46 protein-coding genes (1 of these 46 only partly in view) are annotated in these 53,757 nt (G+C 31.5%); 18 read left to right on the top strand and 28 right to left on the bottom strand.

Annotated features, from left to right (window positions below):
- The first annotated feature begins 357 nt into the window (after positions 1-357).
- Positions 358-2,580: a right-handed parallel beta-helix repeat-containing protein gene (locus tag A6I66_RS11555; RefSeq protein WP_067149414.1), complete on the top strand. Its 2,223-nt coding sequence runs from the start codon at positions 358-360 to the stop codon at positions 2,578-2,580.
- 146 nt (positions 2,581-2,726) lie between these two features.
- Here the strand turns inward: A6I66_RS11555 and A6I66_RS11550 are convergent, their stop codons facing one another.
- From A6I66_RS11550 to A6I66_RS11455, 20 genes are all read right to left on the bottom strand, one after another.
- Positions 2,727-3,728, bottom strand: coding sequence for a hypothetical protein (locus tag A6I66_RS11550; RefSeq protein ID WP_067149412.1), 1,002 nt, complete (start codon positions 3,726-3,728; stop codon positions 2,727-2,729).
- Positions 3,729-3,733: 5 nt separating this feature from the next.
- Positions 3,734-5,170, bottom strand: a complete 1,437-nt coding sequence (locus tag A6I66_RS11545; protein ID WP_067149410.1) for an MBOAT family O-acyltransferase — start codon at positions 5,168-5,170, stop codon at positions 3,734-3,736.
- Between the two features lie 183 nt (positions 5,171-5,353).
- Entirely contained in the window at positions 5,354-6,421 is a 1,068-nt protein-coding gene (locus tag A6I66_RS11540) for a glycosyltransferase family 4 protein (protein WP_067149408.1), read from the bottom strand.
- Between the two features lie 73 nt (positions 6,422-6,494).
- On the bottom strand, positions 6,495-7,385 hold the full coding sequence (locus A6I66_RS11535) for a glycosyltransferase family 2 protein (RefSeq protein WP_067149451.1): 891 nt from the start codon (positions 7,383-7,385) through the stop codon (positions 6,495-6,497).
- Positions 7,386-7,409: 24 nt separating this feature from the next.
- Positions 7,410-8,504 (bottom strand): EpsG family protein, encoded by a 1,095-nt coding sequence (locus A6I66_RS11530; RefSeq protein ID WP_067149406.1) that lies wholly within the window; start codon positions 8,502-8,504, stop codon positions 7,410-7,412.
- A 1-nt stretch (position 8,505) separates the two neighbouring features.
- Complete coding sequence (locus tag A6I66_RS17020) at positions 8,506-9,069, bottom strand: serine acetyltransferase (RefSeq protein ID WP_067149403.1); 564 nt, start codon at positions 9,067-9,069, stop codon at positions 8,506-8,508.
- Positions 9,069-10,175 (bottom strand): glycosyltransferase, encoded by a 1,107-nt coding sequence (locus A6I66_RS11520; RefSeq protein WP_067149401.1) that lies wholly within the window; start codon positions 10,173-10,175, stop codon positions 9,069-9,071. The genes A6I66_RS17020 and A6I66_RS11520 overlap by 1 nt, the downstream gene beginning before the upstream one ends.
- Positions 10,176-10,191: 16 nt before the next feature.
- Positions 10,192-11,184, bottom strand: a complete 993-nt coding sequence (locus tag A6I66_RS11515) for a glycosyltransferase family 2 protein (RefSeq protein WP_067149399.1) — start codon at positions 11,182-11,184, stop codon at positions 10,192-10,194.
- A 3-nt stretch (positions 11,185-11,187) separates the two neighbouring features.
- Positions 11,188-12,297, bottom strand: a complete 1,110-nt coding sequence (locus A6I66_RS11510) for a glycosyltransferase family 4 protein (RefSeq protein WP_067149397.1) — start codon at positions 12,295-12,297, stop codon at positions 11,188-11,190.
- 11 nt (positions 12,298-12,308) lie between these two features.
- Positions 12,309-13,904: a lipopolysaccharide biosynthesis protein gene (locus A6I66_RS11505; protein ID WP_084399642.1), complete on the bottom strand. Its 1,596-nt coding sequence runs from the start codon at positions 13,902-13,904 to the stop codon at positions 12,309-12,311.
- 16 nt (positions 13,905-13,920) lie between these two features.
- A complete protein-coding gene (locus tag A6I66_RS11500; RefSeq protein ID WP_067149396.1) occupies positions 13,921-15,084 on the bottom strand; it encodes a glycoside hydrolase family 88 protein in 1,164 nt (387 codons plus the stop codon).
- 21 nt (positions 15,085-15,105) lie between these two features.
- The gene (locus A6I66_RS11495; RefSeq protein ID WP_067149394.1) at positions 15,106-15,657 is read right to left on the bottom strand and encodes an acyltransferase; all 552 of its coding nucleotides are present in this window, start codon (positions 15,655-15,657) and stop codon (positions 15,106-15,108) included.
- A 1-nt stretch (position 15,658) separates the two neighbouring features.
- Positions 15,659-16,846, bottom strand: a complete 1,188-nt coding sequence (locus A6I66_RS11490; protein WP_067149391.1) for a glycosyltransferase — start codon at positions 16,844-16,846, stop codon at positions 15,659-15,661.
- Positions 16,847-16,876: 30 nt separating this feature from the next.
- Positions 16,877-18,031, bottom strand: a complete 1,155-nt coding sequence (locus A6I66_RS11485; RefSeq protein WP_067149389.1) for a polysaccharide pyruvyl transferase family protein — start codon at positions 18,029-18,031, stop codon at positions 16,877-16,879.
- 2 nt (positions 18,032-18,033) lie between these two features.
- Entirely contained in the window at positions 18,034-19,059 is a 1,026-nt protein-coding gene (locus tag A6I66_RS11480) for a glycosyltransferase family 2 protein (RefSeq protein ID WP_067149387.1), read from the bottom strand.
- Positions 19,056-20,189 carry a glycosyltransferase gene (locus A6I66_RS11475; protein ID WP_067149385.1) on the bottom strand — a complete coding sequence of 378 codons (1,134 nt, stop codon included), beginning with the start codon at positions 20,187-20,189 and terminating at the stop codon, positions 19,056-19,058. Before A6I66_RS11475 ends, A6I66_RS11480 begins: the two co-directional genes overlap by 4 nt.
- 29 nt (positions 20,190-20,218) lie before the next feature.
- Complete coding sequence (locus A6I66_RS11470) at positions 20,219-21,235, bottom strand: NAD-dependent epimerase (protein WP_067149383.1); 1,017 nt, start codon at positions 21,233-21,235, stop codon at positions 20,219-20,221.
- 15 nt (positions 21,236-21,250) lie between these two features.
- A complete protein-coding gene (locus A6I66_RS11465; RefSeq protein WP_067149381.1) occupies positions 21,251-22,531 on the bottom strand; it encodes a nucleotide sugar dehydrogenase in 1,281 nt (426 codons plus the stop codon).
- A 3-nt stretch (positions 22,532-22,534) separates the two neighbouring features.
- Complete coding sequence (locus A6I66_RS11460) at positions 22,535-23,914, bottom strand: nucleotide sugar dehydrogenase (RefSeq protein WP_067149379.1); 1,380 nt, start codon at positions 23,912-23,914, stop codon at positions 22,535-22,537.
- 5 nt (positions 23,915-23,919) lie between these two features.
- Complete coding sequence (locus A6I66_RS11455) at positions 23,920-24,903, bottom strand: SDR family oxidoreductase (RefSeq protein WP_067149447.1); 984 nt, start codon at positions 24,901-24,903, stop codon at positions 23,920-23,922.
- Positions 24,904-25,912: 1,009 nt separating this feature from the next.
- Between A6I66_RS11455 and A6I66_RS11450 the strand changes: the two genes are divergently transcribed.
- From A6I66_RS11450 to A6I66_RS11435, 4 genes are read left to right on the top strand one after another with little or no spacing between them, the layout of a single operon-like run.
- Positions 25,913-27,043: an aminotransferase class I/II-fold pyridoxal phosphate-dependent enzyme gene (locus tag A6I66_RS11450; protein WP_084399641.1), complete on the top strand. Its 1,131-nt coding sequence runs from the start codon at positions 25,913-25,915 to the stop codon at positions 27,041-27,043.
- Positions 27,040-28,992, top strand: a complete 1,953-nt coding sequence (locus tag A6I66_RS11445; protein ID WP_067149375.1) for a polysaccharide biosynthesis protein — start codon at positions 27,040-27,042, stop codon at positions 28,990-28,992. The genes A6I66_RS11450 and A6I66_RS11445 overlap by 4 nt, the downstream gene beginning before the upstream one ends.
- A gap of 26 nt (positions 28,993-29,018) precedes the next feature.
- Positions 29,019-29,786 carry a polysaccharide biosynthesis/export family protein gene (locus tag A6I66_RS11440; RefSeq protein ID WP_067149373.1) on the top strand — a complete coding sequence of 256 codons (768 nt, stop codon included), beginning with the start codon at positions 29,019-29,021 and terminating at the stop codon, positions 29,784-29,786.
- Between the two features lie 2 nt (positions 29,787-29,788).
- Entirely contained in the window at positions 29,789-32,155 is a 2,367-nt protein-coding gene (locus A6I66_RS11435) for a GumC family protein (RefSeq protein ID WP_067149371.1), read from the top strand.
- A 94-nt stretch (positions 32,156-32,249) separates the two neighbouring features.
- Here A6I66_RS11435 and aroB read toward each other — a convergent pair whose 3' ends face one another.
- From aroB to porX, 8 genes are all read right to left on the bottom strand, one after another.
- Complete coding sequence (gene aroB / locus A6I66_RS11430) at positions 32,250-33,317, bottom strand: 3-dehydroquinate synthase (protein WP_067149369.1); 1,068 nt, start codon at positions 33,315-33,317, stop codon at positions 32,250-32,252.
- Between the two features lie 148 nt (positions 33,318-33,465).
- Complete coding sequence (locus A6I66_RS11425) at positions 33,466-34,539, bottom strand: SDR family NAD(P)-dependent oxidoreductase (RefSeq protein WP_084399639.1); 1,074 nt, start codon at positions 34,537-34,539, stop codon at positions 33,466-33,468.
- Between the two features lie 79 nt (positions 34,540-34,618).
- Complete coding sequence (locus A6I66_RS11420) at positions 34,619-35,212, bottom strand: sugar transferase (protein WP_157614188.1); 594 nt, start codon at positions 35,210-35,212, stop codon at positions 34,619-34,621.
- Position 35,213: 1 nt separating this feature from the next.
- Positions 35,214-35,588 (bottom strand): DUF4258 domain-containing protein, encoded by a 375-nt coding sequence (locus tag A6I66_RS11415; RefSeq protein WP_067149365.1) that lies wholly within the window; start codon positions 35,586-35,588, stop codon positions 35,214-35,216.
- A gap of 34 nt (positions 35,589-35,622) precedes the next feature.
- Positions 35,623-36,822 carry an alanine dehydrogenase gene (locus A6I66_RS11410; protein WP_067149363.1) on the bottom strand — a complete coding sequence of 400 codons (1,200 nt, stop codon included), beginning with the start codon at positions 36,820-36,822 and terminating at the stop codon, positions 35,623-35,625.
- A 114-nt stretch (positions 36,823-36,936) separates the two neighbouring features.
- Complete coding sequence (locus A6I66_RS11405; RefSeq protein WP_067149361.1) at positions 36,937-37,476, bottom strand: hypothetical protein; 540 nt, start codon at positions 37,474-37,476, stop codon at positions 36,937-36,939.
- A gap of 48 nt (positions 37,477-37,524) precedes the next feature.
- Positions 37,525-37,929, bottom strand: coding sequence for a tRNA (adenosine(37)-N6)-threonylcarbamoyltransferase complex ATPase subunit type 1 TsaE (gene tsaE / locus A6I66_RS11400; protein ID WP_067149359.1), 405 nt, complete (start codon positions 37,927-37,929; stop codon positions 37,525-37,527).
- A 68-nt stretch (positions 37,930-37,997) separates the two neighbouring features.
- Positions 37,998-39,551: a T9SS response regulator signal transducer PorX gene (gene porX, locus A6I66_RS11395; RefSeq protein ID WP_067149357.1), complete on the bottom strand. Its 1,554-nt coding sequence runs from the start codon at positions 39,549-39,551 to the stop codon at positions 37,998-38,000.
- Positions 39,552-39,591: 40 nt separating this feature from the next.
- Between porX and A6I66_RS11390 the strand changes: the two genes are divergently transcribed.
- The 13 genes from A6I66_RS11390 to hisC form a co-directional block, all read left to right on the top strand.
- Positions 39,592-40,812 carry an HD domain-containing protein gene (locus A6I66_RS11390; protein ID WP_067149354.1) on the top strand — a complete coding sequence of 407 codons (1,221 nt, stop codon included), beginning with the start codon at positions 39,592-39,594 and terminating at the stop codon, positions 40,810-40,812.
- A gap of 53 nt (positions 40,813-40,865) precedes the next feature.
- Entirely contained in the window at positions 40,866-41,891 is a 1,026-nt protein-coding gene (gene lpxD / locus A6I66_RS11385; protein ID WP_067149443.1) for a UDP-3-O-(3-hydroxymyristoyl)glucosamine N-acyltransferase, read from the top strand.
- Complete coding sequence (locus A6I66_RS11380) at positions 41,878-43,284, top strand: bifunctional UDP-3-O-[3-hydroxymyristoyl] N-acetylglucosamine deacetylase/3-hydroxyacyl-ACP dehydratase (protein ID WP_067149353.1); 1,407 nt, start codon at positions 41,878-41,880, stop codon at positions 43,282-43,284. The genes lpxD and A6I66_RS11380 overlap by 14 nt, the downstream gene beginning before the upstream one ends.
- A 2-nt stretch (positions 43,285-43,286) precedes the next feature.
- The gene (gene lpxA, locus A6I66_RS11375) at positions 43,287-44,072 is read left to right on the top strand and encodes an acyl-ACP--UDP-N-acetylglucosamine O-acyltransferase (protein WP_067149351.1); all 786 of its coding nucleotides are present in this window, start codon (positions 43,287-43,289) and stop codon (positions 44,070-44,072) included.
- 4 nt (positions 44,073-44,076) lie between these two features.
- Positions 44,077-44,643 carry an elongation factor P gene (gene efp, locus A6I66_RS11370; RefSeq protein ID WP_067149349.1) on the top strand — a complete coding sequence of 189 codons (567 nt, stop codon included), beginning with the start codon at positions 44,077-44,079 and terminating at the stop codon, positions 44,641-44,643.
- A gap of 6 nt (positions 44,644-44,649) precedes the next feature.
- Positions 44,650-45,591 (top strand): UDP-3-O-(3-hydroxymyristoyl)glucosamine N-acyltransferase, encoded by a 942-nt coding sequence (locus A6I66_RS11365; RefSeq protein WP_067149347.1) that lies wholly within the window; start codon positions 44,650-44,652, stop codon positions 45,589-45,591.
- 69 nt (positions 45,592-45,660) lie between these two features.
- On the top strand, positions 45,661-46,533 hold the full coding sequence (gene sucD, locus A6I66_RS11360; protein ID WP_067149345.1) for a succinate--CoA ligase subunit alpha: 873 nt from the start codon (positions 45,661-45,663) through the stop codon (positions 46,531-46,533).
- 170 nt (positions 46,534-46,703) lie between these two features.
- Positions 46,704-47,450 (top strand): 3-oxoacyl-[acyl-carrier-protein] reductase, encoded by a 747-nt coding sequence (fabG, locus tag A6I66_RS11355; protein WP_067149343.1) that lies wholly within the window; start codon positions 46,704-46,706, stop codon positions 47,448-47,450.
- A gap of 61 nt (positions 47,451-47,511) precedes the next feature.
- Complete coding sequence (locus A6I66_RS11350; protein WP_067149342.1) at positions 47,512-49,545, top strand: vWA domain-containing protein; 2,034 nt, start codon at positions 47,512-47,514, stop codon at positions 49,543-49,545.
- Positions 49,546-49,557: 12 nt separating this feature from the next.
- Positions 49,558-50,373, top strand: a complete 816-nt coding sequence (locus tag A6I66_RS11345; protein WP_067149341.1) for a prohibitin family protein — start codon at positions 49,558-49,560, stop codon at positions 50,371-50,373.
- A 321-nt stretch (positions 50,374-50,694) separates the two neighbouring features.
- Entirely contained in the window at positions 50,695-51,552 is an 858-nt protein-coding gene (gene hisG / locus A6I66_RS11340; protein ID WP_067149441.1) for an ATP phosphoribosyltransferase, read from the top strand.
- A gap of 99 nt (positions 51,553-51,651) precedes the next feature.
- Entirely contained in the window at positions 51,652-52,938 is a 1,287-nt protein-coding gene (gene hisD / locus A6I66_RS11335) for a histidinol dehydrogenase (protein WP_067149338.1), read from the top strand.
- 51 nt (positions 52,939-52,989) lie between these two features.
- Positions 52,990-53,757, top strand: partial view of a histidinol-phosphate transaminase gene (gene hisC / locus A6I66_RS11330; RefSeq protein ID WP_211267548.1) — the 5' portion only. It continues 267 nt past the right edge of the window; only the first 768 of its 1,035 coding nucleotides appear in the window; it begins with the start codon at positions 52,990-52,992; its stop codon lies off the right edge, out of view.

Here is a 53,757-nt window from a genome sequence, read left to right as displayed (position 1 = left end):
TTTTTAGGGAAGGCTACATTCTAAATTCGTTAAGTCCATACATAATTAGTACACATACTAGATGAAGAGGGTACCTTAAACCTCATTTTACTAATACTTTTCATTCTAATATTATTTAGAAATTAAATAATTGTTTACACAATTTTATTGTACGAAAAATATTAGCGCCATGTGTTAGGTGTTAACAATTTGATAAACAAATAGTTGATGTTTGTTGTAATATTAGCTCGATTCTATAAAGTAAGTATCATACTTTGAATTATTTATCGTAATTGTAAATAATGTTAAAGTTTTATATCAGGAGTCCAAATGTAATTATTGCACGTAACTATAGTGTTTGTTCTTTAAAAAATCAGGTTGTTTATCGGATATATCATACCTTTTATAGTTGTTTTAGATGACACCATGCTTTTTATCGATAAAAATATTCGTTTTAACGAATTTATTAAAGAAAAAATTTTAATTTTAAAAAAAAGTATTTTACCCACGTTTCTATTTAATATTATGAGAGAAAATTCGAACCTAATGATGCTAGTGTTGCTTTTACTGTTTATCACTACATCATGTCAGAAAGAAGAGCTTGTTGTTGGAAATATTTCACAAGAGAATGAAGATGAGTCTTCAGAAAATTCAATTAAAGAATCTATAACTCCTTGTGATTTTCTTTTAAGTGAAATTGAAGCGAATAGTGAAGTCGTAATTGATTGTATTTTAGATTTAGAAAATCAAGTAATTTCTTTACCCGCCAATGTAAATTTGAAATATAATGGTGGAGCAATTATAAATGGAGAATTAAAGTTCACTAATGGAGGTATAATTTCAGGAGAATTATTAAATGAGGAACTTGTAATTTCGGGACAATCGATCAAGCTTAAAGGCGATGAGTTTGTTTTTAACCCAGAACGATGGGGAATCATTGAAGGAGACGTGACTCAAGAAGAAGCGGCTAGTAATGCTCAAATTATGAATGACGTTTTAGCTCAGGCTAAAGAGTTGAATATCACAACCTTTCGAATAGATAAGTTAGATGCCTATTTTTATGATGATAGACCTTGGAGAGGAGGGATTGAAATTCCTGAGAATTTTAATTTTGAAATGTCTGATGCTACTTATTTAAGGTCCTTTTTAACTGCAAAATTTAAAAGTTTGATTCTAATAAAAGATGTAAGTAACGTTAATGTATCAGGAGGGACATTAATTGGTCAAAGAAATATTTCTGGCTTTGATCCCTATAATGGAGGTGGAAATTTAATTTCCATAAGCTCTGGAAAAAACGTTCTTATAGAGAATGTAAAAGTTATTGAATCACCTCAGGATGGTATGAACTTTTTCAGTTCTAACCATGTGTCAGACCCAGAATATATTCCATCTCAAAATATTACTGTAAGAAATTGTACTTTTGATAGTAGCAGACGTAATAATTTGTCAATCACCGATGGACTTGATTATTTAATCGAGGGCTGTACATTTTTAAAAGCTGGTATCGACATGACACACTCTAAAGGTACTGCACCTAGGTACGGTATTGATTTAGAACCCTTACAACCTAATCAAAATTTAGAACGCGTTACTATTAGAAATTGTACCGAATCGGGAAGTGCAGCTGGGGGGATCGTTTTTGCTCATGGAAAAGACTATTTGTTTGAGTATAATACTTTTGAAACTCGTGTATATAATACAGTTTCTAAAAACGTGAGAATTGAAAATAATACCTTGGGAAGTGTTATTGTAGGTGCCGATAACTTTATTGGTGCATCGGAAAATACAGTTATTTCCGGTAATACTTTAGTAGGGCCAGGTAATGGAACTAAAACTGGGATTCAATTATATAATCAAGACGTAGAAGTTTTTAATAATACTATTACAAATTTTGGAGTAGGAATTCAACTTATTTCATTAAAGGATGCTCATATTTATAATAATATTATTGAAAGTGATGGCCAGCAGGATGATGGCATTAATGCATTGTTTTATTTAGATAATGTTTTGGTAGAAAACAATCAGGTTAAGGTAAATGATAAACCTTATTTTTGCTCACATTTAAACAAAGAAGGCGATCATAGCGCATATTCTTTTACTTTCAAAAATAATTCATTTGAATCTACTTCTTATGGTATTTTTAGTTACTCTAAAGGATTAAATTTTATTGGTAATACTCAAAATTCAGGGATGGCAATAGACGGATGTGATAACGTTTTAATTGAAGGAAATACGATTAGAGCTTCAAAAACCTATTGTATTGGTATTGGACAGAACAATACAGATAATCTCAAAATAATTAATAACGTCATAGAAAATGAAGACACCAATGGCTTAGGGAGTGGTATTATAGGTGAAATTTCGTCTACAGTAAATAAAAATATTGAAATTAGTAGTAATAAATTTTCGGTTAAGGGTTATAACAGGGGGGTTAAATTGAAAGGATTTAATGGCATAACTATTAAAAACAATTCTGGCTTTACAGAAAAACGTGCTTTGATAGATTATACTGGAGATAATGCCATTATAACCAACAATATTAATTTAGGAGAAAATCCAATAGAAAATGTTATTTCAGGTATTAATAATGTTGTTAATTAATTAGTAAGAAGTTATATGAGTAAGTTTAGGCTTACCTAATCACCTAAATAGCAAAAGAGACAAGCCTCAAAGTATCCGAATGGATAATTGTCTTGAATTTATCACTAATGTAGCTATCCTTTTTTTTAGGGTAGGCTACATTGAATTTATTGCGGTTTCGCATATTTGTAATGTGAATTTTTGTACAGTTGTGCTTCTATTACATTTATAGTATCATTCAGTAACATTGAAAACTTTTTGGCACCATTTGGATTTAAATGGTCTTCATCCTTAAAATCTGTAACTATAAAACGACTATCTTGCTCATAATCTATATACACCATAGCAGGATACTTTAGAAGTATTTGATTAATATAATCTTTCCTTCGTTTCTCTTTAGAAATTATATATGAATTGAAATAATTTTTATAAACAGGAGGCGAAATAACTATTGGAATAATATCATTATTAACACATTTATCAATTAGATGACAAATAGTTGAAGTATTTTTTTTGTATGCATCAATGTCTTCATATTTATGTCTATTAATGAACATATTCGAAGTATCATTCAAGATTAAATTTTCATTGTATTTAAGGTTTTCGAATCTATTTAACTCTGGAGTATTAGAAGTTAACTCAGTTGCAAAACCATATTTATTCACGGAGGTCTTCTTCGCAAATGGGTTTAAAAAACGATTATACAAATTCGGTTTAGATAGGTATATTGAATAATCTTTTATGTTTATGTTTCTATTAAATAGGTTTAGATTATAAAACCGTAAATACAAACTATTTCGATGATAATTTATATTATTTCTATGTTCAAGTGTATGGTAGGATAATTCAAGAACAATATACTTTAATTTTGGTAATTGTTTAATAACTAGATTAAATAAGGCAGAATCAATTCTAATATCTTGACCTCCAAAAGCTAAATTTGAGCAACTAAAATCATTGATAATTTCAGGATTTATAGCATTTTGATTATGTGAACTTCCAAGAATTAAAATATCAATATTTTTTTTGTTTTGCTTAAAATGTTTAGCTTTTAATTGGAATGCAGAAGGGTAGCAGTACAAAGTATATTCTGCATAGGTAAAAAATATTGCTACTACAACAATTACTGGTAAAGAAAATTTTATTAATTTAAAAATAAACTTTTTCATACTGTTTAAAATTGGAAATAAATAAATTGTTGTTCTTTACCACCAAACCAATATATAGCAATGATTATGGCATAATACATTGCGTATCTCATTGGTCGCCTCCATGTAATACCTAGAGTTGAAATGGCATATTGACCTTCCCGCCCTAACCACTCAACAAGAACAAAAGCAATTATTATTAGAATTAAAGTTTTCGGGAATACTTCAGGAATTGTTAAAAGTGAACCAGAAAATATTGCTGAAATGTAACTCATTGCGTGGCCTATATTATTTGCCCTGAAAAATATCCAAGCAAAAACTGTCAACCCAAAAGTTAGTAACATTAAGGAAAGCTCCTTAATACTTGGGAGTAATTTACCCTGAGCAACGGTTTCTAAATTATTCCTGTTGTTATTAGTCAATAATAGGGGCAAGAAATAAATTGCATTCAGAGCTCCCCAAGCAATAAATGTCCAGTTGGCACCATGCCAAAAGCCACTAACTATAAATATAATAAAAGTGTTTCTAACTTGCATCCATATTCCACCACGACTTCCACCTAATGGGATATAGAGGTAATCCTTAAACCAAGTAGAAAGTGATATATGCCATCTTCTCCAAAATTCGGCAATATCTCTTGAAAAATAGGGGAAATTGAAATTTTGCTTCAAATCAAATCCAAAAAGTCTGGATGTTCCAATTGCAATATCTGAATACCCTGAAAAGTCTCCATAAATTTGAAACGTAAAGAATAAAGCACCTAATACTAAAGTGCTTCCGTTCATATCTGCTGAATTATTGAAAATTTGGTTTGCGTATTCGGCACAATTATCGGCAATGACTATTTTTTTAAATAACCCCCAAAGAATTTGACGCATACCGTCAACAGCTTTTGAATAATCAAAAGTTCGCTTTTTATAGAATTGCGGAAGCAAATGTGTCGCCCTTTCAATTGGTCCTGCTACTAATTGAGGAAAGAAGCTTACAAAAGCTGAAAATGCAATATAGTCTTTTGTTGGTCTAAGTTTCTGCTTGTATACATCAATCGTATAACTCAAAGTTTGAAATGTATAAAAACTAATTCCAACTGGTAGAATGATATTTAGAGAATTGCCTTGAATCTCTTGACCAAAAAACGAAAAGGCAGTAATGAAATTATCAAGAAAGAAATTATAGTATTTGAAAAATCCTAAAAATCCAAGATTAACTAAAATACTTGTAAATAGCAGAATTTTTCGTTTCATTTGGTTTCGTTCAGTTCCTAATTGTCGTCCAATTGTATAGTCGACAACCGTACTAAAAATAATTAACGATAAAAACCTCCAATCCCACCATCCGTAAAAAACATAACTAGCTACTACAATAAGTAGGTTTTGAAGTTTTAAACTATTATTCGTTACAAACCAATAGAGTAAAAAAACTATTGGCAAGAAAATTGTAAATTCAATTGAGTTAAAAAGCATTTCTCTTGTCTAATCTTTAATGTTTATATCAGTACTATCGTTTCTTTTTATATAAGGCATAATAAACCAATATAAAAGAAATACTATAGGTAAAAAAACAGCAAATTCTATAGAATTAAATAACATATAATGTGTTTTATTTTACTTAAATGCTTTAATAAAGCATTCCTATAATCAATCTAATTAATATTTAAAGCGTTTCATTGCATTCTTATAAAGCTCCATATGCTCAGTTGCTATTTTTTTAATATCGTATTCACTTTTTACTAGTTTATAAAGCAATTCTCCTTTTTCTAGGGCTTTGCCATAATTTTCCATTACCGAAATCATACCTTCATGGAATTTGGTTAATTCCAAAAGATAAGCATTGTCGTTATTTAGAAAATCTGGAATACTGCCTACAGGAGTAGATATAACAGGGAGTTTAGATGCTCCTGCTTCAATAATTGAAACAGGCATTCCTTCCCATAGAGAAGGGATAATTAGGCAGTTGGCATGGGTTAAGAAACTAGAAACATCTTTTTTAAACCCATTTAATTTAATATACTGAGATACCGAGTTATCATCTATTGCCTTTTCTAATTTTTCGCGTAAATCACCATCACCTACAATATTTATCAAAAAATTAGTATGGTTTCTTTTTACTAGTTCCTGTATGAGTTGAATTAAAAATAATGGGTTTTTAGGAGTATTTAACCTCCCAAGAAAGAGAAAAATAAATGGGGTGTTTTCTAGTTGATTTGATTTTTCAATAGGTGTGAATTTGCTTAAATCGACACCGTTAGGAATAATACAATCATTTCTTAAATACCATTTTTTTGAATTTTGACTAAAAATTATATCAGCACATCTCATTGGTTTTGAAATGAAAAGTATAATTTTTCGATAAAGCTGTTTTACACTATTCGTATGCATGGTAAAAGTAATAGGAATATTTTTTACCAATATTTTGTACATCAACCCCATAAATAGGCCATGAAACATATGACAATGAAAAATGATTTCTTTACCATTTGTAAGGTGTATTTGCTTTAATTTTTTTAGCCCGTCAAATAAAGACTTCAAAGATGTAATATTAATAAAATAACAATCAATCTTTTTTTCTTTGAATTTATGCAGTATTAAGTCTCTATGAGAAAGCGCTACCACTATGGCTTTGTGTCCTGCTTTTTGCGATTGATTGGCCAACTCAAGAACCATATGTTCTGCACCACCGCCATCTAAGCCAATTAAAAGGTGTAAAATTGTCATTTTATTATTTTAAAATACTAATTAACAAAAGGTTAGTGTGTTTTAATTCATTTTTATAGTAAAATCAAATTAATTAAAAATCATTTTTTGTTTTAATTCTTATAAATATATTTAATAATACTCCAAAAGGAATAGCTAAAAAAGTAATCCCTTTTTTAGGGGATTCCGCTAGAAAACGACTGTTTTTGGTAAATGCTGCACAGGAAACAAAATGAATAGCATTTTTAAAAGTTTCCTTAAAATTGTTTGATAATTGCATTCTGTTTTTTCTGGCAAACGCAAAGCCGTTAGGGTGTCTTCTGTATTGTTTTAGCATATTCATACTAGAACCATCTTCAAGATATTCGACAATACATAAAACTTCATTAATAGGTAATAGTTTATAGTCTTGATCAATAAGCAAATACAGATAACTAAGTGGAACAAAACGTTCTCCTTCAAAAATAGGGTATGGAGGGTATTTTTTTACAACTTCTGTTCTTAAAACAAGTTTTTTATCCCCCTTAATTTTGTGCTTATTATAAATGTCATGAAGTGTTGATTCTTTTAAATTTTCAGGGAATTCTGTACCAAGAACTTTTCCTTTTTTATCGGAATCTAAACCAACTAATCCAGCAAATTTTTGATTGTTTTTAATTTGAGACCAATGTAGTAATATCTTCTCGATGGCATCTGGTGGCATAAAATCATCACTATCAATACATACATTTAAAGTGGTCTCAATAAGCTTATAAGCCTTATTGTGTGCACCATGCATCCCTAAGTTTTCTTGATAATGATATACGATATCAATTTTACCTTCATTAATCCATGATTGAACCAAAGCTTTAGTATGGTCTGTAGAGCCGTCATCAATAATAAGCCATAAAAAATCATTGTTGGTTTGATTTAGTAAGCTTTGATAACATTGATCAAGACAGTAAGCCCTATTATATGCCGGAGTAAATACTGTTATAGTTTTCATTGTGTTGTTAGTTTTTAACATTTTCTAATAGAAGAATTTGAACATGAAAAATGTAAACCCAAAATATATAAGCATTATTTTTCCTATCATTAAATGTTGATTTTTAAAAAAGTCTTCCTTAAGAATGGGATATATAATTACGATTGCCATCATGAACCAAGATAAATAGGCAAATCTATTTGAGTAGTTTGCTTTGATTACTAAAATCCAGAAACTATTACAAATTAAATAAGTGTTTAGTAGTCTGAAATATACAGGGTCTTCAAACTTTCTCTTAATTACAAAGTACCAACCGGCAAAAACAGGAAAGGCACTATAGAACAAAAAGTCCCATCTAAAACCAGTACTTGAAAAAGTTCCTTCTGCAGATTGTTTAGTTAAATAACCAGAGAGTCTGTCATCTCCGCCAAAGCCTATTTTACTAAAAATTATAATAAATATGCTTCCAAATACTAAAGAAAGAGGTATACAAGCTAACCAGGATTTAAAATAAATTTTAGGGTTGTTAAAATAATAAGTAAGGCCATATGCCGCAATAGGTAGTAAAGCCGTTTTATGAAACATGGCAGCTAATAAAAAGAACAAAGCCATTAATTTTTTGTTAGAACTATAGGCAACACCCCAAAGAAATAGGGACAGAGCAGCTCCATTTCTCATACCGTTAACGCCATATGTCCAAAATGAAAATGATACTATAAAGAGTACAAATGAATAATACCAAAAATCTCCAAAATACACTTTTGAAATTTTATACATAGGGTATATATAAACGATTGCAACTATGGTGAAAAAAGTGTGGATAGTAGTTATACTGGACATAAATTTCATAAACACGTGCCAACCATAGTCATCAACATTGCCTACTTTTTTTCCTAATGCGTAATTATTATAGGCAACATTGTAATTTACAGTATCACCAAAAATGGCATATATAGGTCTTTGTCCAATATAAAGGATTAAAGAAAAAAGTAAGAAATACCCAAAAAATTTAATGAAATTAATGTTTTTTTGATCATCTAGTTCTAAAAGTCTTGTATGCAATAAAGTAAACAATACCAAAAAGAGACACAGGTAAATGTATATTTCGTAATATATACTGGATGGAACAAAACTAAACATGTTAATCTTTTAATTTGTTAATTATTCTTCCTGGGTTTCCTACAACGGTACTATTAGCAGGGACATCTTTTATAACAACCGAACCAGCACCTATGATGCAATTATCACCAATAGTAATTCCCCCAATTACCGTACAGTTAGTATATAGTTTGACATTATTGCCGATTACAGGACGCTTCCCGTCCTTTTCACCAATGGTTACCAATTGATTTATATACAGGTTTTTACCTACTTTTTCAGCATTAATAATTGAGCTGTAGGGGTGTGCTAAAATAACACCACCTGCTATTGTAGTACGAACATCAATAGTCAATCGATTGTCACGAGGATAAATTAGTCGAAGCAGATTAGTAAACAATCCTCTTGTTCTAAAGTAAAATAATGTTCTAAAATATTTATTTTGGGCTAAAGTACTTGTAAGTCTTAGAGCTATTTTAGTACTAGAATATTCTCTAGGTTCTAAAGCATACAAATCATCAATTATAACATCTTTATTCTTATGGTTTAGAAATAAGAGGTAATGTGGAATAAATAAGGTTTGATGTATGTAGAATAATATTTTCATTATATTTTATTTATTACTTCCTTATCCCAAATATGCATTATTTTTTCCATATCATAGTTTTCAACAGTATTATAGCCATTTTCTGCTAATTTCACTCTTAAATTTTCATTATCAGCAAGTTCATGGAGTTTTTTCACAAATGCTTCATTGTTTTTATCTTCTACTAAAATACCATTAAGCATATTTGATATAATATTTCTTGGGCCCGTTGGGCAATCAAACGATAGGATAGGAAGTCCACAAGAAAGCGCTTCTAATAATACCATAGGAAAGCATTCTGCTTCCGAAGTCATTAAATACATTCCGTTTTCACGCATTTTGGTTTTTATAGCGTTTGTTGAGGGCTTTATTTTTACTGAGTTTGTAATGCCTAAATCAAGTATTTTTTTATTTAAGACCTCTACATAATTTTTTTCTCCGTTTCCGTATATTTCTAGTATCCAGTCGTTATTATCTTTAACAAAAGCAGACCAAATATCAATAAGTGTATCAAATCTTTTTACCTCGGAAAGTCTACCAGCTGCCATTGCAATTTTTTTTCTACCCTGAAATTTAATAGCCTTTTCCTTGTTAACCTCTATTGGGTTTGGAATAACGACAACATTTTCATTATTATAAAAAGTACGTTCTTCCGGACTTAATACAATTAGGAAATCGAATTTGGATTCCAATACATGTTGAAATTTTTGGGAGAAATTTTTCTTTCTTTTTGAAAGTTGATATTTTGAAAAATGAAATTCTTTGGCAAATTTGGATTTAGTTATTAGTATTGGAAAGAAAAATGAAACAGGGATATGATTCGCGATAATTATTAAATCGGGTTTAATACTCCAAATTAATTTCTGTAATTTAATAACGTTTCCAATTATTTTTAGAAAATTTTTGGGACCAAAATAACTTGCATGTCTATTATAGTTTATAGCAATATCATGTAAATTCACTTTTTCATTTAACTCATAGAAAGGTGGTTTGTTTTTTTGTTCCGTGGTAATTATATCAATTTGGTAATCACGTTTCTCTACCCAATAATTAGCCTTACTATGTATAAGGCTAGTGATTCCACCAATCTCTGAAATTTGATCCGTTAAAATGACAATTTTTTTCATTTATAAACTTCCTAGTTTAGGAATTTTTAATATTTATTGATCTATTAAATTTACAAGCCATTAAAAAGAGTGCTTTATTATTAGAAATCGAAACAAAAAATTTCTTTTTTAAACTCATACCTGCTTTGTTAATAGGGTAATTATTTGATTTTTTAAGGTCCTCGAGGATTTTCTTTATGAAGGAAATATTGTATTTAAATCTAAATAAACTAAATAATAAACCATATAAATAGTTATTCAGCCAATGAGAAAACAGAGCTCGACTTCCTTCATATTTTGATTCATTAGAATCTAAAAAATCTTTTAAGCCTTGTGCTATGGTTGCACTATCTGTAGCTAGTTTTTCTAAATGTTTTGTTGATCTGATGTTGCTTATAGAATTTGGGTTAATAACATAGTTGTAGTTAGTACCACTTAAAGTCATTACCTTTTTTATATAATAAAGAAGTCTAAAACTAAAATCAAAATCTTCAGCTGTACTTACGTTATTATTAAATTGTAAATTATGGGTATTAATAATATGCCTATTAATGACCTTAGACCAAACCGTGTTTGTGTATAAATGATTTTCAATAATTTCATCTCTGTTGAAACTACGGTTTTCATAACGTACTTCGGAAAGTATTTCACCTTCGAAATTAACAGATTTATAACCTAATAAAACCACTTCTGGTGAATGATCGATAAGTGCTTTTTTTATATTTTTTAGAATAGAACCATCAATAAAATCATCAGCATCAATAAACCATATATATTGTCCCTGACTCTTTGATAATCCTACATTTCTTGTATGTCCAACACCAGAGTTTTTTTGATTAAGAACCTTGATTACGGGGTGCAATATCTCTAGTTTTTTTATTAATTCTAAACTACCGTCTTTTGATCCATCATTAATAATTAAAATCTCTAAATTGTTATTTAAATCATTAGCTTGTTTTAAAATAGAATCCACACATCGTTCTATAAATTTCTCGGCATTATATACAGGAATTATAATACTTAAAAGCATAATTTAATTTTTCATTAATGATTTAAATAAGGTATCCCATTTTGGAACTATATTTTCTGGTAAATAGCGTTCCACATTATTTTTAGCATTTCTACCAAATTCGGAACGTAATTCCTTATTTTCTATGAGTTTAATTAATGCATCACTAAATGCATTAATATCACCATTTTCAATTAAGATACCATCTTCATTCTGATTAATAATATCAGATGGACCACAGGGACAATCAAATGAAATTACCGGTAATCCACAAGACATGGCTTCTATTAAAACCATTCCGAATCCTTCAAAACGAGAAGGCAAAACATGGATAGAAGCTTCTAAAAACTTATTTTTTATGTTTTTTTCAGGAGGAAATAGTTTAATATTATTCTCGATATTTAACTCTTCAGATAGGGTTTTCAAATCATGAAAGGGACTAAAGGATCCATAAATTTCTAAAACCCAATCAGGATGCTTTTTCACAACGATTTGCCATATTTTTAACAGTCTGTCATATCCTTTTTGATAACAATGTTTACCAACAGCAATTACCGTTTTATTATTTAATGTAGAACTTTCTGTTGGGAAAAAAGATAAGGGGTTTGAAATAACTTCGATATTTTGTGATTGCCACTCAGAGGTATTACTGTTTGTTAGGACTACAAAAGCATCATACTTTTTTACGCCATAGTCCATTATGGCATAATTTAATTTAGTTAGAAGATTATTTTTAAAGTTGTTTTCTTTTTCAGCTTCCAGTATAATTTTAGATACGTGCCTTTCATAAACCATAGGGCAGGGGTTGTCTAATATTTTGGGTAGTAAAAACCCTTTTAGGCCATCATCACATACACAAATAATATGAGGGTCTATTTGATTAACAACTTTCTGTATGCCATTTTTATAGTTAAAAAAATAAATTAGAGGTACTCCATTCACGGTGACATCATGAAAGTGTATTTTGTTACTAAACTCATAAAATAAAGTAGCGTCTCCTTGATTGAGCGTTATAATATGAACCTCATAGTCATAATGTTCTGCCAAATAACTAGCCTTTATTGATAAAACACGCTCTAAACCTCCAGACCCAGATATTTTGTTAGTAATGTATAATAGCTTTTTTTTATCCATTTATCTCTGATTCAAAAGTTATTGGTTTTAGATTTTCCTTTCCTAAGAATAGCCTTAGATGACTCTAAAAACAGTTGTTTTACTTTTTTAAATTCTCCAGTATTTCTATAAAAAAGAATAACAATGGAGTTTGGTACTATTAAACATATAACCGCCTTTAGGATAAGGTTGATTATAGGTTCAAATTCAATTAATGAGCAAGTATAATAGGTGACAAAACCAGCAATAGTTATTACAAGGCTATACATTAATAATTTCTGTAAATAGACTAATGGATTAACTTTTAAGCCTAATTTAAATACTATATATGGATCATACCAAAAATTAGTAAGAAGTCTAGCTAATGCTGTGGCCAGTAAAATACCAAATAAACCGTAATAGTGTCCTAAAGCAAATGAAAAGCCTAAATTTAGTATAGCTGTACCGACAACAAAGTATTTGCCTTCATGAAAAAAACCATAGGTCGATTTAAAATTCCAGATGGTTTTTTGTAATCCGACCATAAAAAAATTAATGGCCAGCATGATAGCGATAGATAGCGGAAGCGTATAACTATCACCAATCCACAGCTTAATGAAATCTTTAGAAAGCATTACAAAAGTGATGGCACTAAACCCATAAATCCAGAAATTAGCAAGGTTTAACATAGAAAAAACTTCATATTGTTTTTCTTTACTTTCAATGGCATTTACGTTAGCAATACCTGCAGAGACACTATTAAAAACCTGCGATATTAAAGCAGCAGGAATTCCAAGTAATAAATAATAGTTAGATAATAAACCAATTGAGGCTAACCCCGAAAAGTGGTTAATAATGAGATTATCTGTACTATTTACTAGAATACCACCTACCTTAATAACCAAAGTAGCTTTGGCATTTGAGAAAATTTCTTTTTTTACTTTAAGGTCAATTATATTTTTATCATAATTTAATAAAAAAGGGTATTTTTTATTAACAATAATTGAAATGGTTATGTTGGATAAAAATAAACATACTAATTGCACTAATAGATAATATAAGTAATCCTTATATAGTATTAATACTAAAATTTGTATGGTATTTTGAAGCACATAAAAAATCAAATAATTTATTGTGGTGATATAATTTCGTTGGTCTGCATTGAGGAGTGATACCTTATAAGAGAAAAAATAGGAAGAGGCTGAATTAAATAAGAAAATACCATAAATCACATAGATGCTTTCGGTAATAACTTCTGGCTTATCAGAAATAATCTGGTCTAAAAAAGGTATTACGGCAGAACCTAGCACTAAAACCGTAATTCCAATAACGGTATAAGCCTTTCTGAATAAATTTAAAATACTCGCCACAGAAGCCTCATCTTTTTCGGCTAGCGGCTTATATAGCGAATATACAAAGGCAGAACCCATACCTAATTCTGCAAAAGATAGTACAGATAAAATACTAGAGAATAATCCATTAATTCCTAAATATTCTACACCTAAATATTTAATAAAAATAGTTCGGCTAATAAAACCTAAAAGAGTATAAATTATCTGAGACCCAACACCAGAGCTTATGTTTTTCAAAGCATTTTTGGTTCTTGAATCGGTATTCAGACCTTTAGTTATTTCTTTTTTAAATTTCATTTAGGTTTTATAAAATTCAATCTTTATAATAGGTTCTAAGCGTAAATCCTTGGGTAAAAGGTAGTATGTCAAAATTTTGAGAATGTATACCGATACCTTTAGTGTCTCCTTGAGAAAAATCTACGGCACCACTTTTACGGGTGTTTTTCATTAAATAATTTAAGGCTTTCTCTTTGGCTGAAATACAGGTTGGATATATATCAAAATCTTCGGTGATGTTAGACAAGAACCATGCGAGAGTGGCTGTTGTTGATGAGTCTGAAATTGATTTTTTATGTGTAATTAACCAGTTCCAACTTCCATTGTCATTTTGAAATTGTATTGCCATTTTAGCAAAATGATATACGCTTTGGGTTAATTTGACTTTTTCAGAATGGTCATGAGGTAATTCATTCCAAGCATCTATAAGGCCAATGGCATACCATCCTAATCCGCGCCCCCAACCAAATAAACCTACTGGTAAATGTGAGTCCATAGAGTAAGTATGACATGGTATATAACTATCGTTTAGCATCCCATGTTTGTTAAATTCGCTTATTTGTTTTGCGCTTAAGCGAATGGAATTTTCATTGTTATATTTTATACCATAAACCATTAAAAATGGACAAATGAAACCAATAGTATCTACAAATCTGAATGAGGTATTATGTTTTTTATAAGCTACAGTTCCATCTTCTCCAACGAGCGTATTTATTACCGACAATGAATAATCCATGGCCGGTTTTATAAAGTCATGATCTATCCAATTAATTTTCATAATTGCATAAGCTAATATGATAGAATCAATTTCTTTAGGTAATTCTGCCCATTGGCCGTCTTTATTGATTTTTCTTGCTAAATATGAATCAATTTCATTTTTCACTTTTTGATCTGCTTGGTGGTTATAAGAAGCTACCAAACCTAATATTAAGGATGCCTCTTGCCAATGTTGAATAGACTGCCTTTTATAATTACCTTTAAAAATATCTATTATAATGAGTCGGTTATGGTCTGTTAATTTTATTGTAGGTGTTTTTCTTAACCAATCAATAGATTTCTTTTGAACCTTAGTAATCCACGCATTTGTATTTAAAAAACGGCCTATACCAATCCGACTATAGATTAAATTAATTTGTGGTATTAAATCGATTAGAATAATAGCTACAACAATAGCTAAACCTATATACATAATGATTTTCATTAAAAATATTTTTGTTTAAAATTAGTATCTAAAACCAATTTTATTGGTTAACTCTTTATTCATCTGAATTTTTTTATCCGTAGTTATATTATCTAAGGAATAAGTTTGATCATATTTTGGGCTAACTTCAATTAATTTTTTTTGATTTTCAAAATAATCATCAACTGAGCATATTACCTTCGCTGGGTTTCCACCAACAACTGTGTTTTTTTTTACATTTTTAGTAACGATGCTTCCTGAAGCTATTATAGAATTTTCACATACAGTTACATTTGGCATTATTAGGGCTCTTGCCCCAATAAAACAATTGTCTTCAATGATAATCTTTCCTATTTTAGTACATCCAAGTTTGCTTTTTGTTGAGGCGTCATGTGCTAACAGGTACACTTGAGGAGCAATGGTAACGTTGTTACCAATTTGTATTAACCAACAATTAGAGTGGTCTATTACCAAGCCAGGTTGAATATTGCAATTTTCACCTACCTTTAATCCCATTTGGATATAATCCTTTAGCCAATGCTCATCATTTAGATATTTTCTAAACCGGGATTTTAAAAAATTTACAATTTTCATTTTAAGATTCTATTATATTGTATAAAACACGAAGCTCCTTGTCGTTATCAATTTTTAGATTTTGTAAAACATGTGACATGTGTAATTTTAAATTTTCATTACTCATTACTTCTTGAATGCCATGAGCTATCGATTCTGAATTAATATCTACGATAAAGCCATTTTCTTTATGTGTGATTTGATCTTTAACGGTAGGGAAATTAGTTACAATAATATTTTTCTTCAAAATCTTGGCTTCTTCGATGGCTCGAGATCGTCCTTCGAATATCGATGTTTGAACATAGGCACTGGCATTTTTTATGTATGGATATGGGTTTTCTTTTAGTCCTAATAAGAAAAAATTATTTTCTAAGCCTAAGTGTTTTATTAAATCTTCTAGTTCTTTTTTCATGGCTCCATCACCTAAAACATACCACTTAATATTAATACCCTTCTTAACTAAAATTGAGCAAGCTTCAATAGCTAAATCAAATCGTTTCTGTGGAGATAATCTGCCTAATGAAACTATAGAAATCCCTTCGTTATTTAATTCTAGGTTTTCTTCTTCCGCCATTAAATTTATAGTTCTTTCCGAGAAAACGCTGTGCATAGCACCTATGGTTATAGGCAAATCATTAAAAGTGTTTTTTAAAATATTAGCACATTCTTCAGACACAGTTAATAGAGCCGTTAATTTTTTAAAATAAGGGCGATCTAAATCTGGGTTTAATTGAAGCTTGTTATAATCGTTACGTATAAAACCAATTTTTTTATTTGCATGGATTTTCTCAACGACATAAAAATTCGGTAAGTTTTCTAGATAGCCGATTGCTGCATCATATTTTTTTGGTTGTGTTTTTAATGTTAAAGTTAAATACTTCCATAATTTCTGAGCTCTAACCGTGTCAATTTTCTCTGATTTAACAGAGTAAATCGATGCTATTCTCGCAAAAAGGATATCAAACCTTAACATTTTAATACTTGTAAATACAGCCTTTTTTAAAGGCATATCAAAAAAACGAAATTCAATAGGGGACTCTAATAAATTAACCTTAGAAGGAAGCTTATCTAAAAAGATTCCTTCTTTTTTAAATAATAAAAGATCTACATTATATTTATCAAAATCTAAAACTTGAAGCAATGAGACTAGTGCATTTTCTGCACCACCGCAATTCAGGTTGTTCATCACAAAAATTAAGTTTTTTTTCATTGGTTAGAGCAGGTTGATTTTAGCAATGGTTTATACTTGCATTAAATAGTTAGCTGATTTTTTAGCCATTAATTTAATTTCAGGAATTTTAGTTTCAAGAGTTTCTTTAATGCTTTTTTCATCCCTTCGTAACTCCTCGAACTTTGATATTAATTTTTTGGTATCAGATATTTCGTCTAAACCTAAAACTAGTTTTTCTTCACCAAAAATGTCTTTAGCAATACCCTTAGATTTAACACTATAGCCTAAAACCATGGTAGGTACTAATTGGGAATATGCAGCAATCGTAGAATGTGTTCTAGCTCCTATAAAGTAACGCATTCTTGATATGTAACCTTTATATTGGATAGCATTCAAATTGTTGGGTAGCAATATTACGCGATCGGTATGTTTAAATTCATTATAAAAATCTTTTAAAACTTCTGAATCGTCGTTGTCTTTTTGAATAACATGCGGTGTTAGAGCTATTACCATATCTGTCGTATTCAAAATGTACTTTATTAAGTCTTTTGCGGCTTTATATGAATTACTGTTTTTACGTCTAACTAGCGGACTATAATTGAACCCTATGGTGTTATTTGGTAACCATTTACTAGGTAATTCAAGTTTTTCAACATCCATGGTAAAAGCACCATCGGCACATAGCTTAACATTTTTAAGTCCATGGTTTTCTAGTGTTTTAACTGTTATTGTTTCTCTTGCAAGAATCAAATCAAACAATTTTAAATCCTCAATTTTAGCAGGGGATAAGTCCTCTTCTCCAATAGAGGCTCCCCATAAAACCAATTTCTTACCTGCTTTTTTTATGACTCTATCTATTTCATATATTCCAGGTTGTTCTCCGTAACAATAATTATCACCTCCTATTGATAGGAAAACATCATAATCATTAACCTTATCTGTGATGTCTTTTTCTACTTTTCTAAAAGCAAATGATTCATCCTTAAAAAGTTTTATTTTTACAATGCTTCTAATGCCATCTATAGACCATTTTGATATTGGTCTTCTAGTGTGTTCAAAAAGATTATTTAATCCTGGTATAATTGTATCTGAATCTGGGTCTGATGAAGCTAAATCAATAATTGCATTTGGGTTCTTTTCTTTAATCATCTGTACACCTGTTCTAACAATAGCTTCACAGCCTCTGTTAGAACTACCGTTGTGAAAAAACATTAATATTTTCATTCTTATTTTTTATTTTTAAAGTTGCTATAGCCGACTAAGAGTATTAAACCAGAAACAGATTTCTGTTTAATTAATTTTAACACCCATTTATTGTACTTGTTTTTGTTTTCTATAATCCAATGCCATTCGTCGTTTAATAAAGTTCGGAGTAATTTATTGTTTACAATATTGTTTACATACTTGTATTTGGTTAAAAAAGCATGTTCAGAACTGATATATAAATGTATAATGGAAATGATGTTAGTTACGAAGCGTTTAGCTTTTAATTTGTTTATGACCTCCTCACTTAAATCTAATTTGAATAAAGATTTAAAATTAGTTTGATAGCGTTGTACTGCTAGTTTAAAATAATCTTTTGAAATAAGGTCTCTTGTTGCACTACCTTCAACTTCTCTATAATGGTAACCATAATAATTAATGAATTTTACCAGGTTGGCATTATTGAAACTTTGTATATTAAAAAAACTATCTTCACCATTAGTCATGCCTATAGGAAAAGTGACGTTGTTTGACTTTATAAGTTTAGAAGTATATAGTTTATTCCAACAGGTGTTCAAATCATCTTTTTCTAAAAAATAAGGAACGATTTGAGATTTGATAAAATCCTTTTGATAAATAACATCATTAGGAAATGGAGATGCTTTTCTCGTGGTACCTTGATTACCCTCTATTAAAAAATTTGAAATTAATATATCAAGGTTATTTTGTTTGGCTTCTAGGTATAGGGTGTTAAACATTTCAGGCTCGACATAATCATCACCATCTACAAAGCCGATATACTCGCCTTCTGCATGTTGTATTCCATTGTTTCTTGCTACACTTACACCTTGATTTGGTTGGTTGATAAGTTGAATTCTATTATCTTCTTTAGCGAATTTTTGTATAATTTCTTCACTTTTATCTCTAGATCCATCGTTCACAAAAATGAACTCCATATTTTTGAGTGTTTGCGATATTAGAGATTTCAAGCAATCAGCCAAATATGTCTCGCAATTATAGACCGGGATAATAATAGATACCGCTATCATAATATGGCTTCAATTTTTTCAGTGATTTTTGCTATGTCAAAATTGGTGCTTCTTTCCTGACTTTTTGATTTATAATGTTCTAGGGTTTGGTTGTCTTCAATAAGTCGTTTAATACCAAGGTATAAATCTTCCGTATTGTTATTAGTAATGATGCCATATTCGTTATCTCCAAGCAATTCTGTCATTCCTGAACAATTGGTTGCTATAACAGGTTTCCCGAGAATTAGAGCTTCTGTGACTACGGTGCTAAAACCTTCAGTTCTTGATGAACAAACAAAGGCATCTGCCTGACTAATATATTTATATGGATTGTTTTGAAATCCACATAACTTAATGTAATCTTCTAATTCATTATTCTGAATATAACTTTCTAACTCCATTCTTTTAGATCCATCACCTACAATCCAAACTTCAAAAGATAAATTATCTTTTTTTAGTTTTGAAACAACCTCTAACAGTCTATCATATCCCTTCTGATGCTCTAAACGTCCTACGGTAACAAGGCGGCATTTACTATTTTTTGATATTTCAGATAAATGTTCTTTAGATTTAGAAATAATATTCTCTCGATCTATAGGGTTGTATTTAACAGAGACATGTCTTGTTATACCAAATCTTTTTTTGAATGCTTCCTTCACACTTTCTGCAACACATATTATCTCATCAAAATTTTTATATACTTTGATTTCTTCATCAATGTTTTTATACTCTGTTTTTGTCCAATGATTATCAAACAAATCGATATGAACCCAAGCTATTTTTTTTGAATTGGGATTAGTAGAATGCCCTATAACTTTGGTTGCAAAACCTTCTATAAAAGCAATTTCCACATCATATTTTTCTTTGAACATATATTTATAAACCAGGCTTGCCGGAAGCTTTCGCAAAAGGTTATATTTTATATTATAATTTATTCTTCCTAATACTGACAAATTGGTTTTTTCAGGTAATATGCTTTTATAGGTACAAATAGTGTTTAGATATTCATTATATACTCCAGTATTTATTAAGCTACAAACAGTAATTTCATACTTCTTAGGATTTAAATTAGAAACAAGATCTGTAAGCACTTTTTCAGCACCTCCACCAGCTAAGCTTTCAATAAAGAATAGTATTTTTTTAATTTTCATAGACTGTAATAAAATTGGATTTAATCGAATTACTTGTTATAATAATAGGCATTAAACCAATCGACAAATGATTTAACACCAACCTTAATAGTTGTATTAGGGCTGTAGTTATAATCTTTTATTAACTCATCAACATTCGCCCAAGTTTTTTGGACATCACCAGGTTGCATAGGCAGCATGATCTTTTCAGCTTTTTTATTTAGGTTTAATTCTATTTCGCTAATAAAATCTAGAAGCTTTACAGAATTATTATTTCCTATATTATATAATTTATATAGTCGGTTTTTTATAGGGGTTTCAATAACCTTAACAACACCGTTTACAATATCATCGATATATGTAAAATCCCTTTCCATATTACCGTTATTAAAAACCTTTATAGGTTGATTATTTACAATCGCATCTGTAAATAAATACATGGCCATGTCAGGTCTTCCCCAAGGGCCATAAACGGTAAAAAAGCGTAGGCCAGTTGTAGGAATATTAAATAAATAGCTATAAGTGTGTGCCATTAATTCATTTGACTTTTTTGAAGCTGCGTATAAACTAATAGGGGTGTCTGCTTTATCTTGAGTAGCAAACGGAATACTTTTATTAAGACCATAAACACTAGAGCTACTTGCATAAACTAAATGTTTGATCTTATAACCTCTGCAACATTCTAAAAGGTTTAAAAATCCTACGATATTGCTATCTATATAAGCCGTAGGATTCTCTATGCTATATCGAACACCAGCCTGTGCTGCCAGATTACAAACAATATCAAATTTTTCTTTTTTGAAAATTTTTGGTAATTCTACCTTATCTTCTAAATTGACTCTAATAAATTTAAAATTGTAATTTGCTTTTTTACTTGAAACAACGTTTACAAATGTTTTAGAATCATCTTTTGATATTCCAAGTTCATTTAAACGAGCATATTTTAAATTAACATCGTAGTAATCGTTTAAATTATCGATTCCAACAACGTTATGACCTAAATCTAATAACTGTTTTACTACATGAAAGCCAATAAACCCCGCTGCTCCTGTTACTAATATTTTCATAATTTATTAACTAAGTTATAATCTACCGTCTATATTTTCCGTTAACACGCCTTTTACATCATATAAAATACCATTTGGATTTAATAATGATCTTAAGTTTTCTTTGAGGAATTCATTATGAGCCACGGTTAGTACCACAGCGTCAAAGGTGTCATTAGGTAGTTGTTTTATTGTTTTTAATTTATATTCATGTTCTACTTCCTCAGAATTTGCCCAAGGATCATAAATAGTAATGTGTGTTCCATAACCTTTAAGCTGATTAATTACATCAACAGCTTTAGTATTTCTAACATCAGGACAATTTTCTTTAAATGTTATACCTAATACGAGAATTTTAGCTTCTTTTATACGTATGTCCTTTTTAACGAGTAACTTAATGATTTCAGATGCTACATATTGCCCCATACTGTCGTTTACACGTCTTCCTGCTAAGATGATTTCTGGATGGTATCCAACTTCTTGAGCCTTTTGAGCCAAATAATAAGGATCTACACCAATACAATGACCTCCGACCAAACCAGGTTTAAATGGTAAAAAATTCCACTTGGTACTTGCAGCTTCTAAAACCGAATGCGTATCAATATCCATAAGGTTGAATATTTTAGCTAACTCGTTTACAAAAGCTATATTGATATCGCGTTGCGAATTTTCTATCACTTTAGCAGCTTCAGCTACTTTTATAGTAGGAGCAAGGTGGGTGCCAGCAGTTATAATGCTTGCATACAGCGCATCCACTTTTTTTCCTATTTCAGGCGTTGATCCTGCGGTAACTTTCAAAATTTTATCAACAGTATGTAATTTATCTCCAGGATTAATACGTTCTGGGGAGTAACCTGCATAAAAATCATGATTGAATTTCAATCCACTAATTTTTTCAAGAACAGGGACACATTCGTCTTCAGTAACACCAGGGTATACGGTTGATTCGTATATCACGATGTCGCCTTTTTTTAATACTTGCGCAACCGTTTCACTAGATTTATATAAAGGTGTTAAGTCGGGTCTGTTGTTTTTATCAATTGGTGTAGGAACAGTAATGATATAATAATTACATGTTTTTAAATCCTCTAAATTTGCTGAAAAATAGAGTCCGTTTTCATCATTGATTTCAGTTTTTAAAACAGCTTTCAACGTTTCAGAACTAACTTCTAAAGTAGAGTCATTTCCTTGAGAAAGTTCATCAATACGATTTTGATTAATGTCAAAACCAACAACATTATATTTAGTTGCAAACAGGCGTGCTAGTGGTAATCCTACATATCCAAGCCCAATTACTGCAATTTTATCTTTACTCATAATTTATTTACCTATTGAATAATATTCGAAACCAATTTCGTTCATTTTTGCCTTATCTAAGATGTTTCTTCCGTCAAAAATAAAAGCAGGTTTTTTCATCTGTCCGTATATCTTTTCCCAATCATAGGACTTAAACTCATCCCATTCGGTCATTATAGCTATAGCATGCGCGTCATCTATAGCTTCATATGGTGAATTTGTCGATGTTAGGAGTTGCTTGTTTTCTTCTACTGAACGGGTGTTCAAATAATTTAAATCTGACTGAATTTTATTTTCAGAAACTTTTGGATCGTAAACGACTATTTCGGCTTGCTCATTTAATAGGTGATCGGCTACAAATATTGCTGCAGATTCCCTAGTGTCATTCGTGTCTTTTTTAAATGCCCAACCTAGCATGGCTATTTTTTTTCCAGATACCGTATTGTAAAGTGTTTTAATTAAATGGTCTGAAAATCGTCTCTTTTGGTGATCATTTAAAATAACTACTTGTTCCCAATAATCAGCAACTTCATGTAGGCTGTAGCTTCTCGCTATGTAAACAAGGTTTAGAATATCCTTCTGGAAACAAGAGCCTCCAAAGCCAATTGAGGCTTGTAAAAATTTAGGACCTATTCTTGAATCCATTCCAATGGCTTTTGCCACTTCATTAACATCGGCTTCGGTGTGTTCACATAATTCTGAAATCGCATTAATTGAAGATACACGTTGTGCTAAAAAAGCGTTGGCAGTAAGTTTTGATAATTCTGAAGACCAAACATTTGTCCTTAATATTTTATCTTCTGGAACCCAACTTCCATAAATGTTAGCTAAACTATCAATCGCTTCGTCTGATTCGCCTCCAATAAGTACTCGATCAGGGTTTAATAAATCTTGAACCGCTGTTCCTTCAGCTAAAAACTCTGGGTTGGATAAAATATTAAAATTTACATCGCTACCCGTATTTTTCAAAATGCTTTTAATGGCTTGTGCAGTCCTTACTGGTAAGGTTGATTTTTCAACAACAATTTTGTCAGTTTTAGCAACTTTAGCGATATTTCTGGCACAAAGCTCTACGTACTTCAAATCTGCTGCCATACCCTTTCCTTTACCATAGGTTTTGGTGGGTGTATTTACTGATATAAAAATCATTTCAGATTCATCAATAGCTTTGTCTATTTCGGTAGAGAAAAACAGATTTTTCCCTCGTGTTTCTTCAACTATTTCGGCTAATCCAGGTTCGTATATAGGCAGTTTAGAAACATCACTATTATTCCAAGCGGCAATACGTTCTTCATTGATATCTACTATAGTGACTCGAATATTAGGATTTTTTTTAGCTATAATAGCCATAGTCGGACCTCCTACATAACCAGCGCCAATGCAACAAATTTTGTTTATTTTCATGTTTATTATAAGTTATTCCAATACCAATTTACGGCTTCTTTTAGGCCCTCATCAATATTAAATTTGGGGTTGTATTTTAATAGTTTTTTCGCCTTTTCAATCGAAGCTAAGGAGTGGGGGATATCTCCAGCTCGATTTTCACGATGTTTTATTTCAATATCATTAATTGATTTGTCAAATTTCCCTAAATGCCTTTTTAAAAGTTCTGCTAATTCCAAAAGCGTAGTCCGGTCGCCATAGGCTACATTATATACCGTATTCAAGGCTTCTTGGTTTGATGTAGTTAGCGATAGAATATTCATTTGAATAACATTATCTATAAAAGTGAAATCTCTAGAATAACTACCATCTCCATTAATAATAGGAGATTCATGATTAAGGAATTGTTTAACAAATAATGGAATTACAGCAGCATAAGCACCATCAGGATCTTGTCGTTTTCCGAATACATTGAAGTAGCGTAAACCGATGGTATCTAAACCGTAAGTTTTTTGAAAAATATCAGCGTATAATTCATTTACATATTTAGTAATGGCATAAGGAGATAGAGGCTTACCTATCACATCCTCTACTTTAGGTAAAGCTTCATGGTCGCCGTAAGTTGATGAACTAGCTGCATACACAAATCGTTTTACTTTTGCATCACGTGCTGCAACAAGCATGTTTAAGAAACCAGAGACATTAACATCATTGGTAGTAATAGGATCATTAATTGACCTTGGTACAGAACCCAAAGCAGCTTCATGTAAAATATAATCTACATTTTTACAGGCTTTATGGCAATCTTCAAGGTTGCGGATATCGCCTTCAATTAAGGTAAAAAGACTATTACTTAAAAAAGGGGAGATGTTTTCTTTTTTGCCAGTAGAAAAATTATCTAAACAAACTGTTTTGATTTGGTTAGAAAGTAGTATTTCACAAAGATTAGACCCTATAAATCCCGCACCACCTGTAACTAAAACAGTTTTATTCTGTAGGTTTTTAAACATTAATTTGGTTTTTTTTGATAACTCGAACAAATATGAAAAAAAATATTTTACTACAAGATATTATTATACTAAGTAAGTGTTTTTAACGATAAACTGACCATAAATAAACTGATGATACTTTAATCGGTAAAAACAGTATTAGGACGAGACATATTTATTGAACATAGTAATTCCAATTACCTTAAAGCCTTATCTGTTTTTGGTATTTATGATTAATAGGTAAATTTAATTACTCTGTCATTCATATCGTAAATTCGGTAATGAATAATTAAAACATCTTTCTTCCTTTATAATTATTTCCTTAATAAATAAAGAGCTTTTAATTAAAAAAGATAAATTATAATTTAATCCTTTTGTTGTATGGTAATCAAGCAGGTTGCAGTATTGGTGTTTTAACGTTTTTTAACCTTTTATAAGGTGCGAATACGGTGTAAATAAAAGAAGCTTATTTAGGTTATTAGTGAATAATGATTTTAAAGTATTAACTATCTATAGATGTTTTAATTTATGTAAACATGATATATACGTTAATCTAAAAGTTCCTTTTTGTTTTCAGTTATTGATGAAAAACAAGGTTGTGATATGTCGTTAAATAACTTTTTTTTCAGTTATAAAAAATTAAAAATGTAGTTAACCGATTATAATTATGCTTTTAGCGAAATAAGTAAATTGAAAGGGTAGTGCATTAAAACAATTGCTAAATTTACATTGTAAAATTCAAAATTAGATTGATTAATAGCACATTAGTTTAATTGTATTAAATGATTTTTAAAAAACAGATATTTTAAACTCTCAAGGAAATCATGGATATTAACAACACATGATTAAAAGTTTTTTATTCTTAAAGTACAATTAATGCTAGAAATGAATTTGAGATTTGATGTTTTATAAATGAGGGGGTTCAATCACTTTTTTTTATTTTATCAAATTCACATAAGTTTAAAATTTACTGTGACTGGTATGTTATGGAAATAAATGAATGGAAATTAATATTGAATATTAGCTATTAATGTTAACAAAAACGAAAATATATTTATCATCTCCTCATATGGGAGGCTCAGAACAAAAATTTGTTGCTGATGCTTTTGATACTAATTGGATTGCACCATTAGGACCAAACGTTAATGGTTTCGAGAACGATTTAAAATCATATCTAGGAAACAAGAAGGAGGTCGCAGTTTTAAGTTCAGGAACAGCATCTATTCATTTAGCTCTAGAGTTATTAGGAGTTTCTAGAGGTGATGAGGTTTTATGTCAAACTTTCACTTTTTCTGCCTCTGCAAATCCTATTATGTATCAAGGTGCAACTCCTGTATTTATAGATAGCGAGAAGGAAACTTGGAACATGTGTCCTAAATTATTAGAAATTGCTATTAAAGATAGAATTCAAAAATATAAAAAACCAAAAGCGATCATAGCGGTTCATTTATATGGTATGCCATACAAGGTAAAAGGTATTAATGCTATTGCTAGTAAATATGGTATTCCTGTAATAGAAGACAGTGCAGAAGCCTTAGGAAGTACCTATTTTGACCAAGCTTGTGGGACATTTTCAGATATAGGGATTTTATCCTTTAACGGAAATAAAATAATCACAACTTCAGGTGGGGGTGCTATGATTGTTAATACCAAGGAAGAAAAAGATAAAGCTGTTTTTCTGTCTACACAAGCTCGTGATAACGCTCCGCATTATGAACACTCTACAATAGGATTTAATTATAGAATGAGTAATGTTTTAGCTGGTATAGGTAGGGGACAAATGGAAGTTCTTGATGACCGTGTTAAAGCTAGACGAAATAATTTTGAGTTCTATAAAACAAATTTAGATAAGTTCAATTCAATCGAATTTCAAGAAGAAGGTGAAGGTGTTTTTTCTAACAGATGGCTAACCTGTATAAAAACGAATTCATTTGCTCAAAGAGAACAAATAAGATTGGCTTTGCTTGAAGATGATATTGAGTCTAGGCCTCTGTGGAAGCCTATGCATTTACAACCTGTCTATAAGGATTATTTACATTTTACAAATGGGGTATCCGAAGATTTATTTAATAAAGGTCTTTGTTTACCTAGTAGTTCTAATTTAAGTCAAGAGGATTTAAATAGAATTATGGGGATTATTTTAAAAAACCAAATATTATGATTAAGAATTACGCATCTCTCCTTTCTCATAAATACGCCTCTAAATGGCTTGTTTTTGGCATCGACTTAACATTAGTGTTGTTAACGTTTTTAGCCGTTTATTTTATTCGATTTAATTTTACATTAAATTTTGATATAGAGCATCTTTTAATACAATTACCATTTATTTTAGTGGTAGCCTCTTTAAGTTTTTTAATAGTAGGTTCTTTTAAAAGTGTTATTAGGCATACTGGTTTTACTGATGTTATTAATTTGTTTAAATCGATAATGTTAATGGCTAGTTTTTGTGTAATGTTAGTTTTTATTAACAGAACAACTGGTGTTATGCCTAGTTTTACTATTCCGCTTTCTATTATTGTCATGCATGCGCTTTTAAGCTTTGTTATGCTTGCAGCAAGTAGGCTTGTTTTTAAAATAGGATTTAAATATTTGAGTTGCAACCTAACAATTGGGAAACGTGTTTTGATTTATGGAGCAGCAGATTCAGGTATTGTAACTTACAATGCATTGGTTAGTAACCCTAATAGTGCATTTCATATTGTGGCTTTTATCGATGATAACCCAAAGAAGAGTGGCAATAAAATTAATGGAATTCCTATTCTAAAAGGATCTATCATAACCAATGATTATATAGAATTAAATAATATTGATGAAATAGTTGTGGCATCACAATCATTAAGTACTGACAAACTCATGTTGTTAGTAGAAAAGCTAATTGATTCTGATGTAAAAATTACTAAGGTTCCTCCAATTGAACAATGGATTAATGGAGAATTAAGTACTAAGCAAATAAAACAAGTACAAATTGAAGACTTGTTAGGTCGTGCTCCAATTGAAATTGATAATCCAAAACTTGTAGATGAATTTAATGGAGAAACTGTAATTGTTACTGGAGCTGCTGGTTCAATAGGTAGTGAGTTAGTAAAGCAGTTATCAAATTTCAATGTAAAAGAATTAATTTTAGTAGACCAAGCGGAGTCCCCATTATATGAAGTTCAACAGGATTTAAATAGAGCCGGAAAGCATAATTTTGTTGCGATTGTTGCAGATATTAGAGATGGTTTAAGGTTGGATTCTATTTTTCAGAAGCATAAACCAACTATGGTATTCCATGCGGCAGCTTATAAGCATGTGCCATTAATGGAACAAACACCTTATGAAGCTATTAAGGTAAATGTTAATGGAACTAAACTTCTAGCAGATACAGCGTCAGATTATAATGTTAAAAAATTTGTTTTTATATCTACTGATAAAGCGGTTAATCCAACTAGTGTCATGGGGGCCACAAAACGAATGGCAGAGATGTACATTAGTTGTTTGCAAAAAGAGAGTAAAACTAAGTTTATTACCACTCGATTTGGAAATGTTCTAGGATCTAATGGATCGGTTATACCGTTATTCAAAAAACAAATTGAAAATGGTGGTCCTTTAACCTTAACGCATCAAGATATTACCCGTTATTTTATGACTATACCAGAAGCCTCACAATTAGTGCTTGAAGCTGGGTCTATGGGTAAAGGTGGAGAAATATTTATTTTCGACATGGGTGAGTCGGTAAAAATATTTGATTTAGCTAAAAATATGATCAAATTATCAGGATTAAGATATCCTGAGGATATTGATATTAAGATAACCGGACTAAGACCTGGTGAAAAATTATATGAAGAATTATTAGCTAATGGTGAAAATACGCTATCAACATATCATAAGAAAATTTTGATTAGTAAAACTAGAAATTTGAATTATGCTAAGGTTAAATCAGAAATCGAAGAATTATGTGAAATCAATCGTTTTCAAAATAACAATATTGTTATTAAGATGAAGAATTTAATTCCAGAATATAAATCGAATAACTCTGATTATGAAAGGTTTGATAAACAAGAGGAACATTATAAAAAAGCTAAAAGGCTTATAAATAGTGGTGCCGTAAAAACCTATACGAACTTATAAAAATTTGTGCCCCAAACTATTATAATATGAAAATATGTATACCTAAAATTAAATTAGTCTTTGCTCTATTATTAGTTTTAATCAGTATTACTTCTTGTACTACGAAAAAAGACGTTGTTTATTTTCAAAACGCTAAGGATTCAGAAACTATTGTAGATACTGATACGTTTAAAGCTAAACTTAAAACTGGTGATATTTTAAATATTTTTATTTCAACACTTGATTTGACTGTAGCTCAACCGTATAACCTTGTAGAATCAACAGGGAGTGTGAATACAGCAATAGATTATTTGATTGATTCTGATGGAAATATTGATTACCCCGTGTTAGGTAAGATTAAATTGCGAGGATTAACTATTGAAGAAGCTAAAGATGTTTTTAAGAAAAAATTTTCTGAAGGTAAATTACTTAAAGATCCAGTTGTTATTATTAGAATTAAAAACTTTAGAATTTCTGTACTTGGTCAAGTAAATAGTCCTGGAGTGTATGAGATATCCGGAGAACGTATTACTATACTAGAAGCAATTGCTAGTGCTGGAGATTTGGGAATAACAGGAAGACGAGAGAATGTTTTGGTTATTAGAGATTTTAATGGTACAAAAACTTACACTAGAATAGACCTAACAAGTAAAGAGATTTTTAATTCACCAGTGTATTTTTTAACACAAAACGATGTCGTTTATGTTCAGCCTAACACGAAAGGAGTTAGTGCAGGTTCTGGAGATGCAAGAATAGGATTATTTGCTTCATTATTAGGTTTAGCAATAACGCTTGGACTTTTAATAAACAGATAGTTATGGGATTAATTCAAAATAGCAACAATAGTCACAAAAGTTTTGATTTAAGAAAAACTATAAATAACTATACGAAACGCTGGGTGTGGTTTCTTCTTAGCTGTGCCATTTTATTATCTCTTGCATATTTAAAGAAAAGATATGAGGTGCCTATTTATTCTGCAACAGCAAAAATAATGTTGACAGATGAAAAAGGTTCGGGTAAAGAGTTACTCAATGATCTATCTGTGCTTTCATCTAGCGGCGATTCACAAGTTGAAGATGAAATACAGGTTATAAAGTCGAGGGAATCTATTAAGGCTATAATTATGAAATTGGGTTTGAATATTCAATATTTCAAAGAAGGTAGATTGAATGATTCTGAGCTTTATAAAAATGTACCTTTTGAGATTGTTTTTAGTGAATCAGATTCTATAATTAATAACACCGATGGAATTATTTACATAAATATTTTATCCAATAATAAATTTGAATATAAAGTTTATAAAGGGGATGAACCTACTGTACATGTTTTTGGAGACTTAATTAATTCACCTTTTGGTGAAATTCAAATACTACCGATTGAGGGAAAAACGGAAAACATAGTTGGATCCCCAATTAGAGTTGAGATTACGTCTGTAGAAAGACAAGCAAAATACTTGAAAAATAGTATAGGAATCTTTCCTTCAGATGGTAATACTTCAAAAGTTTTAGATATATATTTAAATGATAGGAATGTGTCTAAAGCAATAGATATAATTAATGAATTAATTAATCAATATAATTTATCTGCCGAGAGAATAAACCAAAAAAGAGCTCTAAATACTGCAAATTTTATTAATGAAAGAGTAAATAATATAGCTCGTGATTTAAGTAATGTTGAAGATAGTATAGTTCGATTTAAAGCATCAAATAAAATGGTCGATATTTCTAGCGGAAGCGTGAATTTATCTACCTCTAGTTTAACTAATGAGGCACGTATGCAAGAGCTCAAGACTCAATTAAATATGCTAAATTATGTTAAGAAAACGCTTCAAAATGCAAGTATGGAGAGTTTGCCTTCTAATTTAGGAAGTGATAGTGCATTATCTGGATTGGTGTTGAAGTATAATGAATTATTGGAGAGAAGAAAAATATTATTAAAAAGTGCTGGTGAAAATAATTCTGTAGTTATTGAGTTAACCCAAAATATAAATTCACTTAAATCAAATTTATTAGGAACCATTAACAATAGCATTCACACTTTAAATATACAGATTAACAGCATACAAAATCAGCAAAGTGAGATCAATTCAAAGTTCTCATCAATTCCACGTCAGGAAAGTAGATTAATGTCTATTGAGAGAAGACAATATATTAAGGAACAAATTTATTTATACCTTCTAGAAAAGAGAGAAGAGGCAGAAATTTCACAAACAACATCCCTGCCTATATCAAAAACTATTGACCCAGCATATAGTGTTGGAGCTATCAATACCAATGGAAGGGTCCTATATTTTGGAGCGCTTTTTATGGGGTTATTGATACCATTTATGTTTATCTATATCACGGATTTGTTAGATACAAAAATCCATAACAAAGAAGATTTAGAAAATGAAATTAAAAGCATGACTGTATTAGGTGAAGTTCCGCATATAAGCAATAATTCAGATAAGTTGATTACATATAACGATCGTTCGATTTTATCTGAATCATTTAGAATTATTAGGACAAATTTTGAGTTTTTGAAGCGGGATACCAAACCTTCAAAATACCAAAATGTTATTTTCGTTACCTCGACGATTAATGGAGAAGGAAAATCATTTGTAAGTTTAAATACGGCTTTAACTTTAACAAATACAGGAAAAAAGGTTCTGCTGGTTGGAACCGATTTAAGAAATCCTCAAATATTTTCGGCAATCAAAAAAGATGCTTCAGACGAAAGAGAAGTAACAGGTTTATCTGAATATTTAGCTGATTATACTATACAATTGGAGGATGTCATTTCATCTAGAGAAGTCAATGGAATTAAATTAGATATTTTATTATCTGGACAAATCCCTCCAAATCCAGCGGAATTACTAATGGATCAAAGGCTTGAAACTTTATTCGATACGGTTTCGGAAAACTACGATTATGTAGTCGTAGATACCGCACCGTCAATGCTAGTGACAGATACGTTATTGATGCATAAATACTCAGGACACACCATCTATGTTACAAGAGCGGGTTATACAGAAAAACGTATTTTAAACTTTGCTTCAGAATTACATCAATCAAATAAATTAAATCACATGATGCTTGTGGTTAACGATGTAAAAGAATCCAATTTTGGATATGGAGCAAAGTATGGCTACTATGGTGCTCCAGAAAAGAAAGGCTTTTTTAAACGAAAGAAGAAAAAGGTGTGAAATTTTGAATTTGGAAAAACTCAAAACAAAAAAGAGGTTTAAGTATTTTAACTTAAACCTCTTTTTTATTTAATAGTTATGAAGACAATTAATTTTAACTGGCGTAAAAATTAAAGGCATCTATAATCGTCTCTTCTTCAACTAAACAATCTATTTTTGTTTTCCCAATATCTTCTAGTAATACAAAATTAATATTACCGTGAGTGTTCTTCTTATCGTACTTCAGTAATTCTATAATAGGAGCGTATTCTTGTTTGTCAATATCAACTTTACCATAATACCCTGTAAATAGTTTTTTAATAGCTTCTGTTTTTTCTTTCGGAAAGCCTGTGAGTTCGGTAGAAATGTAACATGCTAATATCATACCTATTACAACAGCTTCGCCATGTAATAAAGTGATTTTGGTAGGGTTGCTTAAAAAATACGATTCAATAGCATGCCCAAGCGTATGTCCGTAATTTAAGGTTTTTCTTAATCCATTTTCAAATGGGTCGATTTCTACAACATTCTTTTTAATTTCAACCGATTCGTAAATTAATCGATCTAAATCATTTAAAGAAAGTTTAGATAAATCTTCAAAATTACTCCAATACGATTCCCCTGTAATAAGGCCATGCTTTAGCATTTCTGCTAATCCTGAACGCATTTCATTTTTAGGTAAGGTGTCGAGGTATTTGGTATCTATTAAAACTAAATCGGCATTACTTATTACACCAATTTGATTTTTTAAGGAACCTAAATCTACACCTGTTTTTCCTCCAACCGAGGCGTCAACCATAGATAGTAATGTAGTAGGCACATTCACATAAGCAATTCCACGTTTAAATGTGCAAGCTACAAATCCGCCTAAATCGGTAATAACGCCACCACCAATATTTATCATTAAACTTTTTCTATCAGCATCTAAATCAGATAAGGTATTCCATACGCCAACACAGGTGTCTATGTTTTTATTAATCTCTCCAGATTCAATCTCAATGATTTCAATAGTAACCTCTGTTTGTAATTTTTCTAAAAAAATAGGTAAACAGTATTGATGTGTATTTTCATCAACTAGGATAAAAATTTTAGAAAAATTCTTTTTGGCTAAATATTCGTTTAAGGATGAATAGCACGTTTCATTAAAATGAATAAGACTATCATTGGCTTCAATAGAGTTCATATTATGTGTTATAATTTAGAAGCCGTGAAATTAAGGAGTTTTTGTATAAAATTATAATCAAGAGCTAATTTCTTTGATTTAATTTTTGTCTTTAAAGTGAGGTGCTAGTTTGGTGCATATAAAGCGATTAAACTAAGCCAAGGTATGATTAAAGAAAGTTTAATAATATTGATTTAATGTATTCGGGCGTATCATTTGGTGTTATAGATTCCAAATTTTTATAGTTGATTTTCGATGTGCTACTATTGTTATTATCAGTTTCAACTAAATAAACATCTTGAATATCTGTTAGGATTAACTGCTCATAATCTGTTACTAAATCTTCCGTAAGTTTTTCGCCTACACGTAACTTGGTTACTTTAATGTTAGAAGCTTCATGTACTTTGTTGTAATTAAATAATAAGCGCTCTACGATATCTTTTATTTTAATGGGATCTCCCATGTTAAAAGTAAAAGTGTTACCTGAAGGTGATATTTTAGCACTAATTTTTAATATAAGGTGACAAGCTTTTTGTTTGCTTATAAAGTATCTTGAAACTTTGGTATTTGTTAATGTGATGTTTTTGCCTGATTCAATTTGAGTTTTTAATAAGGGAATTACAGAACCATTGGATCCCATAATATTTCCAAATCGGGTAGTGATAAAAGTAGTTCCTGAAACTGTATTTAAATGATTGAGATAATCTTCGCTGATACGTTTCGACATCCCCATAACATTTATAGGTTTTACAGCTTTATCTGTTGATACAAAAACAAATTTTTTCACTTGATAAGCTATTGATAAATCAGCTAAAAGTTTTGTTCCTAAAATATTGTTTTTAACCGCTTTATATGGGTTTTCTTCCATTAACGGTACATGTTTGTATGCAGCAGCATGAAAAATAAGGGTAGGATTATACAAAGAAAATAAAGATTCTATAGCCGATTTATCAGTTATGTCTAAGAGTTTGAAAACGATATCTGTTGTGTTTTCAAATTCAAGGTTTTTAATCAAGTTATATAAAGGTGATTCGGCAAAATCAACTAAAATAATTTTTTTGAATTTACCTGCAACCAATTGTTTGGTAAGTTCACTACCAATGGTTCCAGCAGCTCCAGTGATTAAAATAATGTCTCTAGAAAAATCGAAACACTCGTTCCTGTTAGCAGCCGTTTTCATGAATGAAAATAGACCGGAATCAGATAATAAGTCATCTATAATTTTAGCAGTAGATGGGTTCATTGGAGCTTTCTTTGACGAAATATAGGTGTTTTGAATTGAACTTCCACAGAGATCGGAGATTATTCCGCCTATAGAAACTTTATTTTGTAATAACCTGTATGATGGTTAATCCAATAAGTTTTAAATCTAAAAAAAAGTTACGCTTTTTAATGTATTCTTTATTATATTTTAATTTATCTGGAATTATAGTTTCAATGAAAAATTTTTCTGGGTCGTCTGCATTTTTCAATAATTCCACTTCATTTCTGTACTTTAACGAAGCAAGCCCAGTGATTCCAGGTCTAACTTGAAAAATTTTCATATCATCTTCATTATAATAATTCACATAATGGCGTAATTCTGGTCTTGGCCCAACAAAACTCATATCACCTTTAATGATATTAATTAATTGAGGAAACTCATCAATTTTATAGCGTCTTAAAATATAACCGGCTTTGGTAATTCGAGAATCATGGTTACCTATAGTCAGTAAACCTTTATTGTCTGATATAACACGCATGGTTCTAAATTTATAGATATTGAAATCTATGTTGTTTTTTCCAACACGTTTTTGAATAAATAAAACTGGACCTGGAGAATCGAACTTAATAAGAATGATAATAATAACAAAGAAAGGTGAAAGAAAAACAAGCCCAATTAAAGCAAAAACAAAATCAAAACATCGTTTTATCATACTACGAGTTTATTTTAAAGCTTTTTATGGTGGCTATACTATCACAGTTTTCAACGGTTAGCTGAATATTTCTGTTCTTGTGTTCTCCTTCAATACTATAAATTCCACAAGGTGCTTGTCTGGGATTACTGTCGGAGAAGTTGATATCGCCTTTTTTTAAGATTGTAGAAATTTCAGAGGAGTCGGTATACTTATCATTAATGGATTGCTTAACCTCTGGACTATATATGATTTTCTTTGAATTTATATTTTTTAATACTCTAGCATCCGGTCCATAGCTACAAGATGTTTTTTTGCCGCTTAAAAAAAAAGCTAAGATTATTAAGCCTAAAGAGAAGCCACCTAAGTAGTAGCCAATACGTTGAATAAGTTTCATTTAAAAGAGTTGAGAACAATAAATGGGTGAACTTTTAAAATATAAGCAAGTTTATATCGCTATATTTTAAATCGTACCATTCACCAACAGATTTGCTTGTTAAAATTCCGTGGTAAAAGTACAACCCATTTTTTAAACCTCGATCTAATCTTAAAGAATTTTCTATACCGCCATCTTCGGCAATTTTTAGAAGATATGGTGTAAAAATATTACTTATCGAAACGGAAGCTGTTCTCGGATAACGTGCGGGGATATTTGGTACACAATAATGAACAACATCATGTTTAAGGAATGTAGGTTGCTTGTGGGATGTTACTTCACTAGTATCAATACAGCCACCCATATCGATGCTTACATCAATAATAATCGCGCCTTTTTTCATAGATTCAACCATGGTTTCTGTAACGACAATTGGCGCTCTGTTTGAACCACGAACGGCTCCAATAAGGACATCACATCGTTTTAAAGCTTTGGCTAAATTTTTAGGTTGAATGGTAGAGGTAAATATAGGTCGACCCAAATGCGTTTGAATACGACGTAGTTTGGTGATAGAATTATCAAATACTTTCACACCAGCACCTAGTCCAAGAGCGCTTCTAGCAGCAAATTCACCAACAGTTCCAGCGCCTAAAATGACGACTTCTAGCGGTGGCACACCACTGATGTTTCCAAACATAAGTCCGTTACCATTTTTAGGTTCAGATAATAACTCTGCAGCTATTAAAACGGAAGCCGTTCCAGCAATTTCACTTAATGATTTTACAGCAGGATAACTACCGTCGGTATCGCGAATAAACTCAAAAGCTAAAGCTGTAATACGCTTGGTAGCTAGAGTTTCAAAATATTTTTTAGTTTGTGTTTTTAATTGTAGTGCAGAAATTAAAATGGTTTGCGGATTTATCATTTTAATTTGTTCTAGAGTAGGGGGTTCTACTTTTAAAATCATCGGACACGAAAAAACTTTAGCCGTGTCTTTGGTGATTTCGGCGCCAGCCTCGCTATAATCTCTATCTGTAAAATTGGCTCCGTTTCCTGCTCCAGACTCTAATAAAACACGATGGCCATTGCTCACTAAGGCGTATACAGCATCGGGAGTTAAGCAAATTCGTTTTTCTTGGAAAGCTGTCTCTTTTGGTATACCTATAAATAATTCTCCTTTTTTTCTGAAAATCTCTAGAGTTTCTTCCTGTGGAATAAGTTGTTGCTTGGTAAAAGGTGATAATTGCTTGGCCATTAGAAGGTGCGCTTAATAAAAATTCAAATTACAAATAAATTTTATAATGGTGCTGATTCTTGATAAATAAATCTTAAAAATGAAAGGAGGTTTGGTGTGTTTTTGATTTAGAAATTAGAAATACTTTTTAATAGTTCCCCAGAAACTCTTAGGAGATACTCTGAGTTCATCTTCTAGCTCTTGAATGGACTTATCTGCTTCATTGATCTTATTGAATATTCTTGCCCTAACGATATAAATAGATGGAATGATCACTGCAATTATAGGAACAATTACAAATAATTGTCTAGAACTATCTATATAAGTTAAATCATCATTTAGAAACCCAAGAATTTGGTAGCTATACATAGCTATCGGTATAATTAATGAATGATACCACCATTGTCGGCAAGTAAAAAACCAAATAAGTAACAAATAAAGTGGTATAATTTTCCCTGTTAAAATCCACATGGCTGTGTTAGCATCACCAAAATATCGACTGTTGTATGTAAATAAAAAGGTGTTCCAAATTTTATCTTTTGGAACGCTTTCATGTAAATAAAATAAATAAGGTGTAACAGCAATCATGAGCGCCACTAAACTGCCTCTTGTTACTGTTTTTTTTACAATACTTCTAAAGTTTGAAGATCTATCGTTTTCCTGACTATTTTTCATATACCATTTTTCGCCTTGTGTATAAATTCAGGAAGATAGTTTGCCGACTTAAACAAGGGTTAAAGTTCTTGTATTATTATCATCCAAACTAATACGGATTTCGTCAAATTCGTCGAATAAACTAATATCAACCTTCTCAGGCCATTCAATCAATGTCCAGTAACCGGAATCTAAATAATCTTCAATACCAAAATCGTATGCTTCCTCAGTACTTTTTAAACGGTAAAGATCAAAGTGATATAATTTGCCTTCTTTTAAATTGTATTCATTCACAATTGAAAAAGTTGGACTGCTAACTTCATCTTTGCTACCTAAAACTTCAACGATCTTTTTAATTAATGTTGTTTTACCAACACCCATATCTCCATAAAATAAAATGGTTTTGGTTTTGGCTTGCTTAATAATGTCTTTAGCGACTTGCTCAACTTCAGATAATTCGTAAGTTATTTTCAATTTTCAAAAAATTTAGGTGCTCAAAATTAATAATTTGTTTAATTAAAACCTAAGTAGAAAATGAGAGCTTATTTCGGATTAAAAACTACGAAAGGAATTATCATTTCTTGTAAAGAAACGCCACCGTGTTGATAGGTATTCCTGAAATAACTAACATAATGATTGTAATTATTAGGGTAAGCGAAAAAAGAATCTCCTTTGGCGAAGATAAAAGAGCTACTCATATTAATAGAAGGTAGGTGTAGGCTTTTCGGATTTTTTGCTTCAAGCACCTCCTTTTTATCGTAGGTTAAACTACGTCCAGTTTTGTAACGTAAGTTTAAACTAGTATCACGATCTCCAACAACCTTTGAAGGGTTTTTAACATTTATCGTACCGTGATCGGTGGTTAAAATTAACTTGAAACCTAGTTGATTGGCTTGCTGAATCATTTCTAACAAAGGCGAGTTTTTAAACCAACTTAAGGTAAGTGAGCGGTAAGCTTTATCATTTGAAGCTAGTTCTTTTATAACTTCCATCTCTGTTTTAGAGTGGGATAGCATATCTACAAAATTGTAAACTATAACTGATAAATCGTTTTCTTTTAGTGATTTGAAATTTTCAGCAAGTTTTTTTCCGGATTTTAAACTGGTGATTTTATGGTATTCATAATTAAGATCGGTAAGTCCTAATCGCTTCATTTGAGCTTCAAGAAAATCGGCTTCGTGTAAATTTTTACCGCCTTCGTCGGTGTCGTTTTTCCAAAAATCAGGAAATAGTTTTTCCATATCCGAAGGCATAAGTCCAGAAAATATGGCATTTCTAGCGTATTGAGTCGCAGTAGGGAGAATACTATAAAAAGCCTCTTCTTTTTCTTTTTTGTAATAGTTGTTAATTATAGGTTCGAAAACTTTCCATTGGTCGTATCTCAAATTATCAATAACAACTAAAACGGTAGGTTGCGCTTTGCTAAGTTCAGGAACAATTTTGTCCTTAAATAAAGTGTGAGACATGGTTGGCGCATCTGTATTAGGTGTAAACCAGTCTTCGTAATTTTTTTCTATAAATTTACCAAATAAGGAATTAGCTTCATTTTTTTGAGATTCAAGAATTTCAAACATGCCTATATCTTCAATTTCTTCCAACTGAATCTCCCAATAAATTAATTTCTGATATAAGTTACACCATTCTTCATAACTATTTACCATAGCCAAATCCATCGATATTTTCCTGAATTCTTGCTGATAGTTAGAGGTTGTTCTTTCAGAAACTAGTCTAGAATGGTCTAAGTTCTTTTTTAAACTAAGAAGAATTTGATTGGGGTTTACTGGTTTTATAAGATAATCGGCAATTTTATTACCAATAGCTTCCTCCATTATATACTCTTCTTCACTTTTGGTAATCATTACTACAGGCAAGGTGTCTTGTTTGGTTTTAATTTCGTTTAATGTTTCTAAACCTGTAAGTCCAGGCATGTTTTCATCTAAAAAAACGATATCAAAATTTTCTTCATCTAAAATATCTATAGCTTCAGAGCCACTTTTACATTTAGTTACTTTGTAGTTTTTCTTTTCTAAAAATAAAATATGAGGTTTTAATAAATCAATTTCGTCATCAACCCAAAGTATTTTTATTGTATTCATATAGCTATATTTGTAAATATTTAATTGTAAAAGTTAAAGTTTGAATAAACTTAAGATATTAAACGACCCAATTTACGGATTTATTACGATTCCTAATTCGCTAATTTTCGATTTAATTCAACATAAATATTTCCAAAGATTGCGCAGGATTACTCAAATGGGTATGTCGTATTTGGTATACCCAGGAGCGCACCACACAAGATTTCATCATGCTATTGGTTGCGTGCATTTGATGCAGCAGGCGGTTAACGTGCTTCGTTTTAAAGGGGTTACTATCTCTGAAGAGGAGGAAAACGGACTCTATGTGGCTATTTTATTGCATGATATTGGTCATGGACCATTCTCTCATGCTATGGAACATTCCATTGTTAATAATGTTTCTCATGAGGAAATTTCGCTGCTTTTCATGGAGCGTTTAAATACCGAATTTAACGGAAGTTTAACGCTTGCTATTCAAATTTTTAAAGGAGAATACCCTCGAAAGTTTTTATATCAATTAATATCTAGTCAACTAGATATGGATCGTGCCGATTATCTAAAGCGAGATAGTTTTTACACAGGTGTTGCTGAAGGAAATATAAATAGCGAACGTTTAATCACGATGCTAAATGTTGTTGAAGATGAATTAGTTATTGAGGAAAAAGGTATTTATAGCGTTGAAAAATTTATAATTGCTAGGCGTTTAATGTACTGGCAAGTTTATCTGCATAAAACAGGGTTGGTGGCCGAACAATTATTAATTCGTGTTTTAAAAAGAGCTAATGAATTACATGATTTAGGTGTTGATTTAAAGGCTAGTAAGGCATTAATGTACTTTTTAAATAATAAAATCACTACGGATAATTTTGATGAACAAACTCTTGACGTTTTTGCTCAATTGGATGATTTTGATATCATTTCAGCCATGAAAGAGTGGCAGTCTCATGATGATTTCGTTTTAAGTGAATTGTGTAAAATGATTATAAACAGAGATTTGCTTAAAATAAAAATTAGAAATAAAAACATTAAGGATAAAAGTCTTGAAAAACGCTTGAATAGTTTAATGGAAACCTATGATATTTCTAAAGAAGAGGCACATTACTTTGTGTTTACGGGGCAGATTTCAAACCAAGCTTATCAAATAAAAGATAAGCAGATTAATATTTTGCATAAATCAGGAAAAATTCAAGATATTGTTAAGGCTTCCGACCAATTAAACTTAAAAGCTTTATCAAAACCAGTAACTAAATATTATATCTGTTATCCAAAGGATAAAGTTTAACACATTTTTTTCTATTTTTGCAAGAATCAAAAAAAACATCAAAGTTTTATAGTGTGAAATTTACAGCACAGCAAATAGCGGGAATACTTGAAGGTGATGTTGATGGGAATCCTGACATTGAAGTTTCTAAACTTTCAAAGATAGAAGAGGGGTTTGAAGGCGCGTTAACGTTTTTAGCGAACCCTAAATATAAGCATCATATATATACAACTAAGGCCTCAATCACTATAGTGAATAAGTCTTTTGTTCCAGAACATGAGGTCGAAACCACAATGATAAAAGTAGAAGATGCCTATTTGGCCTTTTCTAAAATTTTAGAATTTTATAATTCTGCAAAACTGAATAAATCAGGGATTGAAAGCCCTTCGTTTATTTCGGAATCAGCCACATATGGAGAAAACTTATATGTTGGTGCCTTTTCATATATAGCTGATAATGTTGTTATTGGGGAAAATGTAAAAATTTATCCCAATGCATTTGTGGGTGAAAATGTTGTTATAGGAGATAACACCATTGTTTTTGCCGGAGCTAAAATTTATTCTGACACCATTATAGGGAGTCATTGTGTTATTAACTCAGGAGCCATAATTGGAGCAGACGGTTTTGGTTTTGCACCAAATGAAGATGGAGGTTATAGTAAGATCCCTCAAATTGGGAATGTGATTATTGAAGATTTTGTAGATATTGGAGCTGCTACAACTATAGATAGAGCGACATTAGGATCTACAATAATTAGAAAAGGTGTGAAATTGGATAATCAAATTCAAATAGCACATAATGTTGAAATAGGAGAAAACACGGTTGTTGCTGCTCAAACTGGCGTTGCTGGCTCTACTAAAATAGGAAAGCATTGTCAAATTGGTGGGCAAGTTGGACTTGCAGGACATATCACCATTGGAGACAATGTTAGAATTCAAGCACAATCGGGAATAGCAAGAAATGTTAAAGATAACGAAGTGTTACAAGGCTCTCCTGCCATTAAATTAAGTGACTATAATAAGGCATATGTTCATTTTAAAAACTTGCCAAATATTGTAAAAAACATAAACGATTTAGAAAAAATAAATGGGAATAGTTAATACTGAATTCAAACAAAAAACAATTAAAGATAGTGTTTCTTTAAATGGTGTTGGGTTACATACAGGTAAAAACGTAACCTTAACTTTCAAACCAGCTGTAGAAAACACAGGATTTGTGTTTAAACGTATCGATTTAGAAGGTGAGCCTGTTATAGAGGCTGATGCAAATTATGTAACAAATACTCAACGTGGCACTTGTTTGGAAAAAAACGGTGTTGTTATTCAAACTTCAGAGCATGTTCTTGCTGCATTAGTAGGCTTAGATGTCGATAATGTTGTGATTGAATTAGATGCTTCAGAGCCACCAATCATGGATGGGTCTTCTAAGTTTTTTGTTGAAGCTATTGAAAAAGCGGGCGTTGTAGAACTTGAAGCGTTCAGAGAAGAATTTGAGATTACAGATATTGTTTCTTACGTTGATGAAGATAGCGGAAGTGAAATTTTAATCATGCCTGCTTCAGAATATCAAGTAACTACAATGGTTGATTTTGGAACTAAAGTTTTAGGAACCCAAAATGCGACCTTAAATACAATATCAGATTTTAAGGAAAATATTTCTAATTCACGCACATTCAGTTTCTTACATGAAATTGAAATGCTGTTAGAAAATGGTTTAATTAAAGGTGGTGATTTAAATAATGCTATCGTTTATGTCGATAAAGCGATATCTCCAGAAACCATGGAAAAACTTAAAGCTGCTTTTAAAAAAGACAGTATTTCGGTTAAACCAAATGGTATTTTAGATAATCTAACATTACATCACCCAAATGAAGCAGCTAGACATAAATTGCTAGATGTTTTAGGAGATTTAGCCCTAGTTAGAACTCGTATTAAGGGTAAGGTAATAGCTAATAAACCAGGGCATTTTATAAATACGCAGTTTGCCAAGAAATTAGCTAAAATCATTAAAAATGAGCGTAGAAATAATGTGCCAAAAATAGATTTGAATGCACCTCCATTAATGGATATCAATCAAATTATGGCCATGTTACCACACAGGCAACCTTTCTTATTAATTGATAAAGTTTACGAACTCACAGATAATTATGTAACAGCAATGAAAAATGTTACAATGAATGAGGAGTTCTTTAAAGGCCATTTTCCAGGTGCGCCTGTAATGCCGGGGGTTTTAATTTGTGAAGCTATGGCTCAAACAGGAGGGATATTAGTATTAAATACAGTTCCAGATCCTGAGAATTATTTAACCTTTTTCATGAAGATGGATAATGTTAAATTTAAGCAAAAGGTAGTTCCGGGTGACACTTTAATTTTTAAATGTTCGTTAATTACACCAATTCGTCGCGGAATATGCCATATGCAAGGTTATGCTTATGCTAATGGTAAGCTTTGTGCGGAAGCCGAATTAATGGCTCAAATCTCAAAAGTTAAATAGATATGAATCAACCGTTAGCATATGTGCACCCTGGTGCAAAAATTGCAAAAAACGTTGTAATAGAACCCTTCGCAACCATTCATAATAATGTTGTTATTGGTGAAGGCACTTGGATTGGAAGTAATGTTATTATTATGGAAGGTGCTCGAATCGGTAAAAACTGTAACATCTTTCCTGGAGCTGTGATTTCAGCAGTACCACAAGATCTTAAATATAATGATGAAGATACTACCGTTGAAATCGGTAATAATGTAACCATTAGGGAGTGTGTTACCATCAATAGAGGAACAACAGATCGTATGAAAACTGTTGTCGGTGATAATTGTTTAATTATGGCCTACTGTCATATTGCTCACGACTGTATTGTTGGAAGTAATTGTATTTTTTCTAATAATAGTACCCTTGCAGGGCATATTACAGTTGGAGATTATGTTGTTTTAGCTGGCATGACGGCAGTACATCAGTTTGTGTCTATTGGTAATCACGCTTTTGTAACAGGAGGATCTTTAGTTAGAAAAGATGTTCCGCCATTTGTAAAGGCTGCACGTGAACCTTTATCTTATGTAGGTATTAACTCGGTTGGACTAAGACGTAGAGGTTTTTCAACAGAAAAAATTAGAGAAGTTCAGGATATCTATAGAATTCTCTATCAGAAAAATTATAACAATACTCAAGCTGCTGAAATTATCGAAGCAGAAATGGAGGCAACTCCAGAACGCGATGAAATATTACAATTCATTAAAAACTCACATCGCGGAATCATGAAAGGATATTTTAAATCAAATTAAATACATGGCAACAACATCGGATATTAGAAATGGATTATGCATAAGATATAATCACGATATTTATAAAATTGTAGAATTCTTACACGTTAAACCAGGAAAAGGTCCTGCGTTTGTGAGAACAAAATTAAAAAGCGTAACAAACGGAAAAGTTATTGACAATACATTTTCTGCTGGTCATAAATTAGATGATGTTCGTGTAGAAACTCATAAATTTCAGTTTTTATATAATGATGGTGAGTACTATCATTTCATGAATACTGAGGATTATAGTCAAATTCAACTTGTAGAAGCTGCCTTAGATAACCCAGGATTAATGAAGGAAGGTGAAGTTGTAACCGTTATTATTAATTCTGAAGATAATGCACCGCTTTCTGTAGAAATGCCTGCTAGTGTGATTTTAGAAGTTACTGCTACCGAGCCTGGTGTTAAAGGAAATACAGCAACAAATGCAACCAAACCTGCAACTGTTGAAACTGGTGCTACAGTTAATGTGCCTCTTTTTATTAATGAAGGAGATAAGATTAAAGTAGAAACAGAGAAAGGAAGTTATAAGGAACGTGTTAAAGAATAAGACCCGTTGAAATTCCCTTCTACATTTTCACTTAAAGACATCGCCAACCTCATTCAATGTGAATATGTTGGCGATCCTAATTTTGAGGTTCTTGGTATGAATGAAATTCATGTCGTAGAACCCGGCGACATTGTGTTTGTCGATCATCCAAAGTATTACAACAAAGCTCTTGAGTCGGCAGCAACTATTGTTTTAATCAATAAAAAAGTAGACTGTCCAGAGGGTAAAGCTTTGCTTATTAGTGATGATCCTTTTAGAGATTTCAATAAACTAACAGACCATTTTAAGCCGTTTCAGGCTTCGGAAACAAGTATAGCGTCTTCAGCAAAAATTGCAGAAAGCAGTATCATTCAGCCGAATTGTTTTATTGGAAATAATGTGGTAATTGGAGAACATTGTGTTATTCACTCTAATGTGAGTATCTATGATGATGCTGTAATTGGCGACCATGTAACCATTCATTCAGGAACGGTTTTAGGGGCTAATGCTTTTTATTACAAGAAACGCCCAGAGGGCTTTGACAGGCTGAAATCTGGAGGTCGTGTGGTTATAAAAGATCATGTCGATATCGGTGCGGCTTGTACCATAGACCGCGGTGTGTCCGGAGATACTATTATTGGTGAAGGTTCTAAATTGGATAATCAAATTCAAATTGGGCACGATACTGTTTTAGGAAAAAAATGTCTAATAGCTTCTCAGGTTGGTATAGCTGGTTGTGTTGTTATTGAAGATGAAGTTACCATTTGGGGACAAGTAGGTTGTACAAGCGGAATAACGATAGGTGAAAAGGCTGTTGTTCAGGCACAATCTGGAATAAGTAAATCATTAGCAGGAGGGAAGGTTTATTTTGGCTATCCTGCTGAGGAAGTACGGGTTAAGCTTAAGGAATTGGCGGCTATTCGACAAATACCAAAAATATTAGATATTCTCAAACTAAAAAAACTGTAATTTCTTATAATAAGTTAATTCAAAAAATTACATTTGTTTTTTAAATATATTAACATTTAATTATCACTTATGAGTGTTTTAGTAAATAAAGATTCAAAAATTATTGTTCAAGGATTTACTGGGAGCGAGGGAACTTTCCACGCAAGCCAGATGATTGAATACGGAACCAACGTTGTTGGTGGTGTTACTCCAGGAAAAGGAGGGCAAAAACATTTAGATAGACCTGTTTTCAATACTGTATTAGAAGCAGTTGAACAAGTAGGAGCAGACACAACTATTATTTTCGTACCGCCAGCATTTGCTGCCGATGCTATTATGGAAGCTGCCGATGCTGGAATTAAAGTGATAATTACTATTACAGAAGGTATTCCTGTTGCAGATATGATTACTGCTTCAAGTTACATAAAAGGAAAAGATTGTCGTTTAATTGGTCCTAACTGTCCAGGGGTTATTACTCCAGGTGAAGCTAAAGTTGGTATTATGCCAGGTTTCGTTTTCAAGCAAGGAAAAGTAGGTATTGTTTCTAAATCTGGAACGTTAACTTATGAAGCGGCAGACCAAGTTGGAAAACAAGGTTTAGGAATTACTACTGCCATTGGAATTGGTGGAGATCCAATTATTGGAACAACGACTAAAGAAGCTGTAGAGTTATTAATTAACGATCCTGAAACTGAAGCTGTTGTTATGATAGGTGAAATTGGAGGTCAATTAGAAGCTGATGCTGCAAACTGGTACAAAGCTAGTGGAAGTAAAAAACCTGTTGTAGGATTTATTGCTGGTGAAACAGCTCCTGCAGGACGTACTATGGGGCACGCTGGTGCTATCGTAGGTGGAAGTGATGACACGGCTCAAGCTAAAAAAGCTATTATGAGAGATTGTGGTATCCACGTAGTAGATTCTCCTGCTGAAATTGGTAAGAAAATTGCTGAAGTATTAGCATAATATATACTTAACAAACATTAAAACCTTACAAATCTTTGTGAGGTTTTTTTTGTTTGAAGCCATTTGTATTTGCTATATTTGAAGTTAATACTGAAATTATTAAATAAGCGCTTTGCTGTGTATAATTCCAAATTAGTCAGTTAGATACAGCATTTTTAAAAAATTATATAATGAAATTATTAGAAGGAAAAACAGCCATAGTAACTGGTGCTAGTCGCGGAATAGGAAAAGGAATCGCACAAGTTTTTGCTCAACAAGGAGCCAATGTGGCATTTACATACAGCTCATCGGTTGATGCTGCTAATGCTTTGGAAAAAGAATTGATTGCTTTAGGTGTTAAAGCAAAAGGGTATAAAAGTAATGCAGCTAGTTTTGAAGAAGCTCAAACTTTAGCTGCTGAAGTTGTTAAAGAATTTGGTGCTATTGATATTTTGGTTAACAATGCCGGTATTACAAAAGACAATTTATTAATGCGTATTTCGGAAGAAGATTTTGATACGGTTATTGAAGTAAATTTAAAATCGGTTTTCAATATGACGAAAGCTGTACAACGTACCATGTTAAAGCAACGTAAAGGTTCAATTATCAACATGAGTTCTGTAGTTGGTGTTAAAGGTAATGCTGGTCAAACCAATTATGCAGCTTCTAAAGCTGGTATTATCGGATTTTCAAAATCAGTTGCTTTAGAATTAGGGTCTAGAAATATTAGATCGAACGTTGTTGCTCCTGGATTTATTGAAACTGAAATGACTGCTAAATTAGATGACGCCGTTGTAGAAGGTTGGAGAGCTGGAATTCCATTAAAACGAGGAGGAACACCAGAGGATATCGCAAATGTTTGTGTGTTTTTAGGAAGTGATATGAGTGCTTATATCACTGGACAAACACTTAATGTTGATGGTGGTATGCTAACATAAAAAAGTCTTTTGTCATGCTCTCTCAAGAGGGAATCGCATCACGATAACTTTAAGTTTTTTAATGAATTTAGAAACAATTATTTACATCATATTTGCTGGAATTATAGCGCTACTTTTAGCGCTATTTCAGTATTTTAAAAAAGGAAAAAACAGGTCTAAGCTAGACTTGTTTTTTTCGTTTTTAAGGTTTGTTACTTTATTTTCTGTATTGTTATTGATTATTAATCCGAGTTTCGAACAAATAGAACTAAGCATTGAAAAACCCAGTTTGGTTATTGCTGTAGATAATTCTAGCTCGATTAAACATTTAAAGCAAGAGGACAAAACTTTAGAATTTGTTAAGAGACTTAAAAACAATACGGAGCTTCAAGAAAAATTTAATGTAAACATTTTCACTTTTGGTAATCAATTAAGAGAAGGCGATTCCATTGATTTTACAGATAAACAAACTAATGTGCATGATGCTTTTAAAGCCTTGTCTCAAATTTACAAAAACAGTAATGCGCCTACTGTATTGCTTACCGATGGAAATCAAACCTATGGAAGCGATTATCAGTTTGTAACAAACAGTTATAAACAATCTATTTACCCTATAATATTAGGAGATACGATAAGTTATACCGATTTAAAAATTCAGCAATTAAACGTAAATCGTTATGCTTACTTAAAAAATGAATTTCCAATTGAAACTATTTTAGTTTATAATGGTTCTGAACGTGTAGCCTCAACCTTTGTAGTTTATCAAGGGAATCAAAAGGTGTATTCAAAACCGCTTAATTTCTCAAAACAAGATAATTCTAAAATCATTCATTTCACTTTACCTGCCAATAAAATTGGGGTAAGCGCTTATAGGGCTGAAATTAAGCCTATAGAAAACGAAAAAAACATCATAAACAATATTCAAAATTTTGCTGTTGAAGTCATTAATGAGAAAACCAATGTGGCTATTGTTAGTGATTTTCCTCATCCTGATTTAGGTGCCTTAAAAAAGAGCATAGAAAATAATGAACAACGTTCGGTGTCTATAGTAGGGGTTAAGGAGTTTGTTAGTAAGGTAAATGATTTTCAATTAATAATATTGTATCAGCCAAATAGCAAGTTCAAACCTGTTTTGGAGAACTTAAAAACGCTTAAAAAGAATTATTTTACTGTTGTTGGAACAAAAACAGATCTTCATTTTATCAATAATAGTAATTTAGGGTATCGTGTTGATATCACCAACCAGAAAGAAGATTATCAAGGGGTTTTAAATACTAATTACAGTCCTTTTTATATTGATGATATGGGCTTTGAATCCTTCCCGCCCTTACTTTCAAATTATGGAGGGGTGCAAATTAGTCAGCCAATTGATGTGGTTTTAAATAAATCGGTTCAAAATGTTACCACTAACGATCCTTTGTTATTCACTTTTGAAGCAGAAGGTAGACGCCAAGGTGTTTTGTTAGGTGAAAATATATGGCAATGGCGAGCACATAGTTTTTTAGAAAATCAGTCGTTTCATGAGTTTGATAATTTCATTGGTAAATTTGTTCAATACTTGGCATCGAATAAGAAAAAGAGTCGTTTAAATATCGATTTTCAATCTTTTTATAATGGAAATAGCCATGTTATTATAAAAGCAGAAGTATTTGATAAAAATTATGTTTTTGATACTCGCGAAGTTCTGCACATTACAGTGAAAAACAAAGGTTCTAAAGCCGAAAAGACATTCCCATTAATTTTAAAAAATAACCATTACGAAGTGGATTTGAGTGGATTGGAACCTGCTGAATATGAATTCTCGTTATCCACCAAGAACGACAAGATCACTAAAACAGGATCTTTTCAGATTTTAGAATATCATGTAGAACAACAATTCTTGAATGCAAATGCTGAAAAATTAGAACAATTGGCTAGAAACAGCTCGGGAACAAGTTATTTTATTAATAATGCTAATGGCATAATTAAAGAATTATTAGAGGACAAACGCTATGTGTCTGTTCAAAAAAGTAGTAAAAATACCATACCTTTGATCGATTGGAAATACCTTCTAGGCATTATTGCTTTAAGTCTAAGTGTGGAATGGTTTTTAAGAAAATATAACGGATTAATTTAATAAATATATAAAATGGAAAAATTACCTAAAATAGCTTTACCCTTTATCATTGCAGTCGTTGTACTGGTTGTTATAATAACAAAATCGGCTGTGACCATAGGTTCTGGTGAAGCAGGTGTATTATATAAAACGTTTGGAGGAGGTGTTGTTACAGATGAAGCAGCACTTGGTGAAGGTTTTCATATCGTGGCGCCATGGAATAAGGTGTTTGTTTACGAGGTACGTCAACAAGAATTAACAGAGCGTATGAAAGTGTTATCTTCAAATGGATTAGATATTCAGCTTGAAGCAACGGCTTGGTACATGCCAGATATTAAAGATTTGGGGAAATTACATCAAGAAAAGGGTGCTAATTATTTAGATCGTGTATTAAAGCCAGCGATGCGCTCAGCTACGAGATCGGTTGTTGGACGCTATACTCCAGAGCAAATTTATTCTTCTAAAAGAGACGCCATTCAACAAGAAATATTCGATGAAAGTAAAAAAATTGTAAGTGATCAATATATTAATTTAGTTGAAGTGCTTGTTCGTGATGTAACACTTCCAACAGCTATTAAAGATGCTATTGAGCGTAAATTAGGGCAGGAGCAGGAGTCTTTAGAATATGAGTTCAGATTGGTTACAGCTGCTAAAGAAGCAGAAAAAGTAATTATTGAGGCTCAAGGTAAAGCTGATGCGAATAGAATTTTAAGTGCTTCATTAACCGATAAAATTTTACAAGATAAAGGCATTGAAGCTACTATAAAATTAGCAGAATCTCCAAATAGTAAGGTTGTGGTAATTGGTTCTGGCGACAGTGGCATGCCTATTATATTAGGAAATCAGTAAATTGAAATTAAATAATTCAGTATTTTAATTGTTCCTTTAGAAAATAATGATTTTTAAAGTTTAAAAAATACGGATTATTGAAATTATTAAGAAAGCCCCTAGATATTTGGAATATATCATTTTTATTATAGATATTTGTAGGAGAAAAATATAAGACATGACTTTTATTCATATTCATCATCATTTTCAGATTTGCACTCAAGCGAAATGAATTTGTATTGAATAAAATCAACATATAAATTAAACCCGTTTGAGACAATCAAGCGGGTTTTTATTTTTCAAAAATCAACTAAATTGTTTCAAACTCATAAAACCATTAAAATGAGTAAATTAAGAATTGCAGTACAAAAATCGGGTCGATTAAATGAAGACTCGATGAGAATTTTAAAAGATATCGGGATCTCTATCGACAATGGTATTGACCAATTAAAAGCATCGGCTAGGAATTTTCCAGTTGAAGTTTTCTATCTGAGAAATGGCGATATTCCTCAGTATTTAAAAGATGGCGTTGTTGATGCGGCTATTATCGGTGAAAACGTTTTAATTGAAAAAGGCGCCGGAATTAATGTTGTAGAAAAGCTTGGTTTTTCAACCTGTCGTGTTTGTATTGCTGTACCAAAAACTACAGATTACAATTCAATTAAAGATTTAGAAGGTCAGCGTATTGCAACATCGTATCCGAATACCGTAGAAATGTATTTAAAGGAAAACGGTGTTAGTGCAAACCTACACATCATTAATGGTTCGGTAGAAATCGCTCCAAATATTGGGCTTGCTGATGCTATTTGTGATATTGTTTCTAGTGGAAGTACCTTGTTTAAAAACAATTTAAAAGAAGTAGAAACGATTTTAACTTCGGAAGCTGTTTTAGCGGTTTCTCCAAAATTAACAGCGGAAAAACAAGAAATTTTAGATACCATCCAATTTAGAATCAAATCGGTTTTAAAAGGAAGGGATTCTAAATATGTGTTACTAAACGCACCAAACGATAAAGTTCAAGACATTATTAATGTACTTCCAGGTATGAAAAGTCCAACCGTTTTACCTTTAGCGGAAGAAGGATGGAGTTCGATTCACTCTGTGATTAGCAAAAATGAATTTTGGAATGTTATCGACGACCTAAAAGCTAAAGGTGCGCAAGGTATTTTAGTTTGTCCTATTGAAAAAATGGTTTTATAAGACACTTTTTTCCTTTCCGCGGAGGCGGAAAGCTTTTAAAAGAAAGGTTTAATTCATGAGATTTCCGCCTTCGCGGAAATAAAAGAAAAGAAGTTCAGAATGCAAATCATAAATAACCCAAATCGTGAAGACTGGTCCGAAATTCTAAAACGACCAACTCAAACGTTGAACGATATAGAAGACACTGTTAATGCGATTTTTAAAGAAGTTGCTGAAGACAAAGAAGCTGCCATTAAAAAATATACTTTAAAGTTTGATGGGGTAGATTTGGAAAGTAATGAGGTGACTTCAAATGAAATTGAAGAAGCCATTGCCCGTGTTCCAAAAAAGCTTCAAGAGGCTATTAAACTGGCAAAGTCTAATATTGAACGCTTTCATGGCATTCAAAAAACAGCGAAAGTTGAAATAGAAACTACAAATGGCGTACAATGTTGGCAGGAAAAACGTCCTATTCAAAAGGTAGGTTTGTATATTCCTGGAGGTACAGCTCCTTTGTTTTCAACGGTTTTAATGCTTGCTGTTCCAGCTCAAATTGCAGGGTGTAAAGAAATCGTACTTTGCTCACCACCAAATAAAGAAGGGAAATTAGCGCCAGAAATTTTATTCGCTGCTCAATTATGTGGTGTGACTAAAATTATAAAAGTTGGGGGTATTCAAGCTATTGCGGGGATGACTTTTGGTACGGAATCTATTCCTCAGGTTTATAAAATATTCGGACCAGGAAATCAGTTTGTTACTGTTGCAAAACAAATTGCAACTAAATACGGTGTAGCCATCGATATGCCTGCAGGACCAAGTGAATTACTAGTAGTTGCTGATGATTCTGCAGATGCTTCATACGTGGCTTCAGATTTGTTAAGTCAGGCAGAACACGGTACCGATAGTCAGGTGATTCTGGTGTCAACTTCTCAAAAATTAATTCAAGAAGTTTCGAAAGAAGTTGAAACACAGCTAGCCATACTTCCGCGTAAAGCGATTGCAGAAAAATCTATAGCCAATTCTAAATTAATTTTTGTTGAAAACGACAACTTAGCTTTAGAATTAATCGATGAATATGGTCCGGAACACTTCATTATCTGTTCAAAAAATGAAGATTTGTATGTAAATGGAATTAGTAATGCAGGTTCTGTTTTTATAGGGAACTATACACCAGAAAGTGCTGGTGATTACGCTTCTGGAACCAATCATACCTTACCAACAAACGGATTTTCAAAAGCGTATTCGGGCGTGAATTTAGATAGTTTTATGAAGAGTATGACCTTTCAGAAAATATCGAAACAAGGCCTTTTAAATATTGGAGAAACCATAGAACTTATGGCAGAAGCTGAAGGTTTACAAGCGCATAAAAACGCGGTTTCAATTAGGTTAAAAGATTTAAAAAAATAAAACAATATAGACCTTTCAGGTTTTAAAAACCTGAAAGGTCTGAGACAGAAAATGAATATTCAAGATTTAATAAGACCAACCATTAAGGCGCTTAAACCGTATTCGTCTGCAAGGGATGAATTTCAAGGCAATAGTGATGCCATGGTGTTTTTAGATGCTAACGAAAATCCGTATGAAAACGGCGTAAATCGTTATCCTGATCCGCAACAACGCTCGGTAAAATCGTTATTGTCGGAGATCAAAAATGTGCCTACTAAAAACATGCTTTTAGGTAATGGTAGTGACGAAGTTTTAGATTTAATTTTTAGAGCGTTTTGTGAGCCTAATCAGGATAATATCATCACTTTACCACCAACTTATGGTATGTACAGTGTGTTAGCAAATATCAATGCGGTTGCTATAAAAGAGGTGCAATTAGATGCCGAATTTCAGCCTAAAGTAGATGCTATTTTAAATGCAGCAGATGCACATAGTAAATTACTATTTATCTGTTCGCCTAACAATCCTACGGGAAATAGTTTTGCTTCCGAAGCGATTTCAAAATTGCTTAAAAACTTTAAGGGCATTGTGGTTATTGATGAAGCTTACATCGATTTTTCAAATGAAGAAAGTTGGGCTATCAGGTTATCAGAATTCCCAAATTTAATTGTCACTCAAACGCTTTCAAAAGCTTATGGTATGGCAGGGATTCGTTTAGGACTTTGTTTTGCTTCCGAAGAAATTATTTCCGTTTTAAATCGTATTAAACCACCTTACAATGTTAACGAATTAACGCAACTAAAGGCCATTGAGCAACTTCAAAATAGGGCATTAATCGAT

Origin of the sequence: Pseudotamlana agarivorans (assembly GCF_001642835.1) — a bacterium.
Taxonomy (GTDB): domain Bacteria; phylum Bacteroidota; class Bacteroidia; order Flavobacteriales; family Flavobacteriaceae; genus Pseudotamlana; species Pseudotamlana agarivorans.
The sequence above is the reverse complement of the archived record's forward strand: the minus strand, read 5'-3'. Positions and strand labels throughout refer to the sequence as shown.

Coding starts and splice junctions, on each gene's coding strand:
- A6I66_RS11380 (WP_067149353.1), top strand. CDS start 41,878: ATGGGAATAGTTAATACTGAATTCAAACAAAAAACAATTAAAGATAGT.
- A6I66_RS11495 (WP_067149394.1), bottom strand. CDS start 15,657: ATGAAAATTGTAAATTTTTTAAAATCCCGGTTTAGAAAATATCTAAAT.
- A6I66_RS11440 (WP_067149373.1), top strand. CDS start 29,019: ATGAAAATATGTATACCTAAAATTAAATTAGTCTTTGCTCTATTATTA.
- hisG (WP_067149441.1), top strand. CDS start 50,695: ATGAGTAAATTAAGAATTGCAGTACAAAAATCGGGTCGATTAAATGAA.
- A6I66_RS11405 (WP_067149361.1), bottom strand. CDS start 37,476: ATGAAAAATAGTCAGGAAAACGATAGATCTTCAAACTTTAGAAGTATT.
- A6I66_RS11445 (WP_067149375.1), top strand. CDS start 27,040: ATGATTAAGAATTACGCATCTCTCCTTTCTCATAAATACGCCTCTAAA.
- A6I66_RS11540 (WP_067149408.1), bottom strand. CDS start 6,421: ATGACAATTTTACACCTTTTAATTGGCTTAGATGGCGGTGGTGCAGAA.
- A6I66_RS11480 (WP_067149387.1), bottom strand. CDS start 19,059: ATGATAGCGGTATCTATTATTATCCCGGTCTATAATTGCGAGACATAT.
- A6I66_RS11505 (WP_084399642.1), bottom strand. CDS start 13,904: ATGAAATTTAAAAAAGAAATAACTAAAGGTCTGAATACCGATTCAAGA.
- A6I66_RS11345 (WP_067149341.1), top strand. CDS start 49,558: ATGGAAAAATTACCTAAAATAGCTTTACCCTTTATCATTGCAGTCGTT.
- A6I66_RS11515 (WP_067149399.1), bottom strand. CDS start 11,184: ATGCTTTTAAGTATTATAATTCCTGTATATAATGCCGAGAAATTTATA.
- sucD (WP_067149345.1), top strand. CDS start 45,661: ATGAGTGTTTTAGTAAATAAAGATTCAAAAATTATTGTTCAAGGATTT.
- A6I66_RS11460 (WP_067149379.1), bottom strand. CDS start 23,914: ATGAAAATAAACAAAATTTGTTGCATTGGCGCTGGTTATGTAGGAGGT.
- A6I66_RS11535 (WP_067149451.1), bottom strand. CDS start 7,385: ATGAAAACTATAACAGTATTTACTCCGGCATATAATAGGGCTTACTGT.
- A6I66_RS11490 (WP_067149391.1), bottom strand. CDS start 16,846: ATGAAAAAAAACTTAATTTTTGTGATGAACAACCTGAATTGCGGTGGT.
- A6I66_RS11510 (WP_067149397.1), bottom strand. CDS start 12,297: ATGGATAAAAAAAAGCTATTATACATTACTAACAAAATATCTGGGTCT.
- A6I66_RS11350 (WP_067149342.1), top strand. CDS start 47,512: ATGAATTTAGAAACAATTATTTACATCATATTTGCTGGAATTATAGCG.
- porX (WP_067149357.1), bottom strand. CDS start 39,551: ATGAATACAATAAAAATACTTTGGGTTGATGACGAAATTGATTTATTA.
- A6I66_RS11485 (WP_067149389.1), bottom strand. CDS start 18,031: ATGAAAATATTAATGTTTTTTCACAACGGTAGTTCTAACAGAGGCTGT.
- fabG (WP_067149343.1), top strand. CDS start 46,704: ATGAAATTATTAGAAGGAAAAACAGCCATAGTAACTGGTGCTAGTCGC.
- A6I66_RS11465 (WP_067149381.1), bottom strand. CDS start 22,531: ATGAGTAAAGATAAAATTGCAGTAATTGGGCTTGGATATGTAGGATTA.
- efp (WP_067149349.1), top strand. CDS start 44,077: ATGGCAACAACATCGGATATTAGAAATGGATTATGCATAAGATATAAT.
- A6I66_RS11420 (WP_157614188.1), bottom strand. CDS start 35,212: ATGATAAAACGATGTTTTGATTTTGTTTTTGCTTTAATTGGGCTTGTT.
- A6I66_RS11470 (WP_067149383.1), bottom strand. CDS start 21,235: ATGAAAATATTAGTAACAGGAGCAGCGGGGTTTATTGGCTTTCATGTA.
- A6I66_RS11475 (WP_067149385.1), bottom strand. CDS start 20,189: ATGAAAATTAAAAAAATACTATTCTTTATTGAAAGCTTAGCTGGTGGA.
- A6I66_RS11520 (WP_067149401.1), bottom strand. CDS start 10,175: ATGAAAAAAATTGTCATTTTAACGGATCAAATTTCAGAGATTGGTGGA.
- aroB (WP_067149369.1), bottom strand. CDS start 33,317: ATGAACTCTATTGAAGCCAATGATAGTCTTATTCATTTTAATGAAACG.
- A6I66_RS11455 (WP_067149447.1), bottom strand. CDS start 24,903: ATGTTTAAAAACCTACAGAATAAAACTGTTTTAGTTACAGGTGGTGCG.
- A6I66_RS11425 (WP_084399639.1), bottom strand. CDS start 34,539: ATGAACCCATCTACTGCTAAAATTATAGATGACTTATTATCTGATTCC.
- A6I66_RS11500 (WP_067149396.1), bottom strand. CDS start 15,084: ATGAAAATCATTATGTATATAGGTTTAGCTATTGTTGTAGCTATTATT.
- A6I66_RS11550 (WP_067149412.1), bottom strand. CDS start 3,728: ATGAAAAAGTTTATTTTTAAATTAATAAAATTTTCTTTACCAGTAATT.
- A6I66_RS11545 (WP_067149410.1), bottom strand. CDS start 5,170: ATGCTTTTTAACTCAATTGAATTTACAATTTTCTTGCCAATAGTTTTT.
- lpxA (WP_067149351.1), top strand. CDS start 43,287: ATGAATCAACCGTTAGCATATGTGCACCCTGGTGCAAAAATTGCAAAA.
- A6I66_RS17020 (WP_067149403.1), bottom strand. CDS start 9,069: ATGAAAATATTATTCTACATACATCAAACCTTATTTATTCCACATTAC.
- A6I66_RS11410 (WP_067149363.1), bottom strand. CDS start 36,822: ATGGCCAAGCAATTATCACCTTTTACCAAGCAACAACTTATTCCACAG.
- hisD (WP_067149338.1), top strand. CDS start 51,652: ATGCAAATCATAAATAACCCAAATCGTGAAGACTGGTCCGAAATTCTA.
- A6I66_RS11415 (WP_067149365.1), bottom strand. CDS start 35,588: ATGAAACTTATTCAACGTATTGGCTACTACTTAGGTGGCTTCTCTTTA.
- A6I66_RS11530 (WP_067149406.1), bottom strand. CDS start 8,504: ATGTTTAGTTTTGTTCCATCCAGTATATATTACGAAATATACATTTAC.
- A6I66_RS11435 (WP_067149371.1), top strand. CDS start 29,789: ATGGGATTAATTCAAAATAGCAACAATAGTCACAAAAGTTTTGATTTA.
- A6I66_RS11450 (WP_084399641.1), top strand. CDS start 25,913: ATGTTAACAAAAACGAAAATATATTTATCATCTCCTCATATGGGAGGC.